This is a genomic window from Burkholderia latens (assembly GCF_902499045.1).
GTDB lineage: Bacteria > Pseudomonadota > Gammaproteobacteria > Burkholderiales > Burkholderiaceae > Burkholderia > Burkholderia latens.
Map to the genome: position 1 here is coordinate 1 of NZ_CABVPL010000004.1, position 57,671 is coordinate 57,671.

Annotated in this window: 49 protein-coding genes and 2 pseudogenes (1 of these 51 running past the window's edge); 15 read left to right on the forward strand and 36 right to left on the reverse strand. The window is 61.7% G+C overall.

Going from position 1 to position 57,671, the window contains the following annotated elements:
* Positions 1 to 675: pseudogene (locus BSE24067_RS33065) on the forward strand (YadA-like family protein); the annotation flags it as partial.
* A pseudogene (locus tag BSE24067_RS03895) lies at positions 664 to 1,354 on the forward strand (IS3 family transposase); the annotation flags it as partial. The pseudogenes BSE24067_RS33065 and BSE24067_RS03895, both read left to right, overlap by 12 nt.
* A gap of 18 nt (positions 1,355 to 1,372) precedes the next feature.
* Here BSE24067_RS03895 and BSE24067_RS03900 read toward each other — a convergent pair.
* Both BSE24067_RS03900 and BSE24067_RS03905 read right to left on the reverse strand, forming a co-directional pair.
* The gene (locus BSE24067_RS03900; protein ID WP_151062573.1) at positions 1,373 to 1,855 is read right to left on the reverse strand and encodes a hypothetical protein; all 483 of its coding nucleotides are present in this window, start codon (positions 1,853 to 1,855) and stop codon (positions 1,373 to 1,375) included.
* Between the two features lie 42 nt (positions 1,856 to 1,897).
* Complete coding sequence (locus tag BSE24067_RS03905) at positions 1,898 to 3,034, reverse strand: helix-turn-helix domain-containing protein (protein ID WP_151062574.1); 1,137 nt, start codon at positions 3,032 to 3,034, stop codon at positions 1,898 to 1,900.
* Between the two features lie 413 nt (positions 3,035 to 3,447).
* Here BSE24067_RS03905 and BSE24067_RS03910 point away from each other — a divergent pair, with 413 nt between their 5' ends.
* A complete protein-coding gene (locus BSE24067_RS03910) occupies positions 3,448 to 3,762 on the forward strand; it encodes a hypothetical protein (RefSeq protein WP_012464916.1) in 315 nt (104 codons plus the stop codon).
* Positions 3,755 to 4,042 carry a helix-turn-helix domain-containing protein gene (locus tag BSE24067_RS03915; protein ID WP_151062575.1) on the forward strand — a complete coding sequence of 96 codons (288 nt, stop codon included), beginning with the start codon at positions 3,755 to 3,757 and terminating at the stop codon, positions 4,040 to 4,042. The genes BSE24067_RS03910 and BSE24067_RS03915 overlap by 8 nt, the downstream gene beginning before the upstream one ends.
* 966 nt (positions 4,043 to 5,008) lie before the next feature.
* On the opposite strand, the gene BSE24067_RS03920 is transcribed toward BSE24067_RS03915, so the two are convergent.
* The 4 genes from BSE24067_RS03920 to BSE24067_RS03935 form a co-directional block, all read right to left on the reverse strand.
* A complete protein-coding gene (locus tag BSE24067_RS03920) occupies positions 5,009 to 5,305 on the reverse strand; it encodes an H-NS histone family protein (protein WP_151062579.1) in 297 nt (98 codons plus the stop codon).
* A 328-nt stretch (positions 5,306 to 5,633) separates the two neighbouring features.
* Entirely contained in the window at positions 5,634 to 5,939 is a 306-nt protein-coding gene (locus tag BSE24067_RS03925) for a hypothetical protein (RefSeq protein ID WP_151062580.1), read from the reverse strand.
* Between the two features lie 625 nt (positions 5,940 to 6,564).
* A complete protein-coding gene (locus tag BSE24067_RS32915) occupies positions 6,565 to 7,041 on the reverse strand; it encodes a site-2 protease family protein (protein WP_367647125.1) in 477 nt (158 codons plus the stop codon).
* A 135-nt stretch (positions 7,042 to 7,176) separates the two neighbouring features.
* Positions 7,177 to 7,512 carry a hypothetical protein gene (locus BSE24067_RS03935; RefSeq protein ID WP_151062582.1) on the reverse strand — a complete coding sequence of 112 codons (336 nt, stop codon included), beginning with the start codon at positions 7,510 to 7,512 and terminating at the stop codon, positions 7,177 to 7,179.
* A 287-nt stretch (positions 7,513 to 7,799) separates the two neighbouring features.
* On the opposite strand from BSE24067_RS03935, the gene BSE24067_RS03940 reads away from it, so the two are divergent.
* The 5 genes from BSE24067_RS03940 to BSE24067_RS03960 all read left to right on the forward strand — a co-directional run bounded on the left by BSE24067_RS03940 (position 7,800) and on the right by BSE24067_RS03960 (position 14,509).
* A complete protein-coding gene (locus BSE24067_RS03940; protein WP_062911871.1) occupies positions 7,800 to 8,126 on the forward strand; it encodes an H-NS histone family protein in 327 nt (108 codons plus the stop codon).
* Between the two features lie 127 nt (positions 8,127 to 8,253).
* Positions 8,254 to 9,165: an SOS response-associated peptidase family protein gene (locus BSE24067_RS03945; RefSeq protein ID WP_151062583.1), complete on the forward strand. Its 912-nt coding sequence runs from the start codon at positions 8,254 to 8,256 to the stop codon at positions 9,163 to 9,165.
* A gap of 73 nt (positions 9,166 to 9,238) precedes the next feature.
* Complete coding sequence (gene imuA, locus BSE24067_RS03950) at positions 9,239 to 9,955, forward strand: translesion DNA synthesis-associated protein ImuA (RefSeq protein ID WP_151062584.1); 717 nt, start codon at positions 9,239 to 9,241, stop codon at positions 9,953 to 9,955.
* Positions 9,876 to 11,354, forward strand: coding sequence for a Y-family DNA polymerase (locus BSE24067_RS03955; protein WP_170297401.1), 1,479 nt, complete (start codon positions 9,876 to 9,878; stop codon positions 11,352 to 11,354). Before imuA ends, BSE24067_RS03955 begins: the two co-directional genes overlap by 80 nt.
* A gap of 5 nt (positions 11,355 to 11,359) precedes the next feature.
* Complete coding sequence (locus BSE24067_RS03960) at positions 11,360 to 14,509, forward strand: error-prone DNA polymerase (protein WP_151062585.1); 3,150 nt, start codon at positions 11,360 to 11,362, stop codon at positions 14,507 to 14,509.
* Positions 14,510 to 14,535: 26 nt separating this feature from the next.
* Here BSE24067_RS03960 and BSE24067_RS32335 read toward each other — a convergent pair whose 3' ends face one another.
* The 6 genes from BSE24067_RS32335 to BSE24067_RS03990 all read right to left on the reverse strand — a co-directional run bounded on the left by BSE24067_RS32335 (position 14,536) and on the right by BSE24067_RS03990 (position 28,771).
* The gene (locus BSE24067_RS32335; protein WP_233629096.1) at positions 14,536 to 14,796 is read right to left on the reverse strand and encodes a hypothetical protein; all 261 of its coding nucleotides are present in this window, start codon (positions 14,794 to 14,796) and stop codon (positions 14,536 to 14,538) included.
* Positions 14,797 to 15,005: 209 nt separating this feature from the next.
* Positions 15,006 to 15,860, reverse strand: coding sequence for a peptidylprolyl isomerase (locus BSE24067_RS03970; RefSeq protein ID WP_151062586.1), 855 nt, complete (start codon positions 15,858 to 15,860; stop codon positions 15,006 to 15,008).
* Positions 15,861 to 15,956: 96 nt separating this feature from the next.
* A complete protein-coding gene (locus tag BSE24067_RS03975; protein ID WP_151062710.1) occupies positions 15,957 to 17,690 on the reverse strand; it encodes a ShlB/FhaC/HecB family hemolysin secretion/activation protein in 1,734 nt (577 codons plus the stop codon).
* Between the two features lie 207 nt (positions 17,691 to 17,897).
* Positions 17,898 to 19,964 carry a two-partner secretion domain-containing protein gene (locus BSE24067_RS03980; RefSeq protein ID WP_151062587.1) on the reverse strand — a complete coding sequence of 689 codons (2,067 nt, stop codon included), beginning with the start codon at positions 19,962 to 19,964 and terminating at the stop codon, positions 17,898 to 17,900.
* A gap of 132 nt (positions 19,965 to 20,096) precedes the next feature.
* Positions 20,097 to 20,609, reverse strand: coding sequence for a replication initiation protein (locus BSE24067_RS03985; protein WP_151062588.1), 513 nt, complete (start codon positions 20,607 to 20,609; stop codon positions 20,097 to 20,099).
* Entirely contained in the window at positions 20,537 to 28,771 is an 8,235-nt protein-coding gene (locus BSE24067_RS03990; RefSeq protein ID WP_151062589.1) for a beta strand repeat-containing protein, read from the reverse strand. The genes BSE24067_RS03985 and BSE24067_RS03990 overlap by 73 nt, the downstream gene beginning before the upstream one ends.
* 541 nt (positions 28,772 to 29,312) lie before the next feature.
* Here BSE24067_RS03990 and BSE24067_RS03995 point away from each other — a divergent pair.
* The 4 genes from BSE24067_RS03995 to BSE24067_RS04010 all read left to right on the forward strand — a co-directional run bounded on the left by BSE24067_RS03995 (position 29,313) and on the right by BSE24067_RS04010 (position 31,736).
* Complete coding sequence (locus BSE24067_RS03995; protein ID WP_151062590.1) at positions 29,313 to 29,606, forward strand: H-NS histone family protein; 294 nt, start codon at positions 29,313 to 29,315, stop codon at positions 29,604 to 29,606.
* Positions 29,607 to 29,713: 107 nt separating this feature from the next.
* Positions 29,714 to 30,106 (forward strand): DUF2471 family protein, encoded by a 393-nt coding sequence (locus tag BSE24067_RS04000; protein WP_151062591.1) that lies wholly within the window; start codon positions 29,714 to 29,716, stop codon positions 30,104 to 30,106.
* 149 nt (positions 30,107 to 30,255) lie between these two features.
* Positions 30,256 to 31,185 carry a tyrosine-type recombinase/integrase gene (locus BSE24067_RS04005; protein WP_151062592.1) on the forward strand — a complete coding sequence of 310 codons (930 nt, stop codon included), beginning with the start codon at positions 30,256 to 30,258 and terminating at the stop codon, positions 31,183 to 31,185.
* A 71-nt stretch (positions 31,186 to 31,256) separates the two neighbouring features.
* The gene (locus BSE24067_RS04010; protein ID WP_151062593.1) at positions 31,257 to 31,736 is read left to right on the forward strand and encodes a hypothetical protein; all 480 of its coding nucleotides are present in this window, start codon (positions 31,257 to 31,259) and stop codon (positions 31,734 to 31,736) included.
* Between the two features lie 131 nt (positions 31,737 to 31,867).
* Here the strand turns inward: BSE24067_RS04010 and BSE24067_RS04015 are convergent, their stop codons facing one another.
* From BSE24067_RS04015 to BSE24067_RS04060, 10 genes are all read right to left on the reverse strand, one after another.
* Positions 31,868 to 33,670, reverse strand: coding sequence for a phosphoadenosine phosphosulfate reductase domain-containing protein (locus BSE24067_RS04015; protein ID WP_151062594.1), 1,803 nt, complete (start codon positions 33,668 to 33,670; stop codon positions 31,868 to 31,870).
* Positions 33,671 to 33,742: 72 nt separating this feature from the next.
* Positions 33,743 to 34,306, reverse strand: a complete 564-nt coding sequence (locus BSE24067_RS04020) for a phospholipase D family nuclease (protein ID WP_151062595.1) — start codon at positions 34,304 to 34,306, stop codon at positions 33,743 to 33,745.
* Positions 34,307 to 34,373: 67 nt separating this feature from the next.
* Complete coding sequence (locus BSE24067_RS04025) at positions 34,374 to 34,571, reverse strand: hypothetical protein (RefSeq protein ID WP_151062596.1); 198 nt, start codon at positions 34,569 to 34,571, stop codon at positions 34,374 to 34,376.
* 22 nt (positions 34,572 to 34,593) lie between these two features.
* Positions 34,594 to 34,770 (reverse strand): hypothetical protein, encoded by a 177-nt coding sequence (locus BSE24067_RS04030; RefSeq protein WP_170297403.1) that lies wholly within the window; start codon positions 34,768 to 34,770, stop codon positions 34,594 to 34,596.
* Positions 34,771 to 34,850: 80 nt separating this feature from the next.
* Positions 34,851 to 37,172 carry an SMC family ATPase gene (locus BSE24067_RS04035; RefSeq protein WP_151062597.1) on the reverse strand — a complete coding sequence of 774 codons (2,322 nt, stop codon included), beginning with the start codon at positions 37,170 to 37,172 and terminating at the stop codon, positions 34,851 to 34,853.
* Positions 37,160 to 37,684: a hypothetical protein gene (locus BSE24067_RS04040; protein WP_151062598.1), complete on the reverse strand. Its 525-nt coding sequence runs from the start codon at positions 37,682 to 37,684 to the stop codon at positions 37,160 to 37,162. Before BSE24067_RS04040 ends, BSE24067_RS04035 begins: the two co-directional genes overlap by 13 nt.
* 192 nt (positions 37,685 to 37,876) lie before the next feature.
* Positions 37,877 to 39,241, reverse strand: a complete 1,365-nt coding sequence (locus BSE24067_RS04045) for a metallophosphoesterase family protein (RefSeq protein WP_151062599.1) — start codon at positions 39,239 to 39,241, stop codon at positions 37,877 to 37,879.
* 78 nt (positions 39,242 to 39,319) lie between these two features.
* A complete protein-coding gene (locus BSE24067_RS04050) occupies positions 39,320 to 39,805 on the reverse strand; it encodes an NADAR family protein (protein WP_062911882.1) in 486 nt (161 codons plus the stop codon).
* 170 nt (positions 39,806 to 39,975) lie between these two features.
* Entirely contained in the window at positions 39,976 to 41,250 is a 1,275-nt protein-coding gene (locus tag BSE24067_RS04055; protein WP_151062600.1) for a recombination directionality factor, read from the reverse strand.
* A complete protein-coding gene (locus BSE24067_RS04060) occupies positions 41,247 to 41,513 on the reverse strand; it encodes a DUF7696 family protein (RefSeq protein ID WP_062911857.1) in 267 nt (88 codons plus the stop codon). Before BSE24067_RS04060 ends, BSE24067_RS04055 begins: the two co-directional genes overlap by 4 nt.
* A gap of 616 nt (positions 41,514 to 42,129) precedes the next feature.
* Between BSE24067_RS04060 and BSE24067_RS04065 the strand changes: the two genes are divergently transcribed.
* On the forward strand, positions 42,130 to 42,738 hold the full coding sequence (locus tag BSE24067_RS04065) for an AcaB family transcriptional regulator (protein ID WP_151062601.1): 609 nt from the start codon (positions 42,130 to 42,132) through the stop codon (positions 42,736 to 42,738).
* Between the two features lie 950 nt (positions 42,739 to 43,688).
* The gene (locus BSE24067_RS04070) at positions 43,689 to 44,096 is read left to right on the forward strand and encodes a bactofilin family protein (protein ID WP_151062603.1); all 408 of its coding nucleotides are present in this window, start codon (positions 43,689 to 43,691) and stop codon (positions 44,094 to 44,096) included.
* A 623-nt stretch (positions 44,097 to 44,719) separates the two neighbouring features.
* Here the strand turns inward: BSE24067_RS04070 and BSE24067_RS04075 are convergent.
* The 14 genes from BSE24067_RS04075 to BSE24067_RS04140 all read right to left on the reverse strand — a co-directional run.
* On the reverse strand, positions 44,720 to 46,441 hold the full coding sequence (locus BSE24067_RS04075) for an ATP-dependent helicase (RefSeq protein ID WP_151062604.1): 1,722 nt from the start codon (positions 46,439 to 46,441) through the stop codon (positions 44,720 to 44,722).
* 17 nt (positions 46,442 to 46,458) lie between these two features.
* Complete coding sequence (locus BSE24067_RS04080; protein ID WP_062911853.1) at positions 46,459 to 47,352, reverse strand: hypothetical protein; 894 nt, start codon at positions 47,350 to 47,352, stop codon at positions 46,459 to 46,461.
* Positions 47,353 to 47,699: 347 nt separating this feature from the next.
* Entirely contained in the window at positions 47,700 to 48,305 is a 606-nt protein-coding gene (locus tag BSE24067_RS04085; RefSeq protein WP_006757252.1) for an IncC plasmid conjugative DNA transfer DtrJ family protein, read from the reverse strand.
* Positions 48,295 to 48,558 (reverse strand): hypothetical protein, encoded by a 264-nt coding sequence (locus BSE24067_RS04090; protein ID WP_062911852.1) that lies wholly within the window; start codon positions 48,556 to 48,558, stop codon positions 48,295 to 48,297. Before BSE24067_RS04090 ends, BSE24067_RS04085 begins: the two co-directional genes overlap by 11 nt.
* The gene (locus BSE24067_RS04095; protein ID WP_062883856.1) at positions 48,512 to 49,030 is read right to left on the reverse strand and encodes a hypothetical protein; all 519 of its coding nucleotides are present in this window, start codon (positions 49,028 to 49,030) and stop codon (positions 48,512 to 48,514) included. The genes BSE24067_RS04090 and BSE24067_RS04095 overlap by 47 nt, the downstream gene beginning before the upstream one ends.
* 10 nt (positions 49,031 to 49,040) lie before the next feature.
* Positions 49,041 to 50,909 (reverse strand): conjugative transfer system coupling protein TraD, encoded by a 1,869-nt coding sequence (gene traD / locus BSE24067_RS04100; protein ID WP_151062605.1) that lies wholly within the window; start codon positions 50,907 to 50,909, stop codon positions 49,041 to 49,043.
* A complete protein-coding gene (locus tag BSE24067_RS04105) occupies positions 50,906 to 52,246 on the reverse strand; it encodes a TraI domain-containing protein (RefSeq protein ID WP_151062606.1) in 1,341 nt (446 codons plus the stop codon). Before BSE24067_RS04105 ends, traD begins: the two co-directional genes overlap by 4 nt.
* Complete coding sequence (locus BSE24067_RS04110) at positions 52,246 to 53,256, reverse strand: type IV secretion system protein (protein ID WP_062911850.1); 1,011 nt, start codon at positions 53,254 to 53,256, stop codon at positions 52,246 to 52,248. Before BSE24067_RS04110 ends, BSE24067_RS04105 begins: the two co-directional genes overlap by 1 nt.
* A complete protein-coding gene (locus BSE24067_RS04115) occupies positions 53,253 to 53,993 on the reverse strand; it encodes a hypothetical protein (RefSeq protein WP_062911849.1) in 741 nt (246 codons plus the stop codon). Before BSE24067_RS04115 ends, BSE24067_RS04110 begins: the two co-directional genes overlap by 4 nt.
* Positions 53,994 to 54,004: 11 nt before the next feature.
* The gene (locus tag BSE24067_RS04120; protein WP_062911848.1) at positions 54,005 to 54,220 is read right to left on the reverse strand and encodes a hypothetical protein; all 216 of its coding nucleotides are present in this window, start codon (positions 54,218 to 54,220) and stop codon (positions 54,005 to 54,007) included.
* 10 nt (positions 54,221 to 54,230) lie between these two features.
* On the reverse strand, positions 54,231 to 56,708 hold the full coding sequence (locus BSE24067_RS04125) for a VirB4 family type IV secretion system protein (protein ID WP_151062607.1): 2,478 nt from the start codon (positions 56,706 to 56,708) through the stop codon (positions 54,231 to 54,233).
* A complete protein-coding gene (locus BSE24067_RS04130; protein WP_076889324.1) occupies positions 56,705 to 57,016 on the reverse strand; it encodes a VirB3 family type IV secretion system protein in 312 nt (103 codons plus the stop codon). Before BSE24067_RS04130 ends, BSE24067_RS04125 begins: the two co-directional genes overlap by 4 nt.
* Positions 57,009 to 57,389 carry a TrbC/VirB2 family protein gene (locus BSE24067_RS04135; RefSeq protein ID WP_151062608.1) on the reverse strand — a complete coding sequence of 127 codons (381 nt, stop codon included), beginning with the start codon at positions 57,387 to 57,389 and terminating at the stop codon, positions 57,009 to 57,011. The genes BSE24067_RS04130 and BSE24067_RS04135 overlap by 8 nt, the downstream gene beginning before the upstream one ends.
* A gap of 16 nt (positions 57,390 to 57,405) precedes the next feature.
* On the reverse strand, positions 57,406 to 57,671 hold the 3' end of the coding sequence (locus BSE24067_RS04140; RefSeq protein WP_062911845.1) for a TadA family conjugal transfer-associated ATPase. The gene runs 781 nt beyond the window's last position; the window shows 266 of its 1,047 coding nt (coding positions 782-1,047); the start codon falls outside the window, past its right edge; the stop codon is at positions 57,406 to 57,408.

Genomic DNA, 57,671 nt, shown 5'->3' on the forward strand with positions numbered 1-57,671 from the left:
ACGGCGACCGGCAACGGCGCAGTGGCGCTCGGCAACGCGAACACGGCCAACGGCGCGAGCGCGCTCGCCCTCGGCAGATCGAACCAGGCGCTCGCCGACAACACGATCGCACTCGGCAACCAGGCCACGGCCAACGCTGTCGGCGCACAGGCCTACGGCTCGGCTGCGCAGGCAACCGCCGCCGACGCACTCGCCTTCGGCTCGGGCGCAACGGCCAACGTCGCCAACTCGATCGCACTCGGCGCGAAATCGGTCACGAGCACCGCGAACCCGACGTCGAGCGCCACGATCGGCGGTGTCACGTACTTCTTCGCGGGCAGCTCGCCGGTCGGCGTGGTGAGCGTCGGCGCACAGGGCCAGGCACGCCAGATCACGAACGTCGCCGCCGGCCAGATCTCGGCCAGCAGCACGGACGCGATCAACGGCAGCCAGCTCAACGCGACGAACAACGCGGTGAATGCGCTGTCGACGTCGACCGCGTCGAACGTCGCGTCGCTGTCGACGGGCATCAACTCGCTGTCCACCGGCCTGAGCGCGACGAACAGCAACGTGGCCTCGCTGTCCACGTCGACCTCGACCGCGATCAACTCGCTGTCGACGGGCCTGAGCGCGACGAACAGCAACGTGGCTTCGCTGTCCACGTCGACCTCGACCGGCATCGGCTCGCTGTCCAGTCGCAGCATCATGGGCATGATGCGCGAGGAAGGTACGGCGATTGGCCGCTTCAAGGTCAGCCGCTTGATGGAAGAACTCGGGTTGATCTGCAAGCAGCCGGGCCGCCATGCCTACAAGCAGGCCACGGTCGAGCGGATCGATATCCCGAACCATCTCAATCGCGAATTCGAGGTTGGTACGCCGAATCAGGTGTGGTGACATCACGTATGTCTGGGCGCAGGGCCGTTGGCATTATCTGGCCGCAGTACTCGACCTGTTCACGCGTCGGGTTGTTGGCTGGGCGTTCTCGACACGCCCTGATGCCGATCTGGTCGTGCAGGCGTTGGAGATGGCCTATGAGCAACGTCGTGGTCGACCGCAAGGCTTGCTGTTTCACTCGGATCAAGGCGGCCAATATGCAAGCCGGAAATTCCGTCAGCGCCTCTGGCGCTATCGGATACAGCAGAGCATGAGCCGTCGAGGAAATTGTTGGGATAACTCCCCGATGGAGAGGCTGTTCCGCAGCTTCAAGACCGAATGTCTACCGTCAGTGGGCTACATGTCGGCGCAGGAGGCACACCGGGACATCAGCCACTACCTGATGCACCGGTACAACTGGATACGACCGCATCAGTTCAATGACGGACTGGCGCCGGCGGTTGCGGAAGAAAAACTTAACGCAGTGTCCGGGATTAGTTGACCACTACATAGGACATCCTTACAGGATATTCATTCTCAATTGAAGACGCAGGGTGCTCAGCCAGTCTTCCTGGAAATGGGGCTGCAGGTTGTCCAACTGCTTGCGCCCAACGCCCGCACTTTGTCCGAGTTGCTGCAGAGATGTTACCCGATCCAAAAGTGTTAGCACGTGTGTGGCACGTATCGCGGCGCGGTCAGCCGTGGAAATTGCGGTCAGAACGGCATCGTCGGGATTCGCATGGAGCCAAGCCATTAGATGATGCTCACCGTCGTCCAGTGCAGGAAGATGCGGGCAATCGAGCCGGAGCATTGCCAGCATTGTGTCATCAACGGCATGCACTCGCGCCAAGCCACCAATGAGTTCGGGGCGAGGAATCTGTACGCGACCGGGCTGAAGCGGGTCCCCAGTGCAGCATTCAATTACACAGCATTCGACGGTTTCAACTTCGAAATGGTGACATAGTGCCTTCCAGCAATTGATGCGAAAAGCCTCAATGATCACGCATGTGTCAACCAATACTCGCGGCTTAGCCATTTACAGGACCTACATCGAAAACGGCACGGCCTTCCCATGCTCCGTCATCAGTTCTGCAAGCTGATCAAGTCTCATCGAAAGCGCCTTGGCGGCCTTACGAGCAGAAACGTGACCATGTGCGATTCCGTCGTGCAACAGAGTAGCGAACGAAGCAGAGAGCAGCTTCGGCATTTCCGTACGAGCCTTCGGGGTGTAAACCTCGCGCAACGCATCACAGATTGATTTGTCGATCATCTTCGCATTGAGCAACCGATAGGCGAGTGCACCGGTGGAAACCTGCAACTCACGCGCAACGCTCGCTAGATACGCCGCATCTGTCAGATGCTCCTGCGGGATTAGCTTGTCGAGAGTAGCCTTGGGCATTAGCACCGCGGCAGCGAAATTATCTGCGAGTTGCTCGATGCGTGGGACACGCTTTCCAGCAGGCTGATCACTTGGATCGCGCCGATCCGGCGGCATGGCGTCCCACGTGAGCGCATGAAACAACTCGTGCGCCACATCGAAATTGCGGCGTACGGTCGACTCCTGACGGTTAATGACGATCACCCCTAGATCTGATAAGCGACACATCGCTCCCGAAATATCTTTGGGATCCATAGCGACTTCTGCGTCAATGAAGAGCACAGAAATGTCGAGCTTGCGTTCGATGTGATCGACCAGCTTCTCAGACGGAATAGTTCCCAGTTCTAGCTCCTGAGCCACCGCTTCCCCCCAAGCCCAAGCATCCTCGAATGTGGGATGGGGAGGTATGCGAAGCATCGGCGTGAGTGCTCTGGAGGGACCGTGAAGTGCAACTTTGAGATGCCGCATAAGGCCGACGAGTTGGCCGATACGAGACTCGAACTCGTCTAGGAGCGCGTCAGGCACCGTTTGTGCAACTCGCCACGAAAAGCGAGCCTCACCGGTGACAACAAATGGGTCAATAAACCAGTCAATCGCGTGACCGAGTACTTGACTTGCCCGCACGAGCTCCGCAGCTTGCACACGTCGATCGCCATTTTCGATAGTCGAAAGCGTTTGCCGATCTGCGAAGCCAAGTGCCTCTGAAAGCTGTGCTTGCGTCATACCCGCGGATTCGCGGGCCGCACGAATGCGTGCCCCCATCCTACGGGCGGAGTCTTGAAGGATATGCTCGTGCGTACTCATTCACGCATGATAATCTTGCACCATAAATTTTGCAAGATTTGTGGTGGCGATCCGCTTAATGAGGGAGCAGTGAAGTTGTCTTGTCGCGCCCGCTGGTACAGATGTCGAAACTGTCCGACCTAAAGTTGACATAATTAACATTATCGATTAAATGGGGTCGGAAGGATTATTCGCCTCTCTGGAGGCGACCTCGCGCATTTCCACGCCCTCGACACATTTCCCCTCGGCCGCTGTAACTCGTCGCAACGGCCACCGCGGCCAAGGTCGGGTTCGAACTCCGGTTGCGCGTCGAGACCGTAGAGGCGCGTATCGCGAACTTTTGATGGCACCGGCCACGGGCCGCCGACCGGTTTCAGCATATCGACATAGCGGTTGACTTGCCAACTATGCGCCAATGGCGTATAGTATTCGCCATGTACACCATCATCGAAACCCCGATTTTTCAGCGGTACGCAGATGAAATCTGGCGCAACGACGAGCGAGAGGCGTTCATCAACTGGCTCGCGGACAATCCTCTAGCCGGCGACGTGATTCCCGGCACGTCGGGACTGCGCAAAGTGCGCTGGTCGCGCGCCGGGATGGGGAAACGCGGCGGTTCGCGCGTCATCTACTACAACCTGCTCGATGACGGCGAAATCTGGCTACTGATTGCGTACACGAAAGCGAAGTTCGACAACCTGCCGACGAGCTTTCTCAATCAACTTCGTGAGGAAATCGATCGTGGATAAGGAAATGGAACAGTTTCAAGCGGACCTGCTGAAGTCGGTCCGCCAAATGAAGGCTGGTGTTGCTGGCCGCACGACGCGCGTACAGCCGACTGAGGCATCCATTGCGCGCGCAAAGGTCGGCTTGTCGCAATCGGAGTTCGCCAGCCTGCTCGGCGTATCGGTACGCACCTACCAACAGTGGGAACAGGGCCGCCGCAACCCAACCGGCGCGGCGCAGACGTTGCTGCGCGTCGCCGTGCAGCACCCCGAAGCCCTGAAGGATCTTCAGCTGGCCGGCTGATCGCCACAGCGGACAAGACAGGAGATCCTACCGAACAGGGCTTTCGCGTGCGACGACCGATGACGGTGTGAACACAGCGACAACCTGGTCTACGCGATGACGACGATCACTGGCAACGCCGATGAGCACCGCTGTGCAATGAGCTCGATCGACGCCTCGAATGTCTCGACCTTAACGCGCGCGAGGACTGTAATCGTGCACCGCTATTAAAACAGGGAGAGTTGGCGTGGATCTCGTGTGGCTACCGAGATGCAGTCGACATCCTTCCCGAGACGTTGCATCCAGGCAATCACGGGGACGCGCGTCCCATCAACGATTAAGTCGAAGGCAAACGCTTCGAACCCCTCCCGGACAAGATGCGTCAGAGGGCGCCACGCTGGCGCCCAACCTCGCGCGCGCGTACGCGCTAGTAATTGACGTTTGGTCAGACCCGGCACGCACTCGCGGACGAAACGGGAGCAGGCGTCGGGCACCGACTCAGGAGGGAACGTCGGTGGTAACGCGAAAGCCGATAACCGTAAGATGTCTGTCATCGTCAGTTCTCTACAACAACGACAACTGACCCGGGATGCCTGGGCGGCCTGCTTGATTGCTTTCTTTTGCAGCTGAGCTCTGCTGGTTCGTGGACTGAGTGCCCTCGGCGCCCGATTGATGCTTCCGTACCCAATCGGCGCCAAGCACATCGGACGAGAACACAACGCCAGGTGCAATCTGCACAAGTTCGCTCATCTGCGGATGTTCCTAAGCGGATTGAATGTCGAAGTGAGCCGCAGCATACCGCGCGCTGCAGTTCCACACTTCGACGCCGTTTCGGGTGAAGGTAGCCCATCCATCCTTGACGATCATCTCAGCGTACGGAAATACTTCGCCGTGTCCCATTGCCTTGGCCGCCAAGACCGTCCGTTCACGGCATATCGCCCGATAATTTCCATCATGCAGGGTTAACGGCGTCGAGCTCAACCCCACTCACTGCTCGATCAAAAACCGGTCGCGGTTCTTCGCGTTTGCAATCCAGTGAGGTGCCTTGCCACGCCCGCTCCAGGTTGCTCCCGTTTTCGGGTCGCGATATTTCGGCGCGACCGGTGCCCGCGTCCCCGACACCGGAGCGCGCCGACGTCCGAAAAGTTGCTCAGGCGTGATGCCATATTCGGCGATCTGCTCACGGATGATTGCGATGATGCTTTCCAGCTCGGCAACGCGTGCTTCTTCCGCTTGCTGCGCCAGTGCTTCTGCCTGAGCTTTCAGTTCGAGATAGGTAGCCATGTATGTGAAGGAACTCCGACTTAGAAGGTTGGCCAGTGGTCGAGATGGCTTGGAGCGTAGATGCAAACCCTCTGTCCACAACCGACACATTATATTCCTGCGATGAGGAAAAAAGACCGTTTCATCGGGGTGCATGGCGATCATGGGCAGCCCCCGTGACCACCGCCTATTCGAGCTGCACACGGCTCTCGAAGAGCGGTTAAATTGCATTCCGAGTTAGGATTCACAAAATTGTATCTAGCGAATTTTTCATTGCGATAGCAAAGTTTTAATGTCGCATCCGGCGCGCAGACATGGACGATGCCGCGGCTTGATGTTGTTTTCCGAGTCACCAGCTCGCGCCGTTACGAGATTCAAACTCCGCGCCGAGGACAATGGGCCGCCATTTGTACGGGATTCGATTCTGTTTCAAATAACGTCGTACGACGTTCCATTGACGATGCCCAATCAAGTGTTCTACACAACCACGTGGGACAGCGCCGTCTTCGCCGCCTGACATATCTGCGCAGCCGAAAACCCTGTAGAGAGAATTCTCGCTTTTCAACTGGATGCCAATATCGGCGCTTGCGTTGTTGCCGGTGAGAAGTCGCCTATTCGATTTACCCATACTGTCCTCACTATTCTGATTTGCCACGTTCATCTCATATGACGCATAATTTTCGCGTTTTCCAGTATCAAATCCCGACGGTGCAAGGCAGGTCTGCGTGCAGTGTGTCGATCACATCGAAACGAATTCGACGATACCTGCCGCCGCGGTTCCGATTACGGTACCGAAAGCGCACACTGCTAGGACTTCCCACATCTTTCTTTGAGCAATTGCTCGGCGAATTGAGGCCTTGTCTGCGACCCGGGGCCCGATGAAGCATGCGGTGCGCCGTTCCTCATTGACGGAGGTACGCACTCTACCGTCGTCAATCGCCTCAGCCAATACTGAAGGCATTGGCAAATACGTCGCCAAGATCCATCGAATCGTCTTCATTCGTGCTCTCGCTGATTGTCCCTATCGTTCGCGTTCGATTTCGAGCGCTAGTGCCGATCTCGACCCGCGAGAATGCCGTGAATAGCGAACCCAAACAGAGCGATGTTGAGCGCCATGCCTGCCGGCCACGGGATGACGCCGGTTCTCGCGAGAAGAATGCAGCCGATGGATACCATCAAAAAGGCAAGGTAGGACCATGGCGAAAATTCTTCGAGGAACTTGTCGATGTGTCGAAACATGTGACGGCCCAAAGGTAAGATCGCAACGATTCATCGGGTTGCTAGGGGCGTCGTGTGACGCTAATCGTACTCACTGAGCATTTTTTGTATGCCCACAGGCCCCGAATAGCCTCTCCATCCGACCATCGATCACTTTGCGGATGGCGTCCTGCGAGGTTCTCGAGCCCAGACAAAACGACGACAAGCAGGACCCCTGCTTGCGAGGCGGTCTGTCCCTGGAGTGGAAAGAAGCAAACTACCGCCGCTGCCAGAAACGTTGCTCCCACCCCTGCAGCGTACACCGCGATGCGCCGTGGCCGGGATATTGGCAGCCATTTGAATTCGACGTGACCGGTGAATGGCAACCAACCAAGCAGGAGCCGGAAATTCGGGCCGAACTGAAGGGCCAAGCGCAGCTTTCCGCCACCAAGTCTAAGCTCCGAAGCGGGCATGCCGAAGGCGATCCCCATCAGCAGATGCCCAAGCTCGTGAATGACCGTCGATACCGGAACGGAAAGCCAAGCTGACGCCACTAACATGAGCGCAGGGTCGCGGTACGCCGGATAGAGATAAGCTGCAGTCGCGCTTGCGTAGATAAGCAAAATTGTGACTATGGCCCCAACGCTGAAAGACCATATTCGACTGAGTTTTCCTGTCGCTATCCCGTCCACCGGTTACATGACCCAGAAGTATGAAGCGGCAAGAAGTCCCAACGCTACGCTGGCGGTTGCGGCCGCGATCAAGACGAACCGATCACCTTCTCTCAATGGGCCGTTTTCGTTCCAGACGGTTACGGTGAATGCCGTCGCGGCTAGGTAGGCAACAGTAAGCGTCAGAAAGGCCGCGACACCGTTCTTCGGCATCGGGTGCCCAAACATTGAGCCGATCGAGAACATCACTATGAATGTCGAAATCGGAAGTGAGAGTGCGATCAAGCGTGTCACGCCCCCGACCCGAACGCCATCCATGGTCGCAAAAATTCTCTTGCTCATCGTGGTCGTGTTTGACATTCTCAGTTTCTCCGTAACTCGAATCGGATTGGAACAACGCGATGGTAGTCCATTCGTGTGCGCTCGTTTTTCCAAAAGCTGCATGAAATAGGCCCTCTTTCGAGGGTTGCGACAGGCTGGCAGCTTGTAGTAGTAGCCGGGGCCCGGGCGGGACCACGGAGCTGTTGTACACATCAGATCCTATATCGGCAGTTGTGATTCAAGCTTGAGAGACCGGTGGGAAAAATCGGGCAACGAACCGATCATCCGTTACCATTCCGCCGTGTTGCAATAACCCGGCGATGATCGTGATCAATGAACTACAAGACCTACAGGCCCAACTCCGTGAATTGAACATTCGGCTCGCGGATCTGAAGAAGGACGAGAAGCAGGCGTATTTGGCAGATATCCAGGAGCGCGTGGCGCTCTACGGTATCACCGAAGATGAACTTCTGCGCGCGGCAGGTTTCCGGAAATCCCGCAAACCACGGGCGCAAGCGAAGTACTACGATCCCTCGTCGGGTAAGCAATGGTCTGGATTCGGGCCGCGACCGAAATGGCTGGAAGGCAAGAATCTCGATGACTATCTGATCGAGCGTGCTGCAAAACCGTGGTGGCCGGGAGAGGATGCCTGACGACTCATCCCCGCGTCGATCGTGCCGGGAGAACGTTCGGCGGTCGGCCGACCGTAGCGACAGTGGTAGGTCCATGCTCAAAGCTTGCGGTACCCTGTCCCTGAACGGTTGCTTATGGGGCACGGCAATGTGCTATTCCGCAAAGATCCAAGCCAACTACCGGGAGTATGTGCGGCGCTATGGCGCCGACATGGACATCGAGACGTTCAGGCGCATCTTCTTCGCGCGTGCGGCCGGGAGCGACATCAAGATCCCGAAAGCGGTCGACGCCGCGTTCGCTGGTGTCGACGACGAAATCTCGGCCGCGATCGCCGCGTATCGGAGCCGGTGGACACGAAAGCTGGAGACCGCTCTGTTCGAGCAGCGAGCGCGGCTCGTCGCGGCCGAGAAAAAGCTCGCCGTGAAGATCACGAAGAAGGCCAGCGAGGACGTCCGAATCGCCACGAACAAGATCGATGCGGCAACGCGCGGGCTCGACGATCTTCGCCGGCAGGACCTACAGGAGCGCGATTCGCGGATCTTCCCCGGTTGGTATGCGCCCGTGCTGATCGAGCTCGACGGCAAGCGCCTGATCGTACCGATGCGGTATCGATGCCGCATTCCCGGTTGGACCGAAACGGACGAGCGTGCCAAGGACGGTTCGTATAACGCCAGGACCGATTCGCTCAGTACCGCCTGGCGGAAGGTGTTTGGCTTCACGCATGGCCTCTTGCTCGTCGACGCTTTTTTCGAAAACGTGAAGCGCGACGGCCAGAATGTCGTGCTTCGCTTCGACCCAACGCCTCCGCAACACATGCAGGTCGCCTGCCTGTGGACCCGCACCGAGATCCCTGGCGCCGACGATTTATGGTCCTTCGCGGCGATCACCGACGACCCACCCCCGGAAGTGGCGGCTGCCGGACACGACAGGTGTATTGTCCCCATTAAATCCTCGAACGTCGACGCCTGGCTCGCGCCGGATCCAAGCCGGCGCGCGCAACTGCGCGAGATCCTCGCCGACCGCGAGCGGCCGTACTACGAGCACCAACTCGCAGCGTAAACGCGGGGGTTGGTGGGCCGGTTATCTCTGTCATATACTGTACAAACATACAGTGTTTTGCGTAACCGACCCCATGCATCCCGCCCTCGCCCATCCAGAAGCAATCCATCCCAGTTTATGGCGCGCCAGCCAACTGGCGCGCTCAAGCGTGCGCGGCGTCGACACGGGCCATCCGGACTTGACGCCCGAACTGCCCGGCGGCGGCTGGCCGGCCGGCGCGCTGATCGAGCTGCTCGCAACGCAGCCTGGTATCGGCGAGCTTCGGCTGCTGGCGCCGGTGCTCACGCGTGCGGCCGGCAAGCCGGTCATGCTGATCCAGCCGCCACACGCGCTGCAACCGTTGGCGCTCGCGTATTGGGGTATCGATCCGGCCGGCTTCGTAACGCTGCCGGCGCCGCGCACGGCCGACGCGCTGTGGGCAGCCGAACAGGCGCTGCGTGCCGGCACGTGCGCTGCCGTGCTGCTCTGGCAGTCGCACGTCCGTGCTGACGCATTGCGGCGGCTCAATCTGGCCGCGCAGAGCGGCCAGGCGCTGTTCTACCTCTTCCGGTCTGCGGCCGCCGCGCGCGATGCGTCGCCGGCACCCTTGCGGCTCGCGCTGGCGCCCAAGCGCGACGGCATCGACGTCACGTTCGTGAAGCGCCGCGGGCCGGCACGCGACACGCCGCTGTTCGTTCCCCTGTCCCCCTCGCCGATTTTGTTGAACCGCCATGCAAGTCTGGATCGGCGTGCTGCTGCCCCACGTCAACATAGAAGTGTTCCGGCCGCGATCGCCGGCGCCGTCGCCTGACGATGCGCGCGGGCTCGTCGTGCTCGAGGGCGGCCGCGTCGTGGCGCTCGATCGCGCCGCACGCGCGCTCGGCGTGGTCGCCGGCATGCGCCGCGGTGGCGTGCTATCCCTCGCGCCGGACGCGCAGATACGCGAGCGCGACGCCGCGCGTGAGCGCGAGCTCGTGCTTGGCGTTGCATATTCGCTTTTGCAGTTCACGCCAAGCGTCGTCGACGCCGACGAAGCCGTGGTGTTGCTCGACGTGACGGCGAGCCTGCGCCTGTTCCACGGCATCCGCGCGCTGCGCCAGCGCGTGCGCGACGTTGTCGCGTCGTTCGGCGTCACGGCGGCGATATCCGTCGCGTCGTCGGGCCCGGCCGCGTGGATGGTCGCCCGCGGCCTGCGCGGCGGCCTCGCGCTGTCTGCGCGATCGCTGCGCCGCGCGCTCGCGCGCGTGCCGCTCGTCGTGGCGCCGGACGCCCGGCGCTACGCGAACTGGTTTGAGGATCTCGGCTGCGAAACGCTGGCCGATCTGCAGCGCTTGCCGCGCGCCGGGCTGAAAAAGCGCTGCGGCACGCAGCTGCTCGACTGGCTCGACCAGGTCGCCGGCGCCGCGCCGGCCGCCTACGACTGGCTCGAAATGCCGCCGTCTTTCAACACGCGCGTTGAACTGATGGATCGCGTCGAGCACGCCGAGGCGCTGCTGTTCGTCGCGCGCCGGCTGATCCTGCAGCTGACCGGCTGGCTCACCGCGAAGCAGCTGGACGTCGCCGCGTTCGCACTGCTGCTCGAGCACGAGCGCGGGCGGGACGCGATCGCCCCGACCGAGATCGAAATTTCGTTGGGCGCCCCTACCCGCTTCGAGGAACACCTGACGCGACTGGTCAAGGAGCGGCTCGGCCACGTCGAGCTCGTCGGGCCCGTGATTGCGGTGCGCCTGGTCGCCCGTCGCGTGCAGGAAGCGGCCGCGCCGAGCGACTCGCTGTTCCCGGAACCCGGCGGCAAGCCGCAGGATCACGCGCGGCTGCTCGAACTGCTGACCGCGCGGCTCGGCGCCGAGAACGTGCTCGTCCCGGCTCCCATGGCTGACTACCGTCCGGAGCCGGCCGCCCGATGGGTGCCGATGCGCGACGCGCCGAAGCCGGCGCCGCTGCCGGCGGATCTGCCACGCCCGGCGTGGCTGCTTGCCAAGCCGGTGCCGCTGCTCACGCGCCAGCATCGCCCGTTCTACGGCACGCCGCTGCGCATGGTGTCGCCCGGCGAGCGCATCGAAGGCGGATGGCAGGACGGGCAGACCGTGACGCGCGACTACTTCGTTGCCGAGGACGACCACGGAGTCTGCTACTGGATCTACAAGGAGCGGCCGACGGCCAGTGACGAAAGCGAATCCCGCTTTTTCCTGCACGGCCTCTTCGGCTGATCGTCATGGACGCCGGCAGTTTCGGCGCCCTGCCCGCATACGCGGAACTTCAGGTCGCCTCCGATTTCTCGTTCCTGCACGGCGCGTCGCGCGCGGAGGAATACGTGGCACGCGCGGCGCAGCTCGGCTACAGCGCGATCGCGATCACCGACGAATGCTCGCTCGCCGGCGTCGTGCGTGCGCACGTCGAAGCGAAGGCGGCGAACATGCCGCTGATCATCGGCTCGCACTTCCGGCTGACGGCCGCCGACGGCTCGCCCGCGCTCGCCTTCACCGCGCTGGCGATGAATCGCGATGGTTACGGCAACCTCTGCGAATTCATTTCGCTCGGTCGCATGCGCAGCAAGAAAGGCACGTACCGCCTAGCGCCGCTCGATCTCGAGCACCCGGAAACTCCGTACAGCCACCTCCGGAGCCTGCCCGACTGCATCGCGATCCTGTCGCCCGACTTCCCGGCCAACGAGCAGCGCTTCGACGCGCAGGTCGAATGGTTCGCGCGCGTGTTCGGCGATCGCGCATGGGTCGCGCTGACGTTGCACGCACGCGCGATGGACGACATCCATCGCGGCGTGGTGGAGCGCGTCGCCGCGCGCCACGGCGTGCCGGTGGTGGCCACCAGCTGGCCGCTGATGCACGTTCGGTCGCGCAAGCCGCTGCAGGACGTGCTGACGGGAATTCGCGTCGGCCGACCGGTAACGGAGTGCGGGTACGAGCTCGCGCCGAACGCGGAGCGTCACCTGCGATCGCGTCTGCGGCTCGCCAACCTCTATCCCGCCGGCGCGCTCGAGGAAACCGTACGCGTCGCACGGCGCTGCACGTTCTCGCTCGACGACCTCAAATACGAGTATCCCGACGAACTGGTACCCGCCGGCACCGACCCGGCGACGTACCTGCGCGAGCAAACCTACATCGGCGCGCGACGGCGTTTCCCGGATGGCATCCCGGTCGACGTCCAGGCGCAGATCGAGCACGAGCTGCAGCTGATCGCCGACCTGAAATACGAGGCGTATTTCCTGACCGTCTACGACATCGTGCAGTTCGCGCGCGAGCAAGGCATCGTGTGCCAGGGACGTGGCTCGGCCGCGAACTCGTCCGTTTGCTACTGCCTCGGCGTGACCGAGGTCGACCCGTCGCGGCAATCGATGCTGTTCGAACGGTTCATCAGCAAGGAGCGCAACGAGCCGCCGGACATCGACGTCGATTTCGAGCATCAGCGCCGCGAAGAGGTCATGCAGTACATCTACCGCAAGTACGGCCGCGATCGCGCAGCGCTGACGGCCGCCGTCACGACGTACCGGCCGCGCAGCGCGTTACGGGAAGCCGGCAAGGCGCTCGGCGTGGATCCGGCGATCGTCGAGCGCGTGGCAAAGCAGCATCACTGGTTCGACTCGCGCGCCGATCTGCTGCAGCGGTTTGCCGAGGCCGGCCTCGATCCCGAAGCGCCGCTGAACCAGCAGTGGGCCGGATTTGCCGCGCAGCTGCTCGGCTACCCACGGCACCTGTCGCAGCACTCAGGCGGCTTCGTGATCAGCCGCGGCAAGCTCACGCGACTCGTGCCGGTCGAGAATGCGGCGATGGAGAATAGGTCGATAGTCCAATTTGATAAGGATGACCTGGAAGCGCTCGGGATCTTGAAGATCGACGTCCTGGCGCTCGGCATGCTGTCGATGGTGCGCCGCGCGCTCGACATGATCTCGGAGAAACGCGGCGAGACATTCGAACTGCAGGACATCCCGGCCGAGGACAAGGCGACCTACGACATGTTGTGCGACGGTGACAGCATGGGCGTGTTCCAGGTGGAATCGCGCGCGCAGATGTCGATGCTGCCGCGCCTGCGGCCGCAGTGCTTCTACGATCTGGTGATCGAAGTCGCGATCGTGCGGCCGGGCCCGGTGCAAGGCGGGATGGTGCATCCGTTTCTCCGCCGGCGCCAAGGACTGGAGCCCGTCACATTTCCGTCAGAAGGCATGGAGAAGGCACTGGCGCGCACGCTCGGCGTGCCGATCTTCCAGGAGCAGGTGATGCAGGTCGCGATGCTGGCGGCCGGCTTCTCCGCCGGCGAAGCCGACCAGTTGCGCCGCGCGATGGCGGCATGGAAGCGCAAGGGTGGGCTCGAGCCGTACCACGAACGTCTCGTGAGCGGCATGCTGGAGCGCGGCTACGATCGCGAGTTCGCCGAGTCGATCTTCGCGCAGATCAAAGGCTTCGGCGAATACGGCTTCCCGGAGAGCCACGCGGCCAGCTTCGCGCTGCTCGTCTACTCGAGCGCCTGGCTGCGTCGACACGAACCTGCTGTGTTCCTGGCCGCCCTGCTCAACAGCCAGCCGATGGGCTTCTACACGCCCTCGCAGCTGCTGCAGGACGCGCGACGCCGCGGCGTTGAGGTGCTGCCTGTCGACGTCAACGTGAGCACATGGGATTCAACGATCGAAGGGCCGACGACGTCGGCACCCGTGCGCCTCGGCTTCTCGCTGTTGCGCGGCATGCGCGAGGACGTCGCCGGCCGCATCGAGCTCGCACGCGCAGCGCGGCCATTCGTCGACGTCGCGGACCTCGCGCGCCGCGCGCAGCTGGATCGCCACGACCTGCAGGTGCTCGCGCGCGCAAACGCACTTCAATCGTTCGCCGGCGGCACCCGACGCGCGGCGCTTTGGCTCGCGGCCGCTGCCGTGCCTGATCGCGACCTGCTGCGCGGCACCGAACGCGACGACGCGGTGCCGGCGTTGCCTCAAGCGTCGGAGGGCCACGAGATCGTGACGGACTATCGCGCGATGGGCTTCACGCTCGGCCGGCATCCACTGGCGCTGCTGCGCGATCGCCTCGCGTTGGATCACCTGCAGTCGGCCGAGCAGCTGGCGACGTTGCGCAGCGGCCAGCTCGCGCGCGCGTGCGGCCTGGTCACGGTTCGGCAACGGCCGGGCACGGCGAACGGCGTGCTGTTCATGACGCTCGAGGACGAGACAGGCACGGTGAACGTGATCCTCTGGCCCGGTCTGTTGGAGAAGTTTCGGAAGGAAGCGCTCGGCGCTGCGTTGCTCGCGGTCTACGGCGTGTGGCAAGCCGAAGGTAAAGTGCGACACCTGATCGCTAGCAAGCTCGTCGACCGCAGCGACTTGCTCGGTGCACTGCCGACGACGTCACGGGAGTTTTGCTGACTTTGACGCACGACTGCTTTCGGTTGCTACCGGCCGCCATTTAGTCGACTCCCCGGTAAAGGAGAGCAGTTGGCGGACGTGGCAAAACGACCGAGCCTGTCCCATGCTTGAAGGTAGCGGTACTTCGGAACGGTGGCAACGAGTGCGTCCATTCTTAAAAGCAACTGCTCGATCTCTGGCAGGCGGTTGGTGGGCACATGCCACTCTCGTCCGTCAGCAGCAGAATCGATGCTGTCTTGCAGCACGGTCTCGGCTCCAAGGAAGAGCGCCAAGTCACTGTCGGACACGTCAGGCTCGACAAGAAAGTACCCTAGATAGAGCACCCTGAGTAACGCAATCAACGTCTCATGAGTGCCCTTTCCACTTCGGATAGCCGCAAGTGCCAGGTGGTTTTCGAGTGAGATGGCGCGGACATGAGTCGCCGGTAGAGGCAATAGCTCAGCCTTGCTACGTGGTCGTCGATTCGGGCGTTTTTGCGACATTCTGAGGACGGCGCTTACTGTTGAATCGTTGCATTCTTCATCAGTCCACCAACGAAAATCGCCGTCGCCTTCTCGAGCGCCAACGCCTGAAGTTGCTGCTGAATCGTCGCCTTCGCTATGTCAAACGATGGGACCTGCGTCGGTCGCTTCGCGTCGACCTTTACGATCGCGCGTGGGCCATTGGCGTCATTGCCGAGCGCGATCGACTGTGGCGTCACACCGCCTGCAGGCAATCGCGTAATCGCCTGCGCAACCGTGAGCGGCAACCCTTGCGTATTCCCGTCTGTCACCGGCGTCTTGAAGCTCACCCACGGCAGTTCACCGCCGGCAGCAGCGGTCGGCGCCTGGCTGTACTGCCGAGCCAGTGCGTCAAACGACTGACCCGCTTTCAGGCCGGCCATCACCGTCGCAGCGGTAGCCGCATCTTTCGTCACGATGATGCGCGGCTTGATCTCTTCCTTTCCGAGCGATGCGACGATCTCGTCGTAACGCGCCTTGACCTGTGCATCCGAGACAGGCTCGGGCTTCACGTTATCGCGTACGAAAAGTTGCGTCTCGGCAGTCGATTTCGCAAGCTGCATGGCCGCCTGCACTTCGGGCTTGCTGCCGTAGCTCGCCTTGTCCGCCGCTTGCTGAATCAGCACGCGCGCGATCAGTTGATTCTTGATCGCCTGGCGAAACTGCGGCGTATCGGGCTGGTGGGACGCCTGCAACACCGCGTCGACTTCTGCCTGGCTGATCGGCGTACCGTTCACCGTTGCGACAACACCGGCCGCCAACGTCGAGGACTGTGCGTGAGCCTGGACAGGCAACGCCAATTGCCAGGCAATCGCCGTCGCGATCAGAATTCGGTTGAACGTCGTCTGCATACTTGATGCTCCTGCCTGTATGAAAAAGCACAGCAACCGCGGTTGCTGCACAAAGTATCCGAAACTCAGGGCGAACCGGACACGACCAAACTCGCTCTAGTAAAACCAGTTCAAGGTGCCGAGCACCAGTGTCGCCTTGTTGCCAAGTGCGGCCGGCTGTGTCAACGCGCGACCGACCAGCACCTCGCCCGACAACGATTGCTTGCGCCACTGCCATTGCGCCCGCAGACCGGCGCCGATGCCGGCGAGCGTCGGAAAGCCCGACGCACCGATCAGGCTCGTCTTGCCGGCGTCGAGAAATACATACGGCTCGATACGACCTTCCTTCCACATCGGCACGTTAACCCACGCGAATTCGTTTCGCGCATAGAGGCCGCGGTCCCCTGCGATCTCGCCCGACCGAAAGCCGCGGATCGTATCCATGCCTCCGAGATAGAGCTGCTCCGAGCCGTACAGCGCTGTATTCGTGTACTGGCCACCCAAAACGCCACGGTACACCAGCACGGCCCCGTTCAGCCTGGGTAGTGGCAACGTCACCGTCGCCGTCGCATCGAGCTTGGTGAACTGGCTATGCGCCGCGTCGCGCGCAATGCCGTGTTCATCGTGATTCGCGCCAAACCACGGCAGTCCCTGCGACACCCCGCCGTTGAGGGTGAAATTCCCTTGCGCGTCGTTCATCGCAAACTTGTGCAGCCAGTTGCCGCCGATTCGTAGCACGGCAACGCGCTGCGGATCGAGGTCTGCTCCGTTGATCGTCCGATCGGTGCGACGCCACGAGAGCGTCGTATCGATGCTGGTGATGTCGCTCACGGTCCTGCCGACCAGATAATTCCAGCCGCAAATGTGCGAGAGCGTGCGGCCATAGAGCAGCGCCGTCGAGCCGATCAGCTGCTGATACTCGGAGTCCGCGATCGTGTAGCTGAACGTACTGCGCCCGAACGGCACGGCAAAAGAACCGACCAGCGCGTTGCTGTCCTGACTGTCGAGGAAGTTGACGCTAAACGACTCTTGCAAACCAAGCAGATTGTTCGCTTCGACACCGGCCCGATATCGCGTCACGCCCGTTGCCGAGCTGCCGTAGTTGTCGACGCCGAGGTTGAAATACAGCCGGTCGCCAGGCTTGTTGTCGATGGCGACGATCGAGTCACCGGCGTTCTGGCCCGGCAGGATTTGCACCGCGGCCTGATTGCGGCGCAGTCGGTTGATCTGCGCGACGCCTTGATCGATGTCCGGCAGACGAAGCGGGTCACCGGGCGAGACTGGGAATGCATTCGCATAGCCGACGTCGGTGAACCAACCGCCACCTGCCGAAGCTTCACCAGGTTTGAGGCGATGGATCGGTTGCCCGTTGACGACAAAAGCCGAGACGTGACCGACTTGAATCGTGACCGTGAGCGTGCCGGACGAGAGGTTCTGTTTGCCAAGCAGTGCGCGAGTCGTCACGTAACCCGCCGAAACGAAGGTATCCGTGAGACGTTTCAGCAGCACATTAATCCGATGCGAGCCGAGTTCGTGATTCGCAAACTCCCCGACGATCGAATCAAGTTTCGTTCGCGATACACCGCTGGGCGAGGCGAACGGCTTACCGTCGGCCGATTGCAGCAAGATCTGTCCGACGCGAAACGTTGGACCACTTTCGACAATCGCGTCGACCGGCGTGCCGGGCGGAACGTCGAGCGTCGTATCGGCTGGCGGTGGGACAGTCACCGAAGGCGGCGGCTGCTCGAGCTGACGCTGGCGCGCCTGTTCGCGCTGCTGCTCGATGATCAGTTGAGCGGGGTCCTGCACCGGCCGGACCGCCGGAGGCACCGTTTGCGCATGCGCCGGCATGTACCACGCTGCGAGGCTCGCGACCAGCAGCGGTAGCTTGTATCGGGGGTAGACGGGTGCTTTCATCGTTGTTGTGCGTGCAGAAACCCGTGAGCCGACGTGGCGTTGCGGGTCGCGCCACTCATCGATGCGGCGAAGACGACCGCGATAGTCAGAAAAGAGACGACGACTATGCCGGGGCGATTTTTCGTTCGATAGTTCATTCGCTTAACGCCACCACCACGTCGTCAGGCCCAAATGCTGATCGATGGAAACCGGCGTTCGCGACGGCGCACGCACGGTAGTGATACCGCCTGCAGCCGTCACGCCCTTCCCGCCGCTGAACGAACCGCCGTCGATCACACCGTCTCCGGTCAGAAAGACCTGTCCGTTCGCGGCAAAGCCGCCACCGATATCCATCGCGATCAGCTGCGCCCACGTGCTACCGAAGAACGCCTTGAAACCACGATCCTGATTGATCGCTGAGTAACCGGTCACGCCCTGCGCATAGGTGACGGGCGCGTCTACCTTGATGTCGCCCGTTGCGAAGACATTGCCGCCGACGTTGCGTGCGACGGTGCCGCTCTTGATCGAGATGCTGCCGCCCGCGCCGGATTGCGAACCGCCGCTCGCCTGGATCGTGCCGCCGTAGGGCGTGACGTTGCTCGACGCGTTGGCGTGACAGAAGATCCAGCAGCTGCGCGAATAGTTCGCCTTCCCCGAGAACACGGCCGCATTCGTGAACGCATTCTGTGCCGCAATGGTGATATCACCGGTAGTCGCTTGAATGACACCGCCCGAGTTCGTCACGTTCCGCCCGGTGATCGTCAACGGCCCGCTGGTCGTCGCGAGGTAGGCAATTTGGTCGGGCCGGTTGACGGTGCCGTAGTCGATATTCACGCCCGTCGTCGAATGCGTGAAGAACAGGAAGCTGCCGCCTCGATCCGTGTACGCGGTCGGCTGGCCGCCATTCGTGCCACCCGAATGGTCGATGACGTTCAGCACGTCGCCTGCCGCGGTCAGGCTCATGCCGCCGTTCGATGCGACGCGCGCGTTATCGTTGATAATATTGCCGCCCGCAGTCAGCGATGTCTTGCCGTTGGCCGAAAAAATGATGCCTTGATTGTTCGCGCTCGATCCGTTGCGAATATCGCCGGCAGCGATCAGCGTCAGGTCGCCGCCGGAAGGCGTGCCGTTTGTCGTCGTACCCGCCTGAATCACGCTGCCGACGTTCGTAATGGCACCGCTGCTCGTCAAGTTGACAGCATTGGTTGCACTGAGCGTCGACGGGCCGGCTGCATCGTCCGAGAGCGAGATCGAGCTGGCATGAACTGTCGCGTTGTTCCCGGCGTTCAGTTGGGCGCCCTGTAGGGTAACCGCGCCTGTCGTCGAAATCGAGGCGTCATGCGCGCCGAAGAACTGGTTGTCGGCGATCGTGACGTCGCCGGTCGACGTGACCACGGCATCGCCCGCGTTCGCGTAGAGCTTCCCGAGGCTTCGGACGCCCGCGCCCTGGTCGGTGATGACGAGTTCAACCCGTCCGGCCGTCAGTCCGCCGGCGGCCGTGATATCGACGGCGAGCGCTTTGCTCGTCGCGCCGGCAGACGATGCACCGATACGCCAGTCGTGTCCGTTGTCCGTGGGCGACATCCCGCCGTTCCAACTCGTCGTACTGCTGCCAACCGTGCCACGGATAAAACTCGGCACGCCAGTTTTGTTGTCGTAGGTATTCGTGACCGGCCCGTTCACAGCCAGTTGCTTGGCGACAAGGTCGAGGCCAATCAGGTCGCCTGTCAGGCCGCCGGCACCGATCGTGACCGCGCCGCGGTCCGTGTTCAGTACGATGTTGCGCTGCACCGTGCCCGGTGCAAGCGTTACGTCGGTGAAACTCACTTGACCGGTCGACAACACGACATGACCGGTGTTCGTGAAGCTTCCGCCGTCTACGGTCACCCCGTTCGGATTCGCCAGGATGACGTTTGCGCGTGGACCAAGGACGTTGATGTTGCCTTGGATCAGTGACGGGTTTGTGCTCGTGACTTGGTTGACGATCGTGCGTGCATTGATGCCGACGTTGTTGAGGTCCGCGCCAGCTCTCGAGATGCTGAAGGACGAATAGGTGTTGTTCGAAACGCCGCCGATTGCAGGTGCGATGTTGACGGTCTGTCGACCATTTGCCCCGTTAAGGACAGCTGTCGCGGTACCGCCGTCGGCGGTGATTCCGCCAGCATGGGCGCAGTATGGAACCGTTGCCCACGCTAAAAATAGACTGCGCCGCAGTATGCCAGTTAGCATCGATCCCCCGAATCGTTCTTGTATCTTTTAATAGCTGGACTCTTGCCCGATCAGTCTCCGTGAGACGATCATGTTCAGCTGGATGACGAAATAATTGCTCTCCATACTCGCCTATTGGTATTTCCGAACTTGTCAATGTTCGACTGAGCACAACTTCCGAAGTGTTAAAAGATCGTCGGTCGCGGCATGGGCCTCATAGAGCGCCTCGCAAAAACCGCCGATGCTTGATGCACCAAGCGCGTATGAGACTGCCGAGGCCGCTCGCGCTTTGCGAAACCACGACATGGCCTCTCCCGCGTCATCTAATCCATCATGTTGCTCGACAATTTCAAAATACTTTTCATCGAAATAGGACGCGTCGTCGGCAATTGCTTGCAGCTCGTTCGTTGTCGCCTGATACGACGGATCGGAAAGAAATCGCAACCAGCCTCCACTCATAGAGTCTGTGATACCGGCAGAGCGGCATGCCCACTCTGCTGCACGACAAGCCATTGCCTTCTGCTGTACGGAAGACAGGGTCTTGGCGAGGACAACAAGGTCCGGCGCTACTGAGTTCAATCTTTCGCATGAAGTCATTTTGGACCCTTCAAAGGTGTTGCTGGAACGGCGTTTGCACCATTGATCGCTGCGGCGCAGTTTGTACATATCGGACGACCTGCTCCTACGGTTTGAACCGTATATCCATTCTGAGCAGCCCAAGAGGTGATGTCAGCTTCTGCATGGCCTGTTCCCTTAATGATGACTTCACCAGGCTTCAGGCTAACGCCCGGACGAAGATATCCGTTGGGTTCGCTGGTTGAAACGACAATTACCTGGTTGCCGCTCGGATCTAACACGACGCCTACACCCATTGTTACGCGACCTTGGGAGCCCGCGGGCAATTGTGACTGCAGCTGCGCAGCGCGGCCAGCAGCGTACGCTTGTGCATCCGAAAGGGACATTCTGCCACCGGCTGTACCCGCAGCTATCGGACCGTTACCGGTCGTGATTGCTTCTGGTCCAGCGCCCGGTTGTGGACCGGCGGCCTCGGCCGGGTTAGGCGGAAGGATGCTGACCGTCTCTTTTCCAGCGTCGACGTGCATGCCGGGCTCGCCGCCGTTCGTGTCAAAACTGGATGGTGTCTTAATGTGCCCTGCAGCGTTGTTTAGTGCCTCATTCTGCGCAGCCGTCGCACCGGCCATTGCGTTCTGACCGGACAGTCCCGCGAGCCCGCCACCGGTCCACGTCGAAATTGCCGCCAACATTGCCATCTGGCCCTGATCCAGCGGCACACCGCTCGGATCGAGCATCCCGATGACCTGCTGCGACAACACTGCGCTCGTAGCCCCACCAATCGCACCGCCACCACACCCTTGACCAGTTGCAGCACCGGCCGCGCAGCCGAGCGCGGCATGCGCGGCCACGTACGCCGCACCAGTCAGCGTGCCATCCTGATTCAGGTTGCCGATCGTGTAGGCAATGGACGCCGCAGCATTGGTCGCTGCGCTGTTGCGCAGGTTCGTCAGGAAGCTCCCACCCTGCAAGGCCGTCTGGACCGTCGCTTGAAGCACCGACTCCGCGGCGATCGCGGTAATCGTCGTTGGAAGCGAGCCGGTCGCCGCGCCCGCCTGCGGCACCAGCGTATTCCCCACCGTCTGGACGCCAGCCAAAGCAGCAAGACTGTTGTTCGACGCCGCCCACGACCACCCCGCCGCGCCATTGCTGAACGTGATGCCGTTCGTCAGCCCTGCCGTCAGCGCCGCCGCACCGGCCGTCGTGAGCAGTGATCCGAGGTTGAACGAGCCGCCACTGTTCAGTTGGCTCATCGTGCTGTTCATCATGCCGGCGAAGCCCGCCGACAGTGCCGCGTTTGCCGTACCGGCGCCCAGGGAGCCCGCGGTCGTTCCGGCCGCCGCAAACGCCGAACCCGATCCGGCCGACGCCCCTGCTGCTGCACCAATCGCCCCGGATGCAGCCATCCCGCCCATGATCGACAATCCAACGATCACGCCGGTCATGAAGATCTGGTCGAACCATGAATCGCCGTCGACTGCCTCGGTATTCAGGTGATCGGTCACGGTCGACTGGCTGAACTGCCCGCCAAGCTGCGCCTTCAGGTTGGACAGCATCTGCTGCGTCGCCGCCTGATTCACGCTGCCGTCGGCACTGGTCTGCTGCAATGCCCCGCCGATCTGGTTCAGGCTCTGCACGTTCAGGTCGTAGTTCGCGGCCGACATGAATCCGCCCTGTTGCGCGACAGTGCCAGTCGTGCGCAGGAACACGCCTTCGTCCCCGAACTGGTAGATCTCTCCGATATTCGTCGAACGCTGTTCGTTCGTGAGACTGCCGGTGTTGACCGTCAGGTTTTGCGCCGTCACGGAACCGGTATTGAGGATGCTGTTCGCGTAGTTCAGTGCGACATTCGTCCCCGTGATTTCGCCGTCCGCGTTCACGACCGCGTAGTTTTTCGGCAGCAGAACCTCGGGCATCAATGCCTGCACCGTCGGGCAGGCGGCGCCACCCGATGCCTGACACCCCGGTTCCGGCACCGCCTGCTGGACATACCAGAGCATCGGCGCATTGATCTGCGCGAGCTGGGCGTCGCTCAGTTGCGTGCCGAGCGCGATATTGTTCTGCTTCGCGTACTCAAGCGCCGCGCCATACAGCGCTGCCTTGTCCTGATTGTTGATCGACGCCTGGCTCGTGCTGTCGGTCGCGCTCGGGGTGCTGTAGAAGCTGCTCTTGCCGGTCGCTTGCAGCGCGGCCTGCTGGATCTGCTGGTTCTCCGTATACGGGTCGTAGTAGAACGGCACGCTGCCGGGCTGCAGGTTAGCCGGCAGGTTCGCAATCAGCGATGCAGACGAGAGCGAGTCGACTACCTGGGCGGCCGGATTGCTCGTCAAGTACGACACCGTCACGGTTTGACCGGACACCGTCTTGACGGTCGTGGCGGTCGGCGTATTCACGCCCGTCACAATCGGCGCCGTCGGCTTGCCCACCGTTTGTGCGCCGATCGGCGTATTGGGCGGCAGAGCCGCCATGCCGGTGACCGACGTCGGCCGCCCGTCCTGATTCGTCACCAGTCCGGCCTGGTTCACGGCGGCCGTCATCGAAGGCGGCAGCGTCGGCGGAGCCAGCGAAATCACCTGCCCCGACACGACAGGCGGCGGCGTAAACACGTTCGGGTTCGTGATCCCGTTGACGAGCGTCGAACCCGTCAGCGTGATCGATTGACCGATCACGTTACCGGTATTGGTCAGCGTCGGCGAGTGGACGCTCAGGTTGCCCGCCTGAATCGTTCCCGGCACGAAATCCTTCATGCCGACGTTCGATGGAAGTCCCGACGCCGTTTGCGTATCGCCCTGACTGAACGCGCTGCCGTACAGATTCTGGCAGTCCGCGGCCATGCCGAGACAACCCCACGTGCGGGTCGCGCCCGGATTGCCGGTCCAGAATGCGTGCAGGTATTGGTTGTCGCTCGACGCGCTCGTCGATGCATTGATCGTCGCGTTGTTCAATGCAGTTACCAGACTGCCCGTATTGCTGAACGTCCCTGCCGAGATCGAAAGATTGTTGTTGGCCGTGATCGTCGATGGATTGGCCGCTTGCACCTGGATATAGGCTTCGCAGTTCTGTCCGCAGCCCGTATACGGAGACGCAGTCCCATAGTTCTGGTGAACCGCGACCGGTGCGGCGATCGTGTTAGTCACGCTCGCCGCATTGATCTGCACGTTGTTGCCAGCCTCGATCGCGGCCGACGTGTTCGTCACGCTCGTAGCCTGCGTCGGATTGGCTGCGGTCGTACCTGCGCCGCCGATCACGACATCGTTTCTCGCGACCAGATTGCCGTAAGTATTGGCGACCTGGTTCGCGGCAATCACGATGTCGTGGCCGGCGGTGACGTTGCTGTTGGTTTGCTGATAGCTGTACGTTTCCGAGTTCGGGTTGGTCGTGTTCAGCGAACTGCAACCCGCGTTCGAGACTCCCGACGCACATCCCGCCGTCACGGCCTTCGATCCTACATTAGAGCCTTGGTTCGTAAAGCTTGCCGCCTGAATGTTGACGTCGTTGCCCGCCGCCAAGGTGCCGGTGTTGGTCAGATTGCCGCCCGACAGATTCAGGTTGTTGCCGGCGATGACCTGCCCGACGGCGCCTTGTTTGGTCACGCTGGAGGTGACGGTTTCCAACTGCACGGTGCCGGGCGCGCTGATGGTGTACGTGGCAGGCGGCGTCGGCGGACCAACCGCGCAATATCCACCCTCGCACTGGTAAGTGCCACTCGGATTGGCCGTGCCCGCTACGCCAATCGGTGCGGTCTTCTGCAAAGCCTGCAACGATGTCAGGAATGCGTTCAGCGATGCCGAATCGACGGAATCCGTGACCGTCGAGGTGAAGCTCGAACCCCCGTTCTGGAGTTGCTGCACGTTCACGTTGGCGTCATGGCCCGCGCTGACGACGCCGCTTTGGTTGTTGAGCGTATTGGCGGTCAAGGTGAGATCGTGGCCAGCCGCGATAGTCGATGGCGTTACCGTTGCACCGGTCGACGTCGTGGTCTCGGTAACAGTCGGCAAGGTCAGCGTCTGTACTGTCGTTGCGCCCGAGATCGGTGTCGAGGGCGGCACGACGACCCAGATGGCGCCTTTGGGCGCATTACTCGTCGGCACCAGAGCGAACTGGATCGGACCCGAGCTCGCGACCGGCGACGACGGATCGCCCCATCCCTGATAGATCAGCCGGACGCTGGATAGCGACCATACGGTCTGTTTGGTCGGCTGCTCGCCGCCGGGTGAAAGGAGCCCGCCCAGTGTTGCCGGCAGATTCGCCTGCCCGAGCATGAACGTCCCACCATCCTTGCCGACGTTGTAGATTGCATAGACCAGTTCAGAGCCGATCGGCGTGGCCATTAGCAGGCCCGGATTGTCGACCGTCTTCGTGGTCGTGGTCGTCGTGACAACGGACGCTGCGGAGTTATTGACGTTGTTGGCGGTCAGCGACAGGTCGTTGGTCGCCGTCAGCGTGCCGCCGGCATTCCCGAGATCCCCCGACAGGTTGATCGTCGCGTTGCCGCTGCCTGCAGGGCTGTTTGTATTTCCGGCGCGGGTCGTACCGCCAGAGTTGTCGTAGCTTGCCCCGGTGATCGCGAGCGTATTGGCGGCCTGAACCGTACCCGCGTTCGATCCCGAGCCGTTCAGCGTCAAGGCATTGTTGGCGGTCACCGTGCCTGTGGCTGCATTCGCCAGCGACCCGTTGATCGTCAGGTCGTTGCCGTTGATGGCGCCGGTGTTGCCCACGGCACCATTCAGCGTCAACGAGCCCGCGCCCTGGTTGATCGTGCCGGCGTTATTGATTCCCTGCGCAGCCGATACCGTTACAGTCGTACCCGGCAGAGTCCAGGTGCCCGAATTGTTGACCGATTGCGCGGACAGGTTCAGGCCGTAGCCGCCATTGATCGTCCCGTAACTGGCGGCCGACGGATCAAGCGCTTGATTCGGCAAAGCGAGCGTCGCGATGTTCTGCGCCAGAATTTTGCCGTTCGTATTGTCGAAGGATCCGTTGCCGCCCGTGACCGTCACGGTGGTATTGCCAGTCGCCGCGGTCGAATTATTGACGTCGCCCGCGAAGATGAGACCCGCGTTGCTCAGACTACTCGTCGTCAGGTTCAGCGCGTTCGTCGCCATCAAGGCGCCGGTATTAGTCGTCGCGTTGCTGACGTTGAAATTCGCCGTCGGCGCGTAGATCGAACCGCCGTTGCTCAGATCCGCGGCGTTGAAGGTCGCCGACTTCAGCGATGACAAGCTCCCTGAGTTCGTGACCGTCGAGCCCGACACGTTCAGGTTGCCTCCGGCCATCTGCGTGCCGACGTTCGATACGGTGCCGCCATTCAGGCTCGTGTCGCCCTTGAACGCGGCCGTGCCGCCTGTCGTGACGCTCTGTGAACCCGTGATTTGCGTGGTGCCGCCGACCACTGCGTTCGCGGTCGTGACGTTCGCCCCGCTCAGGGTCGCGTTGCCGTTCACCGACAGGGCCGGTGCTTGCGCGTCGAATGCTGCGTTGAGCTGGCCCGCCGACGTATCAAGATTGCTCGTCGCCGTGGCTGTCAGATTGCCGCCGATCGACACGCCTTGCGTCGTGATGTTCGCCGCCGTCAGCGTCCCATCCTTCGAGACGGTCGTCTGGCCGTTCAGCGTCAGGTTTTGGCCCGCATTCAGGCTCGCGTTCCCGGCTGTCGAGATGGGTCCGGAGGCCGTCACATTGCCGCCCTTGGCGTTCACGCTCAGGTCGCCGAGGCTCGTTACACTGCCTTGCGTCGTAACGTCGGTACCCGTGGTAATGGTTGTCGCGCCGCCGGACAGCGCGTTACCCGCGAGCGTCGCGCTTCCGTTTGTCGCCGTCAGCGTGGTCGTACCGACCGCCGTTGTCGCGCCGACGCTCAGATTATTCGCAGCCGTAGCGTTGAGATTGTTCCCCGTCCGAATCGCACCGCTGATGCCGACGTTGTTTCCTGCATTCAACGTTGTGTCATTCGCGACATTGACCGCGCCCGTACCGTTGATATCGCGGCCGGCCGAAACGGTTGCATTGCCGGTGTTGTTCACCGACAGACCGCCGTTCAGATTCGCATCGCGACCCGCCGAGATCGTCGTGCTTTGGCCCGTCTGCACCGTGCCCGCGACGGTCGCGTCCTGCGCTGCGGCGATGTTCACCGTGCCCGGCGTCGATACTGCCCCGGCGACCGAGACGCTGCCCGCGCTCGAGCCGATCGACGCGTTTCCACCGCTATAGACCGTACCGCCCAGATTGACGCTCTGCTGCCCGGTCGCGTTCAATCCACCGAGCGACACGACATTGCCGGTCGTACTCAGGGTCCCGCCATTCGCGGTGAGCGTCATGTCGCCGACAGACGCGGCGTTGCCGTTCACTTGCGTGTTGCCGCCCGACGTCACGCTCAGCTTGTCGCCGCTCGTGACGTCGCCACCCAACGTCGAATTCTGTCCCGATTGAATCGTTACCGCACCCGGTGCCGTCACTGTCCCGCCGAATTCAGCGTTCGTACCCGCCTTCGCGGCGATCGTGGTGCCGCTTTGCACGGCGCCGTTCAGGCCGATCGCCTGCCCGGCGTTCAGTGTGACCGCGCCTTGCGACGACGAAACCTTGCCTTGCCCGGAGATCGAGCCAGCTTGCGCGGCGATCGACACTGCGCCTTGCGCCTGCGTCGTACCGTCAATCGTCGCGTCTTGACCGGCCGTCACGGTCGCCGCTCCGTTCGATTGCAGATTGCCGCTCACGGCGGCCGACCCTGTCATCGCGGTGAGATTCGTATCGCCGACGGACGTGACCGCGCCGTTCACGGTCGCATTGCGCGCCCCCGCCAGCGCGACCGTGCTGCCGCCCTGTACCGCCCCTTTCACAGTCAGATCACGTCCAGCCCGCGCCGAGATCGTACCCGGCGCGCTCAGCCCGCCGACCGTCAGACCTCCGTTCGTCGTCTGCAGCGCAATATCGTGAGCCGACAGGGAGTCGATCGCCATCGACTCGCCGGCCGTAAGATTGGCCGAGCCATTTGCGGCAACCGACGCAGCAGTCAGGTTCCGACCGGCGGTCATCGACACGCTTTGTCCGGCCGACACGGCCCCCGGCGCAGTGATGTCGCCGTTCGCCGCAACCGTATAGTTTTGGTTCGCGAGGCCGGTACCGCTGATCGTCGTGTTGTCCGCGCTCGTCAAATTGACGTTCTGACTGGCAAACGTTTGACCGACCGTGACGTCGCCGTTTGAATTCACGACCACGTTCCCTGCCGTCGCGGTCAACGAGCCTTGCATGTTCGCGCCAAGGCCGGCTGCTGTCTGGACGATGTAGACCTGGCCAGCGGTGACCGATCCGAACTGGCTTGCATCGATCGCCAAACCGTTTGCAGTTTGGATTGCCGTGACATTGTTCGGCAGACCGTTGGCTGCGGTACCGTATGCAGTGCCGGTATTGCCCGTCGTGGTCGGCGTGACGAGCTGGTTGCCCGTCACGACGTTGATGCGCTGATCCGCACGGATCGGCGCCGCCAGCGTGACGGTTTGCCCGATGAGGTCAATATTCCCGACGGTCCCTTCGATCCCGGCTCCCGGACCGTTCACCCCTGCCGGCCCGTTGATCGAAATGTTGCCTGATCGAACGTCGTACGCGACCGCGCCGGCGTGCGCGAAATCGGTTGGAGCACCACCGACGCCCGTGATGAACTGCGGCGTGCCCGTGGTCAGCGTGAGATTCGGGATGTTCGTGAGCGACAGTCCGTTTGCGGATATCCCGCCCGGAGCCGCGATCACGATCGGTGCAGCAGCGCCGAAGGTCTCGAGCGGCCCGTTCAAGACCGCAATATTGTTCGACGTGACCTGGTTGATAATCAACGACGCTGGCCGGCCGTTCAGATTCGGATTCGCGCCAAGCGAGCCGCCGAGCAGCGGAGTCCCTGCAATCGTGCTGTTGTTCAGCACGAGGCCTTCAGGTCCCACATTGAACGACTGATACTGTCCGAGACTCACGCCGTTGGAATTCGGCGCAGGGATATTGATAGCAGGGACACCCGCGCTAGTCGCGGTGACCGTTGGCTGAAACGGAATCGGCGCCCGCGGATCGATGATCGGCGCAGCATGTGCTGTTTGGTCGACCAAAAGCATCGCGGGGCTGAGATACATCACGACCGACATGACCCATGCGGTCGCCTTGATCCAAAGGGCGTGCTCTTCGCTGTTCAGCGAAGGTTGACCGAAGACAATTTTCTGTTTGGCCGTTCCCCGTTGAACGTGCCGAGCTTCTATTTCGCGCATCAGTCGGCGCATGGTTGGTCTCACTCGGAATTTTCAGCGGATGTTCGCACAGCCGAAACCGAAAGATGGTCAACAATTGTCATGCCCCGTCTTGCTGTCGGGAACACGGTTACAAACAGCCTTCATGCTGATTCGAATATCAAAATATCAACGATGGCTTACTGTGACCAATATAAAAATAAATAAATGTTTTTGAGATTTATTTAATCAAAAAGACCCCCGTTCCCGGTCGACAGACCGCAGAGTCATGCCTGATAGGGCTTTGGCTCCGAGGGTGGCGACGGGCGCATCAACTACACGTGTGCACCAGGGTCGAATAGAAATGTCAAAAATCGTTTCTTAAAAACTTAAATCCGATCGATGAATACCTCCCGATCGGGAGGGAATAGCCGGTCGCAACGAGACATAACGCGGTCAAACGACACCAGCTGGCTCACAAGCCACCTGCGATTTTTACGAGGGAGCGTGTTGTGTTCTGTCGACGCGGACTTGACTTTCGTTCGAAGTCGGTAAGGTAGTCGATACCAATTTCTCAACCACGAATGGAGAAAGCATGTCGACATACCACGAACTTCTCGCAAAGCGCGCGGCACTCGAAGCGGAAATCGACGCCGCAAAAGGGGCTGCGCGGGAGACAGCTTTGAAAGAGGTGCGCCAACTCGTGAGCGAATTCGATCTCAGCGCCCGGGAGGTCTACGGGGCGCGCGCAACCCGCAAGCGCGGCCGCGTCGAAGCGAAGTATCGCCATCCCGACACCGGCGCGACCTGGAGCGGTCGGGGCCGCCCGCCGGCATGGATTGACGGCAAAGACCGCACGCCCTTCGAAATCCAGCACAGCGCCGCCTAGTCTTGAAATCTCGCAGAACACTGGATACATTTACAGTGTGCCAGGCGCAGCAGCCACTCGCAATTTGCCAAGTGGCTGGCTGCTGCTCCCTTGTCTCGCCGACTACTATGAACCTCGCCCCGACTGTTGATTGCCACGATGCCGAGCTCGATCCGATTCGGTACGGGTATGCGCTCGAGTCCGCAACGCAAGATCTGCGACGCATTGCGACGTCGCTCGCAGCTCGCTACATCAGCGCCGGCCTTGCGCACGCTTTGAGCTGGCCGCTATTGCTCGAGATCGAAGAGCAGGCATTCTCCGATTTGGCCTTTCAGAGCCGCAACGATCCAGCGATCGTCGGCGCACTGCCGCGCATCGGGCCGGCGACGCTGCCGGGCGTCGATTTCAGCGGTCTCATCGACTGGAGCCAGTCCTATCCATCGCTGCCAATCGTCTATCAGTGCGTCCGCGAGCTTCTGGTCGATGCCCCCAAGTTCGAGCGCAGTGAGGAAGCTGCGTGAGCGACGTAACCCGTGGGCTCGACGAGCGGCGTGCCGATGCCCACGTCCGAAACCGGATGAAGGGGCGCCCCACCCTTCTGCAGGCACAGGACGCGAATCGTAGATTCGCGCCATGCTTGGGGTAGCCAATATTCAGTATATAAGATCGAATGGACGAACCGACTCTCTGGCTGTCGGCACCGACCGAGGCCTATCAGCAGTGGCAACGCACGGAAGCCGCCGGCGCCGATCGGCGCGCGTTCTCGCCGCGGTCGATCGTCCAACACGAAGCGATGTTCGAACGCTTCATGCGCCACCTCGCCGCCGCTCACCTGTCGCTGGCCAACTTCGGGCCCGACCACCTCGAATCGTTCTTCGCTGACCTAGATCGCCGGTGCAAGCCCGGCACCACGACACGTCTGCGGTACCAGAAGCTCCTCGACCGGCTCGGGCGGCACCTCGTCGACGTCGGCGTGCGCAAGACCAATCCAGCTGCCGCATACACGCTGATGCAGACGTGGCCGGAGGACGAGCCCGTCCCGGTGTACCTTCTGGAAGCCGATGATCATCGACTGCAGGCGTCGATCCGGGCCATCGACGGGCTCGACGACCGCGCGTTGCGCAACCGAGCCATCGTTGGCTTGTTGCTCTCGACCGGCATCACCGCGCAGGAATTTCGACAGGCGAGCGCCGTCGACCTCGACCTGTCGCCGGCGCGGCCGTACCTCCTTGTACCGAAGCGCGGCCCGCGCGAGGCACGTCGCATCAACGTTGACGAGTTTGCGGAACCCGCGCTCGCGCGATGGCGAAATCTGGCTGCGGCTGCAGACAGCCCTCTGCTGTTCCCGTCCCCCCGTGCAGGCGGCCCAATGACCGACGAAATGCTCGGCCGCATCGTTCGAGACGAGCTCCTCGCGATCGACGTTCGACTCCCTGATATGAGCCCACGTACCCTGCGAAACACGTTCGCGAGGCGCCTGCTCCTCGCCGGCAGAAGCAACGACGACGTCATGCATCTCTTGGGCCTGACAAGCCAGCGCACTGTGATCCGCATTCGGGCGACGATCCCGAGCGGGCCTCAAGCTACACCTCAGACTTGACTTCCTCCCCGCCTCGATAGCCTGAAAAAGCCAGCAAGGTCGCTGGCTTTCTTGCTATTGGAGCATTCAATATGGACTACGTATCGCATTACACGGACCTCGTCTACTTCGCCAGCGGTGGCATTTCCGTCTGCCGCTACCGGATGCTCGCGCTCGCGTCGGAACCGAAGCGGCTCGTCATTCAGGTCGAGAACCACGGCGGCCACAAGGACATCCTGATCACCGATCACATCGTGCGCGACGGAGTCCTCAACCGAATCGCCGATCGCGACTTAACGGGGGTTCCGTTCGACATGCTTTGCGTCGCGTTGACCGAGGCCGGCCAACATCACATCGTCTTCGTCGAGGCCGATCTCGAGGACTACATTCATCGCGGGTATCCGTATGAGCGATCCGCTCAGCCGGCCGCACGTGGCCGACATATCGAGCGCATCTCGATCAATTCCCGTGACCTGGTGGTCGGCCGGGCCCGCCTGCAGACCGCGCATGCGACTCCTACGCTCGCAGCAGACAGTCTAGCGGCCATCCTCGACCGGCCGACGTCCGCGTAAACCGCCAATACGCCGACGAGTAAGCTCGTCTGGCCATCACATCCTGGGTCCGATCGACAACAACAACGGGAGCAACGGGCAAAAACAAACCCGGTGCAGACGCACCGGGTTTGGTTCCAAAATTCCGGACTTCAAGCCGCCTGCGAAAACAGATCGACAGGCGCCAGGTTCAGCATCGTGAGGTGCTCCGTGTTCGATATCGCGCGGTCGACGAGAAACCGATCGAGCTCAGCCGGCGTCAGGTTGTGCCGTTCGGCGAGATGCGCGAAGTACTGGCCACGCTTGGCCATCTCCTGATACCGGCCCGCCATACCGGCCGGAAGCCTCAGAATGCCTTCGTTGAGCCAGAACCGTGCCGACTCCATCCCCGAGTGTTGCTGCGCCTTCACGGACCAGCAAGCGTCGAAGCTGCAGGTGACGAACGCACACGCTGCCTCGACGTGCACTTCGAACTGGTCGCTCTCTTCGAAATAGACGATCTGCTCACCGGACCTCGTGCGCGCATATCGGCTCGCTCGCTCCGGATGGAGGTAGCGATTCCACTGTTCCGCGGCATAGTCGCGAAGTCCGTCTGTGGGCACCTCGGCATCGTACGCGCCGACAAAGAACCACCCATGATGCGGGATGTCGATCTTCGGCAGTGGGTCCACCACCGGCACGTAGTAGCGCCGTCCGAGCCGATGGACGTCGAACCAGACCGACAGCGCCGGAAACGCATGCGGCGCGTAGTGGTGCATCGAGAGATAGAAGTCGATCGCCACCAGCTGCGCCGGCGTGATCATCTCGAACTGCACGTCGCAAAGCGCGCGATTTTCCGGAGTGTCAGGTATTTCGCCCATGGCCAGTGCGCCCTCATGCCGCTCAGCGCGCTCGACCTCAAGCGCGTCAAGCGTTAGCAGGTACTGCAGCAACCGAACGCGCTCCAAGTACGACAGAACGTCCGGCTTGACCGCCAGATACCCGGCGTCACTCAGCTTCCGGCCTACAAGTTCGCGACGGCCAAGATCCCATTGCACGGCCATCAGGTAGTTGCGGAACCGATTCAAGCCCTCCAGATGACGGTGGCCAGCTTCCTTCACCATCGACTCCATCGAGCGATCGCGCTCGCCGGTCACGCAACAAAACGCGCACCCGAATCGCGAACCGCACGCGGCACGCGCGCCGCCCTCTCCCAGAATCACACCACATGTCCCCTCGTTCCCAGCTCGGTATAGATCCGACAGACGCCGGATTGACTGGCTGGACACGGGTGACGGAAAGGGGCGGTCTGAATCCTCCGCGAATAGCGAGAGCATCGTCCATACGCAGTCCGTGGACCACTCGGCGATCGGAGAAAAAGTAAGAAATCCGTCCGCGTTCCTGACGGGTCTTCGCGCATTCTCGTTGCGAGCGGCCATGGCCGCCGCGCGACTGCCGCTCTCTCCGAACCGGTTGCCGAGGATGGTAACGACTTCGCTACTTCCGCCGGCGGCCGCAGAACGTTCGAGCGTGACGCGCAGGCGGTTCTGCGGGTCGACCTTCCAATCCGCCGCACAGGCACGTATCCGCTTTCCGTTCTTCACCCCATTTTCCGGGGTACGGGGAAGCGTGCCACGCCCGATCGTTGCGACGACAAATTGCGACGCCAATGATGGCTTCGCTACGTGCACCGATACCGACGTGCCAGCGGCCGCAAAGGCGTCGCGGATCTCATCCAGCATGGCCTGAAGGTGCCAGTGCATGCTGGGATTTTCGATCGTCGTGTCGGCGCTCGTCACAAAGTGCTCGCGCGACACCTCCGCACCAGCGCGCCGCACCGCCTCCAGCATAAGGATCGCCGTGCAGGTCGAGTCCTTGCCGCCGCTCAGCGCGTTCGAGAGCGTGAATCCCTGTTGAATCAGCGCGACGAGCGCGTCGATTGCCGACTCCATCTTCACCAAAATTTCCGAGAACATATACTGCTCCTATGGCGCAGGAACAGCCCCACGCGGGAGCCGTTCCCGCGCGGGTTGAGAGAAAAGAAACAATCAGGGTGCGCGATACACTTCGCCGCGCGCCGACACCACTTCCCAGTTTTTCAGATACGCATCGGCGACACGCGTATCGCCGCGCAACACGATGACGTTCTCTGCGTTGTACCGCGCCGCCTGCTGCGAGTAGTTGTAGCTGCCCGTCTCGACGGTCTCGCCGTCGACAATGAGGTACTTCGAGTGCTGTGCTGGAAAGACGCTCACAAGTCGTACCGGAATGCCGGCGTAAGCGAGAGCACCGAGCGCAGCGCGAGCGCGGCCGCTACGGTCCTCTTCGAAGTTGCTGCGCGCGTCGACGGTGACCGCCACGTCAACGCCGCGGTGCTTCGCGGTGATGAGCGCGCGCGTCACCGCCGGAGCGGTGAACGAGTACGCCAGCACGCGAATCGATTGGCGCGCATGCCCGATGGTGCGAAGCACAAGGCTTTCGGCTCCGCCATCCGGCGAGAACGCTACTTCGACCGTCGGCAGCGTCTCCGCTTGCGCGCGCCCGGCAAACGCGATCGCAACACAACAGCACAGCGATGCCACGAGTACTGCCCAAGAAATTTGCTTCTTCATCGGAGCCTCCAATAGTGGATACGGAAAAGCCCCGGTCTCTTCCGAGAGCGGGCCGACGTTCAGGGGTTTAGATGCAGGGCTTATGCTGCCCTGCAGGAAAGGTATGGACTTGGCCATCCTTGCAGATGACCGCATCCGTTCTCATGTGCGGCCGCTTAGCTACGGCGGCCTGCGTGGAGACCGCATAGCGGTACATAGGCGCCGACTGCTGCGCACCGCCGTGCATCGCGATCAACAGCATCACCAGGTTCGTCATCCCGTTCATCAAACGCTCCTCCGTCGGCGAATCAGGACACGACGACGGCAGTCGTGGCCACCGTCACCCAGCGCCCGTTCACCAGCACGTCGCGCAGTCGCGAGCCGTTCAGCTCGTACACGTGCTCCGTACCGATGCGAATGGGTTTCGGCCGGATCGAGACCGTCAAGGTTCGGACCAGCTCAGCAGATCTGGACTTCAGTTTCATTGCGTTCCTCGTAAAGAAAAAGGGCGAGGAACGCCCCTGCGGGGAACGTTCCCCGCCAGGGTTAAAAAATGTGTGCCGCACTACCTCGCGAGTGCGGCCACGTCGATGACCGCATCAGCCTCGGCAATCAAGTCCGGCGTTTGCGAAATGAAAAACTCCCGTGCATACCCGCCCTGACGCAGAACCTCGCGTTTCATGCGCATGAATTGCACCTTCCGATCAGGGTCAAGTGGACCATCCGACTCGTCGCTGAACAGTGACTCGTACGGCTGGCCCGCGTTACCCGCGATATACAGGGCAACGCCGCGGGTCAGGCACTCGTTGATCCAGACCTTCTGACCGCCGGACATCACGCCGACTGCCTTGCTGCTGTCGCTATCGGCGTCGTGCACGAGGATTTCAAATCCCTCGCGCGTTTCACCATTGGCCAACGTCCGCTGCGTCTGGATCTCGACCGTGAACCGCGTGCCATAGCACGCGAGCAGCAGGTCATTCACCGTCTGCGTGAGTGCCGGCCCAGCGTCGTCGATCGTCAGCGCGATCACGCCGTCATTGCCGAGGCCCTTCGCGAGCAACTTCCACTGCGCGACCTCGTCCGAGATGCGCTCAGCGAATGCTTGCGTCGCCGAGAAGCCCTCTAGCTCGCGCTCGAGTGCCGCCAACGTCGTTTCGCAGGTGGCCTGTGTGCGGATCAAAGCTTCGATCCGAGCGTCCATCGCGGTACAGACGTCACGACGGGCAACCAGCTGTCGATCGACCTCCACAATCGCCTGCGTCACATCGACAGCAGCCAGGCGCGAGACCTCCGCGTCGACGTCACGCAACAACCCAGTGAGCCGCGTCGATTCCGTCTCCCGACGTTTTGACGCCTCGCTTCGCTCAACATCGAGCGATTCGAGTTCGCCTTGGGCCTTCGTCAGCCCGGCCTCCGCCGCGTCGAGCAATCGCTTTCGCGCAGCAAGATCGGTCGCACGTTGAAGGGCCTGACGCGCGCCCGTGAGTTCCGTGTTCACCTGCTGGAGCTCGGTCCGCTTGGCCAACAGCGCTTCTACCGACGGTGCGAGTTCCTTCAACTCCGTCTGGTGTTGCCGATAGCGCGCGCGCAAGTCTTTAAGCGAGGCGGTCTGGACGTCGACTTGTTGGGCCGCATTCCTCGCTTGCGCGAGCAAGGGGCACATCGCATGGATATCCATCCCTGCACACGGCACCGATCCGATCACTGATGATTGTTCGGTCAAGGTTCGAATCAGGTCAGATTTCGCCGTACCCTGCGATTCCAACCCGGAGAGCGTCGACTCGACCGAGGCAACCCGCAATCGCTTCGCATCAAGCTGTTCGATTGCACGCTGCAACGGTTCGATCAATGCCTCGGCCTTCGCGACACGAAGTTGGGCTTCATCTCGAGCGGCCGCAGCGCCACGGATCTGCTCTGCCTGCCGGACAACCGCTACATGACCCGCGATCGTCTCCCTTAGCGCCGAAGCGCGTTGGTCGAAGCGCTTGTCGTCGGCCTGCTTGTCACGCTCCAACGTCTGGAGCGATGCCTGCAGCTGGCTACGCCGCACACCGAGTTCACCTATGCGCGCCACAGTGCTCGCGTTCTCGCCCTGCTTGGCAACGAGCACCGCGTGCTGTTGCGTCAGCGTGGCAATCTCCGCTTGCGCAGCCGTACGCTTCTCGCGCGCCGCCGCGATATCTGCCGCAGCCGTCGCGAGCGCCTTGCGCGTCTCGTCAACACGCTCGCGCTTCCCGGAGAATGCAGCGAGCTCCTGTTGCACGACACCGAGTTTCCGCGAAAGCTCCTTCGCGACATCAGCAGCCTTGGTCGACAGTGCGCGGAGGTGATCGATCTTCAGCAGCTCCGCGAGGAGCCCCTTGATCTCGGTCGCACCGTAGGACGCGAGTGGCCGACGGTTCTGCGCCGAGAACACGCTCGTGAAGAACGACTCGAGGGAGCCGCAGATCGCGTCAACGCAGCGGTCGTAGGTCTCACCCTTGCCGTCCGACACCGTGCCATCCGGCAGCGATACCGGACGCCACTCGCCGTCCATCGAGCGATAGAACAGGAAGTAGTCCGCCTTGCCGGTCTTGCCTGGCTTGCGAAACACAAAGGTCGACCGATAGCGCAAGCCATCGTGCTCCCATTCGAACTCCTTGCGTGCCTGCACCCCGCAGACGTGATCCCAGTACGAGAACGCATCGACCGAGAGCTTCGACGCGCGCGACGGCATGATCCGGTATGGGTGCAGGTTGTCCATGATCGTCGTCTTGCCCGCGCCATTCGGCCCGGTCAACGCGATCAACCCGGTCGGCAACGACTCCAGATCGAGTTCCACGCTGTCGCGCTTCATCCCGTCCCGGACGCCATAGAACCCTTCAAGCAACAGTCTCAGTGGTCGCATGACTGGATCTCCGAAAGAGAGATGGGCTGCAGATACTCGTCCGGCAGGAAGAACGGGACATCGTCGTCATCGACCGGAAGCGTCGGTTCGGGCCGGGATGCCGGCTTCGCCAACGTACCGTCAACGGCGGCCTGCACCGTTCCACAGAGACGGCTGAACGCGTCCGACGTCTGCTTGAGCATCGAATCCCAGTTGGAACAACCGGTGAGAATCTGCAGCTCGCGGCCGGACCACTGGCCCGAGTACCCAGCGTCGAAGGACCACAGGAGGTTTTGCAGCTCGACGCCTGGCGTGACCACGATCTCGGCCTCGTCGGCGTCAACCACGTGGGCCAACACCAACATGCCGTCGCGTTGAGCAATGACCGCGCCCCGTTGGGTGCCGAACGGTTGGTGAAAGAGTGCTGCCGTGCACCCGCCGTGATCGACGAGAAGCTTCTGCAGCGATTTGGCGTCGGTAGACGCAGTGAAGGACTGGGCCCAACGGACGCCAGCAGGATAGAGACCAAACATGAGCACACTCCGGATTTGAGACGGAGTGCGCCCTTGCCGGGGACACGCCCCGTCAGGGTAGAAAGAAATGGATGCAGCGACGCTGCCTTCGATGCGCGAACAGGCGCGGGGTGAACCTCGTTTCGATAGCCACACGGGCTATCGGAACACGGCTAGTGTTCGAAAGGGACGGAGAGCCGTCGATGAGCGGCACTACGCCGCGAACAGGTCATCAGTGAGCCAAGACGGTTCGTCAGCGGCTGCCACTGCATCGGAGCTCGCGGCGGCCGTCGTGGGCAACATGACCGACGCAGCACCCGACGGGCACGGCTGATCGGTTGTTGACGCGCTGTCGCCAGCTAACCGCGCCAGGATCGAATCGGCGATTGCATTCGGATCTCCGGTCTCGAGCAATTGCAACCGATCAGCCAACGGTGAAGCGTTGACTTCGGCCAGCTCACACCAACGGCTCAGCTTCGCTTCAACCGTCGGCGCAGTGCTGATGCCTTCTGCCCGGCTGCGCATCACGGGAAGTACCCGCGGCTCAAGCTTCACGCCGGCGGCCGTCGAGAACATCGCTTCGATCGCCTTGCGGTCGACCAACTGCTTATGCTCTTCGTCGATTTGCCAGCGAATGCGCACGAACTTGCCGGCCGATGCTGCTGCGAGCGCTTGCAGCGCGTCCGTGTCAGGAGGCCCGTCAAACGCGACGGAGACCATTTCACGAGACGGCGTCGGAATCAGCAGGGCCCGAGCATCAACGTTCGACACATCCCACGACAGATAGCCCTTGTCGCCGAGCTCGCCGTAGTGGAAACGACCGATGGAACCGGGATAACCCACCAAGCGCCCCTCACGCTCCCACGTCTGATACTTGTGGATATGGCCAAGCATGAACGCAGAGCATTCCGCCGCAAACAGCGCTCCGAGGCTGAATTCGTGATCGAACCCCGCCATCGTGACGCCATGCTCCGTTTGACAGCCGTTCACGGTGCCATGCGACACACCGACGGTCGGGACACCCGCCGCCCGAAACGCCGCGTTAATCCGCCCGGCAGCGGTCAAGAACCCCGCGAGCGTATCCGCAAGATCCGTCGACGCCGCCAGCGCACCGACGCGCAGTGCCAGATCCGCTTTGTTCATCGTCGGGAGGCAGGTGAAGATCACCTCCGGCTCGCATTCCAGATGATGCCGAATCTCCTCGTCATCGAAAACCGCCCCACGCGAGAACCAGAAGTTACCGTCGTAGAGCGCCACCTGACATACCCGATCCGCTATGGCAACCGGATAACGTGCTCCCATCAGCGCGAAGTTGTCCAGCGTGCCCGGCGGCTCGTGCGAGAACGTGCCCTGCAGCATAAGCACCGGCATCGCTTGCGCGAGTCGGTGGACCTGCCTGGCGAGCGCATTCAGCGCCGGCGAGTGCGCGTCGAGACGATGGTCAGTCGAGTCGCCGCTGATCACCGCTGCAGCGGCGTCGCGCGCAATTGCGTCACCCACCGCATGCGAGAAGCACCGGTCCGCCTCGTCGAGGTTTCCCGGCGAGTAATGCAGGTCAGAAAAATGCGCGATCTTCATCAACGCCTCCAGAAAAAGAAATGGCCGCCCCAGGGCAGCCAAGAATTGTCGATCGCCGACGAGCGGCAAAAATGGAAATTACTGCCGGAGCAGGAGCTCACGTACTCGCATTAGGGTGTAGCCAAGAAGGTTGAGCCCAGGCCACTTCGTGGGGTCGGTGATTCGAGGATCGAATTGACCAATCCCAGCTCCCCAGATTTTGTCGGACCGGCTGGCCTCGACAAGAATTGTCGTGCCCGTTCCGCCTAACACACGTCCTTGGTCTGGGTTCTGCCGGAACTTCTCCCTGCAGCCCACAAACACGATCGATTCGCGGCTTCTCAGCCACGTGTCCTCGTCGAAGCCAGACACGTCGCGACCGAGCTCCTTCTGCCTCTTCGGAGATTGGCTCTCCAGAATCTTCGACCCGGTTTCGTGGTCATCGAACAGCATAGCTTTCGCGTACATCATGAACTGCTCGACGCAGTTGAATTCGACGTCGTGATAGGTAAAGCGGCTCGGGTGCCAATTACTCAAAACGTCCTCAGCACCGAAAAACGCCGTGAAATTGCCAATTCGGCGCATGGTTTGCTCCAAGTTGGAAGGTCAAGATATGGCCGCTTGCGCGGACGATTTCGATGCGTGAGCCACGCTGTCGAAAGCACTTGAGCAAATCACTTTGCTGAAGGACTCTCGGATTCGCGACGTGAGGAAGGAGACACCGGCCCCGAAGGGCCGGCGAAAAGGGGTGTCATTTAGCCGTTGTGAAACGATTCGACAGCCGCACCGATTTCGCGTTGAAGCGAAGTCGGATCCTCCAATGCCGTCGTCAGCCGCGCGACCATCTTGTCGACGTCGGCAGGGCGTTCGGCCCAGCCTCGGCCGAATCGAAAGTGACCGTAGACACGAAACGCCTTGCGCTGCTCGTCGTCATCGAAACGGAGCCGCTGCAGCAGGTCCTGCATGCGGTGACGCTTCTCTTCGATCGACTCGGGCGGGCCGTCGCCGGGTTCAACCTGATCAGCGCGCCTGGCGTGGGTTTCGCCCTCTGCCGGGTGAAGCTGAATCACGGTGCTGCCCGTATCTGCCGGCGTCGGCGTTCCAGCGACCTCGATCGCCAACGGCACTTCTTCCGCGCCGTCGAGCAGGGCGCCGATGTCGATATCGGCGTCGAGCACGGTCAGCATCTGCGGTTGACGCACCGCCTCGCCCGCCTCGTTGATCCGCGTGATGTCGAATTCCCGCTTCGAGATCCAGAACCGGGTGCCCGTCAGCTTCCCTCGGGCCAGCTGAACCGTCTTCATCGCCGCGTATGCCTTCTGCAGGACGTAGATCGAGTTCGTTGGGAGTTCAATCAAACCCAGTCCCTTGATATCGGGAATGGCGAAGATGAACTGGGCACCGAGGTTGCATTGGCGGCTCTGGTACTGCGGGCATTGCTCGGGGTTGCAGATGCCATCGGGGATCGCGTCATCCTGACGGAAAATCACGTCGCGACCACCGAAATGGCGAGCCGCCCGTTGCGCCCGCGGATCGCGCTCGACCTTCGCGTACGTCTTGCAGTACCGCAGACCGTCCGGCCCGTACTGCGAGAAGTACTTGCGACCGCTGGCGCCCCACGCCGCCATCTCGTTCGGGATGTTTTGCATCCAGTCGTTGAAGGCGAACAGCACCGGGAAGCGATAGAGCCGGACGCCCTGCCCGCGATCCTCACCGTAGAGCCGGAGAATCTCGTCGGCCACGTCCGGATTGTTGAAGTCCGAGCGGCGGCAGGTGAAGTAGTCGGTATTGCGCGGCGCCAGCGCGTTCCGGAGCCGGCAGCGAGATTCGATAGCCTTTCCGATCGTCTCGAAGGAGTCGCCGGCGGCCACCATCTCGTCGTACAGCGCGACCGCGTCCGGATTCCCCCGGGCAGCCGACGTCAGGACCTTGATGCCGGGCCGGATCTTCCCGATCACGGGCGGGCGCATCGCCCGCTCTTCGACGACGCTCCGCACGGGGCCGCCGACCATACTGACAACTGCATTCATGAAAGTTTCCTCGCGAGTTTGAAGATCGCCTGGGTGCGCAACGCGTCCGCCGATCGCTCGAGCGCGTTGGCAGCCGCCTCTCCGCGGCGGTGGGCGATACTGGACAGAAAAATCCGGCGGTCGGAGTCGGTGAACATCGCGACTTGCGCTACCTCGCAACGCTCCCGCCAGGCGGGTGACGTCGTGTCGGTAGCCGACCTTTCCTCCGCGATCGTTTGGCTGATCACGTCGGCAATCCGGGAATTGAGACGATTGGGAAGCACAGGGACCTCCGGGACAGAAAAACGACGAAATAAAAGCGCGTTCCTCGGCAGAGGAACGCGCTTCGTGGATTCGGATAAATGACCCAAGCACCACGTCCCTTCCGGGGACGTGGTGCTCAGGGAGCCGGTCGGCTCATATAGAGGACGTTAGGTCGTCCTCGCACAGCATGGTCACGCTGCGCTACAGCCCATTTTCGGAAGTGCCATTCCGACGCAGGTTCACGGCTCAGTCGACTACAGTCGTTCTACCCAGACAGAGGCCTGGAGAGAGACACCCGTTGTCCGGGCTCGAACGACGTCGCGGCGCAAATGAATGCGGCCAGCAACGAGTTTTATGACTGAAATGGGGAGCGCGGGCGAGGCGCTCATCAGAAAGGAATTCCACACTGGTTGCCAACCAGTCGGAGCATGCCCATTGGCACGGCTTGTACAAAAGATGGACTTCGGCCAGCGAAGTCAAGGTCGATGCGTCAGGGACGCGAGAAGTAGAGTCAGTATCGCGATTATATCGGCGCGTGATCCCCGGAAAGCTCACGAAAACAGCCACGCTTTTGCCGGTACGCGCCTCGAGCGGCTCGCTCAGAATTGTCAATGAGAGAGACCACCCGAAAAAATCATGTCTGCCGTTCTCGAACCACCGCACGAAGGGCGCGGGCAACCTGACACGCCCACGCAAAACGACACACCCGCCGCCGACCCGGCGGTTCGCCCCGCCACATCGACAGGGTTGAAGCCGATCCAGCGCCTGACGAGCGACAGCCGCATCGACAAGATCGTGCCGGATTCCGATGCGGTCACGATCCTCCACTACAGCTCTGTCTTCGCACGCACGTTCATCCGGAGCGACTACAACTTTTGCGCGGCCAAGATCGCCGTTGCCCGCGGCGGCAAGGTACTGGCGGTCCAGACCGCCCTGCGCGATACCGCCGACTGGATGCGCAAGGCCACTGCATGGGTCGAGCGGCACAACGCGCGCTCGTTAACGTTCCCGTACGAACAGATCGAACTGAAGGTGACTCGGCCGCTCGCGGGCTTGCTGGTCAGGTGCCTGACCCAGTACGACCGCCTGTTCGTCGCGTCGATGGAAGCCCAGCTCGCGGAGAAGATCACGCCGCAGGACCGGGCCAACATTCTCAAGAACGCCGAAGGCCGGATCCTGCACGTGAGAACCGTGTGCATCCCGGACAACGACCGATACGACGCCGACGGCACCGCGCGCGACTGACGCGACCGCGCCAGCAGCACGCCCCCACCGGCTTGACATTGGAATCCGGTGAATAAGCTCGCCTTGAGCCTGCCGCGACTTCAAACGCCGTCGCGGTATGCCGATCATCCACGGAGGAAGTCTTGGACATTCGAGAGATCCAGGCGCTACACGCCCAATACTCGTCGCAACCCGTCGTCATCGACATCAACAGCCACGTGCGGGCGCTCCCCGCTCCTGACCGACAGGAATCGGCGCGCAAGCGCGTCACGGCTCGACTCTCTTCTGCCAGTCGGAAATTCGGCCGGCCGGCCGCCATCGTCCTTGCTGTTGTAGCGGGGGCAGGACTCACGGGAATCAGCGCGGCTAAGCTTTGGCACGCACTCCATCCGCCCCAGGCTATTGCACACGCTGAGCGGACGACGATGCATTATGCGACTACTCCTGCGACGCCTGCAGCCGCCTCGACCTCACCCGGATCCAGACGGCAGCTCACCGGCGCTGACTTCGACGATTCATCTGATCGCGCGCCGACGGCCACGTCACGCGACAACGGACAAGCGCGGCAGATCGGCGAGTCCAGTGAATCGACTGCGCCGGCAAACGCCGCGAAGCCTGCGGCCGCAACCGACCTGGAAAAAGCGGCCGCGTCACCGATCCGAGCCGCGCGCGCAGCTCCGAGCCAAGTCGCCGGCCAGCAACAAGCTACTGCCCTCCAATCTGCGTCGCCACCGCCACCCACGACGTTGTCAACGCCCGTCACAGCACAACCCACGGTCCAGCCAGCAGAACAAGCGAAACGTGCGCTCCACCGAATCCACCGCGCCCCTAGTCGTCAGCGACAGGAGTCCGTCAATACCGAGACACCAGCATCGACGCAGCACAACGAAGCCACGAAGACCGAACACTCCCCGAAACCTTCGACGCCTGGAAAGACCGGCGACGTTCCACTCTTCTGAAAGAGGCACACCATGAAAGCGAAACCGAACAACGTGACGGTCCTCATGCCCGGCCTGGTCGTCGAAGGCAACATGATCCTCGACCACGGCCTGAGCGTATTCGCGCTCGCAAACGGCGACATCATTTCCACCGAAGGGCTGCTGCACGTCGGGGCCGGCGGTATCGTCAAGGGCAAGGTTCAGGGCGAAATCGTCCGGATCGATGGGCTCGTGGAGGGCGATGTCCACGCGCGCGACATGCTCGAAATCAACGGCCGTGTGCTCGGCAATGTGTTCTATTGCGGCACGATCCGGCTCGGCCAGCAAGCAGCACTCAATGGGCAACTCCGTCGCGTGTCTCGAGAACTCGTGATCGAAAACGCGCCCACCGATCGCGAGGCTGGACAAGAGCGTCTCGAATCGCACGGTGCCGCTCAATGACGACGTTCCGCCGACTTCATTGCGCTACTGATTTCGCCGTTGCATGTATTTGGACGATCCCCTTGATCATCTTCACGGGATACATAGTCTGGAGTCTCGTACCCTTCTTCCAAGACGACGCGAGCTCCCAAATCGTCTGGGGCATACGGACCGCCGCGTACTTTTGCGTTCGAGCGTTCACCGGCGTATGGGTCGGACAATGGGACTTTTTCCCGATCAGGTTCGATCAATTCGATCTCACCGAGTGGGCGTTGCTCTACTTCTGGGGAGTGGTTATCGATCTCGTGCTGGCGTCCCTGGTCCTTCAACTAGGGTTAGTGACAACCCTTTACCTCAATCACTGCGCCTTCGTTGTGGCGGTTCGAGTCCTGCGTTCCCAAACCAGAAGGTAACTCAAATGAAACAATTGCATCTCGTCGCATTGCTGCTTCTAGCAGGTGCCGTAGGACTAGGAATTACAGGGCTCGCAATCAGCCGAGGGGAGTTTCAGTTGGCATCACGCTTGCCCGCCAGCTTGTTCTATACCTGGGCTTGCATCGCGTTGGCAGGTGCGCTGATGTGCTTCTTCCTTGAGGCTAACAGAGACGGGTGATTGCTCCTCGCCCGCCCAGTCTCCGGCCGCTTCACGCGGCCGATTTTTGTTCAATCCCAGACTCGATCACAAACCGCGACACCGCGTTCTTCTTGATCGACGAAATGGTGAGGCTGTCGCGAGCCCGCGTCATCGCGACGTAGAAAAGGCGCCGCTCCTCCGATTCCGGGCTTTTTTCATCGGGCACCACGCCCTCCTCCGATCGGCTGATCCAGACGTGGTCGTACTCGAGCCCTTTTGAGCTGTGCATCGTCGTCAAAACCAGGACGCCGTCGCCCGGCTTGTTGTTGTCCCGCTTCAGAAACTCAATGCGCTCAGTAAACGAGCCATTCAGCCGGCCGACCACGTCGTAGATGCACTGGATCGCCCGGATCGCGACGTCGCCCTTGGCATACGTCATCATCCACTCGTACACCCCCTCGAGCGCGAGCGAATGGAACGATCGCTGACAAAGCGCTTGCCACTCGCCCAGCCGCTTCATGAAGGCACGGTATGCGGTCGCGGTCTCCTCGCGCAGCCCAATGCCGACCAGCTCCTGCTTTTGCAGCTGGACGAAGGCCGTGCCCATGCGTTTGTGCAACGCACCGAGGTCGTAGGAACTCATCCCCATGTACCCCAAGACGGCGTCGATACCGTTCTGCTTGTGGCCTTCGACCACCTGCAGCAGATTGCACATCAGCGCGGCCTGCGGCTTGTTGAGCACGGACCCGCCCGACGCCCGGTAGTACGGCACGCCGTGTGATCGACATACGGATTCGATCGGATCGAGGATCCGGTTGGTCCGCGCGAGAATCGCGCAGCTCGCGCCGGCAGCTAGTTTCGGTTGAAGCGCTTCGACAGCGGCCACCGCGTCGCCATACTCGTCGTCGAACCGACGTGCCGCAATCGCGCCGCCGGCGCCCCGCGCGGCATGAAGGATCTTCGGCATCCGATCGACATTGTTCTGGATCACCCGATCGGCAGCCGCAAGGATCTCAGCGCGACAACGATAGTTGCTCCCGAGCACTACGCGTTGCGCCTCGAACGTGCTCGCGAAGCTCTCCATCCCCCGGAAACCCAGAGCGGCGCGGAATCCGTAAATGCTCTGATCGTCGTCACCGACCACCGTGACATGCGTGCCGGCGCGCGCGTGCAGCTCGACCCACCGGAACTGCAGGGGATCGGTATCCTGGAACTCGTCGACGAGCAGGTCGGTGAACCGATAGGGTTTTATGTCACCGCTCTGCATCCGCTCGACGGCGAGGCGCAACATATCCTGGAAGTCGATCTTGCCGTTTCGTTCGAGCGCGTCCTGGTAGGCGGCGTAGAGCGCGGCCTCGGCCGAACCCTCATCGGCTCGCCCGAAGTTCGTCTTGATCCGCTCGATGACCGGAACAGCCTCTTCAACCTTCCAGTCGTACCCGAGCTCGGCCAGCACGCGCCCAAGCATCCCAAGGCGATCCCCTTCCGATGCGATATCCGGCCGGCCGCGGCCGGGCCGTTGCAGTTGCTTGTACGCGAGCGAGTGGAAAGTGCCGGCGATCAGTCGGCGTTTCGCATCCTGCGGCGCCAGCGCGAGAATGCGCTCGCGCAGCTCGACCGCAGCATCCTTACTGAAGGTAACGGCGCCCACGACCGCTGTCGGATCCTGCAGCAAGAACGCGGCCTTCGTCGCGCTCATCTTGGTCTTGCCCGCGCCGGGGCACGCGATAGCGAGGCAGTGGCGGCGCAGAAGTGCCACCTCGCGCTGTTGGGGATTCAACTCGTCGAGCATGGCACCGGTCTTCCCGATCAATTACCGCGAACGGTGTTCATCAGCTTCAGGTGGGTCGTGTAGCCGCGCAGGCCGATCGGGTGGAACTTACGCAGGAAGCGCACAGTCTCGTCGTCAACGTCGGACTGGTCACGAATACCGTTCCAGACGAGGAAATCGAAGTGATCCATCACCTGGTCGAACTTCAGGATCACGGAAAGCAGGCGCATCGAGAACCGCGAGTACGCCTCGACTTCGATATCGAGCGACGGCTTCGTTACGGTCGGCGCGAATACCGTCTCGCCGCGACCTCGCATTTCGGTTTCGGTCTTCTCGCGGAAGCCCTGCGCGACCTCGAGCTGTTCGTTCACGTAGGCTTCGAGCTGGTCGAGTTGCTTCTCGAACCACGTGCTCACGACTCCTTGCTCATTCGCGCCATAAGTCGCGCGACCGAAGCGCTGCATGTTGATCGTCATCCGATTCAGGTACGGCCACCACTGCTCGAACAACGGCCGAAGACGCGTGTGTTTCATCGTGACCCGCGCGGTCACGACCGCGGCGCCCGACAATTGCTTGTTCATCAGTTCGCGACCGATCTCGCGGCGGCGCTGGATGATTCGCGCGCGCTCTGCGGGCGACAGGTCGCGGAACAGCGTGCGAGTGCGCGCCACCTCCTCGAGCTTGAGCTTCGCCTCATCGCTGCTGATCAGCCCTTCACGCTGCAACACGTTGGCCGAATTCTCCATCTCGTCGAGTTCGCGCTCGACTTCACCATCGTCCGCGCCGTCGGTCGTCTGCCGGGAGTCGCCCACAACCAGGCTATCCTCGGTTGCTGATGCACCGTCGCCCGCCGGCGGGAGAACGGCTACGTGGTCAGGTGCCACGTCCGCAGTATCGGTACCGACGTGCGCTTCTTCGTTGATCGTGCTCATATGGATCCTATATGGTTGACTAACCGCACGTGCGGCTTGCGTCTATTCTTGCGGGCCTATGCTGCGACAGACGTCCAAAACCTGAACGATTTCGCGCGGCTTTCGGGAGCGCCACGGCACGCTGGACGAAAAAAAGCCCCCTCCGGGGGAGAGGGGGCAAGGCTGAAAGCTCTACGGGGAGTCGAGCCTTCTGAGGACCGTAGACCATGACTTATTGTGGCGCGGCCGGGCGGTCCCGTTCGGGGCAAATCGTCAGGTATTTCGACAGCCTTTCCCCGGTACCTGGCGCGCAACCGGTTGCGGGCCTTTCGGCACAAAGCTGTACGAAAATCTGGAGCTTTCCTGGGCTACTGGTATGAAGACGCCGCTTTCCAGAGCAACGCGCCGAGGCATCCGGCAATCGCCAGCCAGTACGGTGCCAGAAGCGGCACAGGCGCGATCAACACCGTGAACGTGACACCGAACACCAGCAAGATTCCGTGCCCGGCGAGATGGAACGACAGCGGACTGACGTAGCCGGCCGCAGCGGCCCTCACCTTGCGTCGAACCGTCCCGTCGATGAACATCGCGATGCCGAACACGAGCGCGCCGAGCAGCCAGTACTTCATCACGGTGAGCCGATAGACCATCCGGTACACCAGTCGCCAGAAATTGTGGACCCACCGACTGGCGAAGTTCGCCACCCCGCCGTCCTCGATCTGCGAATCGTTCGTCGACTCCATGGAGGCCTGCACCAACCCCGTCTCGACGAAGTAGCGCTTGAACGCGCGATTCGTCGCGTCGATTGCATCAGCGGTTCGCGCCTCTCCGAGGCTGGCCGCAACCGATTCGGCCTCGGCATCCGGGATCGCGAAAAGCGTCGGGTCAGGAAGCGCCGGCATGAGTGCAACCGAAAGCAGCGGCACAAAGAAGAACCACATCTTGATGTGGCCGACAAAACGGCTACCAGCCATACACTTCTCCCAAGAGGCCGCCGAGGAGATAGATCGGCAGGACGATCAGGCCCGCCAGGCCGACATAGAATCGCGCCGGCCGGCGATCGATGAACATCGCCAGCGCATACGCCATCGCGTTCCGTCCTTGCTGGAACTCCTTCGGCGGCCGCGCCGCCGGGTCGTCCTGCGCCGCTGCAGTCGTGATCGCGCGATGCACGGTATGGTCATCGACCCGCGTCAGTGTCCGAATCAGAATATGCGTGAGCGACATCGTATTCCTCGAAGTACAGTCGGAAGGTTTCACCCGTCAGCGCGCGTGCCGCAAGCTGGAACGCCGCCGATCGTTGGCTGATGTTCTCCGGGCAGCGCTCGTCGATCATTTCTGGTACATGCTTGTGGCGCGACTCGAACACGGTCACCGGCTCGAACATAGGCGACCAGACGTGGCAGCGCTCGCCGTCGCGCACGACAAAGCGCCGCGCGTACAGCATATGGGCGGACCCGAACAGGCCTTGCATGAACGCGACGTGGGGGTCGCCGGTCTTGCGCACGCGCTTGAACGCAGCAAGGCCGTCCACGAACATCTCCTTGACGAGCGGCTCCGCCTTCCCGATGAAGTGCTCACCGACGAACTCTGCGACACGCGTGCACACAAGCTCGAGCTCGGGCGCAAGGATGAACACCGGGGTCAGGTGGGCCGAAAGTTTGTGCTCGCGAATGATTTTTTTGAATACGGCAGACATGCTTGGTTGTTTAGCCTGTAAGAATTGGAATACGTCCTTGGTACACCGCGCCGCCTGAGATCCGCATGAAATACTGCAGGTTCGGCAGGCTCTGGATCAGGCGAGTCGGGATCAACGGCACTGCTTCCAACTGATGCGACCGCGTCACCGACCCGGTGAACTCGCCGACATGGCCCTCGCTTGCCTTGCTCGTGCTGCTGGAGACGATAAGGTTGCGGATCGCGGTATCCCCCACCTTTTTCGAGAACCACTCAGCCGTGTCGGTATCTTCCAAGCGTAAGATGATCTGATTGTTCAGGTTCCCCAAAACCTGCAGCATTTTTGCGGCATTCCCCAACTTCGCCTCGAGGTCGGCGCGCGTCTGGAACGCCACGAACGCCTTGAAGCCGGCGCCACGGCCCTTGTTCAGGATCTGGATCACCTGCTCGTTTATCGCCTCGGCGATCTCGTCGATGATCAGCACCACCTCAGGCGGCTTGTCGTAGAAGTTGTAGATTGAGCCGCACACGGCTGACACGTCCGCCAGGATCATCGACGCGATCGCCTTCGCGACGATGCTGTTGGACAGCGAGTCGAGGCCGATATGGAGCACCGCCTTCTGACGAATGACCTTCTCGATCGTCCAGATCTCACGTTCGTCCTCGAAGTCATCTACCTTCGGCGCGAGCATCAGGCCCGTTTCGCCTGTTGCAAGCATCTGCAGCAGCGGGAGTGCCGACGCGATGATCCGCATGTAGTGCTCGCGGTCATGCACGTGCGTCGCGATCAGGCCGTCGATCGCCTCGTGGCCACGATCGTTCGCGCCAAAGCGGGCCTGATACAGCGAGATCATCGCGTCGACACGCGTGGAACCTGGCTTGTTCGCGATCTTGACGGTGTCCGCCGTAACCAGCTCCTCCCAATCGGCCAGCCCGCTTTCGATAAAGAATCGCTTGAGCGCCTTCTCCAGCAGCGGATCGATGCCAAGTTGCGCGTATTTGAGGATGGATCGCAGGTTCGGCTTGTCGCCGATGTACAGTTCGCCATTCACCGAGCGGCTGATGAACAGGTAGGCGAAGTCGCGGAACGGTCCCTCCTCCATCAGCTGCGCAATGCGGCTCGGAATCTCCGAAGGCTGCGACCAGCTGTCGAGCGGCTCGAGACGAATCGACTCGGACGGCTTGGCCTGGTTGAAGTAGAGGAACTTCCGGCCGTTGCGGTGCGCCTCTCGCTTCGCACGCTCCTTCCATTCTTCGTCGTTCTTCGGATCGATGTCGATCAATACGTCACCGCATTGAATGACCTGTGTCGTAATAACTTCGTACGTGCGCGTCTTCCCTGAACCGGTCGTGCCACCCACAGCCGTATGACCGCCCATCGCCTTATAGTGGAACGGTACGTAGCCCTTGTTCGCCTCGAGACCGTGAATCCATGACGCGCCTTGCGGCGTTCGATCCCGAATACTGTCCTTCGGCGCAAAAAGCTTCTCGATCATCTCCTCGAAGGCACGGCCCGCCTTGGTCTTCGGTAACCACTTCGGCAGACCCGGGATCTCGGTGGTCGGCATCCGCAGGATGTCATGGGCCATCTGGCAATGCTTCTGCGTCCACTCGAAGCCGGTGCCGAGATACATTGCATTGGCCTGGACCCGCATGCGCTCTTGAATGACCAGCAACGCGGGCACCGCAAGGGTCGTCAGCCATTTTGTCGACAGCCCCATCCGGAACTTCAGCGCGCGCCAGACCTGACCCGAGCGGAACGTCCACAATGCCAGCGCCACGAGCGCAAACGCCCAGCCGTAAGGCATGCCCGAAAACGGAAGAAAGAGCAGCGCTACCAGCCACCCAAACGCAGCCCTGACCTCGTAGATCGGCCGAAAGTGATTGATATAGCCTCTCACGCTCCACGCTCCTGAATCAGCTCACCGATACGCGGCGCCAACGTGACTTCCACTGGCTCGTTGGCGAGCAGCAGGCTCCGGCGCCGCATGTGCTCGATCAGGGTATCGCTCGCGACGCCGTAGCTGCCGATGGTCCGCTTCGACAGGACGAGCCCCTGGTCGGTCCAGCGCACCTTCGCCTTCGCCGTCGCGACGTCCTGCTGCAGCGCCGAAAAGAAATCCACGATCATGCGTGGTGCACCCTTCAGCACCTCATCGAACTGATTGCCGTTTGGCGCGGCGACGGCTGGCTCGCGCCGAATCTCAACCGGATTGACGGCCCCGGCCGGTGGCGGAAGCTCAAGCGCCATCTGCCGCGTGTCCGGGCCTTTCGGCGCCACGTGCTCAGCCGGCGCCGCTGGCGTCGCGGCCGTCGTCGTACCTTCCGGGGCAGCAGCCGGCCGCGAACCTGGACCGGACTGCTCGCCGCCGCCGGCTGCGACGGACGCCGGCGCAAGGACATCTGTCGCAGGCTGCGCCGGCGCAGGTGCAGGTGCAGCCGTGGGCGTCGGCGTGGCCGCCGTCGGCGACACTTCGACCTTCGGCTCCAGTTCCGCCGCGACATGGATAGCAGAGGGAACGGCGAACGTCACCGGCTCGAAAACCGCCCGCTGCGCTTTCCGATCGAAGTCCGCAGCCGTCGCAACCGCCTGCCGCACGACCTTGTGGGTCAGCGACTCGACTCCCATCGGGCTCTGCGTCGGGTTGATGGCCCCAAATATCTCGGCCTGCACTTCGGAATCGAGCCCGCCGAGCAGTTCGGTGCCGACCAGCGCATGCGCCAGCATGCCGGTTCGCATCCGTTCGACCGGAAGCGGCGTAGCGCGACGCGTCACTCGATAGCTCGCGTCGGCGAGCCACGGCCCGAGTGCACCATGGACGGACGGGTTCCAGACCTGCCGGTCCGTTGCGCGCTCTACGTCGAAATGACGATACGGTTCGTCCAGGCCGGAGCAGATCGCCGCGAGAAACACGCCGTAGTTGTATTGCGGCTCAATCCTTCGACGGCGCTCGGACGACAGGTTCGTGCCAAACTTCAACCCACCCGACAGCCGCATTGCGTAGAACGCCGTTTCGACTGTCCATCGGAAAGCGCCGGCCGGCTCCCGGTACAACTCCGGGCTGAACGGTACAGACGAAAACCAGCCTGCACACCGCCGGATCAGTACCATCCATTTCCGGTCGAACTCCTCGCGCGACGATTCATTCGCACATTGAGCAATCAGGTCGATACGGCGTTCGTTACGGATCACGAGCTCTGGTGTGTCTGCCGGTACAAAAAGGCGTGCGTCGATCATCAAAGCATGCCCTTCGTCGCAAGCTTCGTCAGGCTCTTGAACGCCCCGCCGCTTGCGTTGGCGCCGCCACCGAACATCGATGCGAACTTCGGAATTTCGAAAGCGAGGATCAACACAAAGATCGAAAGGTCAAGCGTCAACGAGCCCGCGTAGGGTGTCGTCAGCCCCTTCGAGATCGTGTTCCCGAATGACGTCGCAAGCGTGGCGGTCATCAATCGTTGAAGAATCGCGGCAACGACCATGTACATGCCCGCGCCGATCGTAAAATCGAGCCAACTCTTGAACCATCCTCGCGTGAACTCCGACATGCCAAGAGCAAATGCGATCTTTCCGACCACGATCGCGACGGCCATCTGAATGGTTCCGAGTGACACGTAAAAGAGAAAAACCAACGCTGCAACCTCAAGGAAGACCCATGCGAACAGCAGCGGTAGAAGGTTGATCAACAGTGCGATGTACGTCCACCAGTGCTCTGCCTTCAGTGCTTCGTTGACCGCATCGAATATCGCCCCCGCCGACTTCACCATCGCCAAAGGCAGAGATTGTGCGTCGGTCCCTGACACCGCAATCGCCATGTCGTTAAACCATTTATAGAATCCGGGCGCCCACGTACCGTAGGCGAGATAGACGGACGCGAAGATCCCGAGAATGGCAAGGTCTTCGAACACGCTGCCCCAGGCCGCGACCGGGTCCTTCGTTGCTGCGAATCGGATAAACGCCACGATAATGGTGATGACCGCAAGGCCTCCCGCCATCTTGTCCGAATCTTTGTCGAGCGACTTGCTAACCGTTACGGCGAGATCGATCAGATCCTTCATGATCTTCGTGATCTCTTCGATGGCGGCCGTCGCGCCCTTCGCCACCTCGCCCACCACGTAGCTCGAACTCCATCCAGTTGTTCCCAACTGGGTCAACGTATCCTGCAACGATGCCCGGGCTACCGCGGGCAGCACGAGCGCGACGAGTAGCACGCCACTCAGCAGCCACTGACGGATCATGCTGCGCTTCATTGCGAGGTAATCCCGTAGGCGGCCCGTTCAGCCTGTTGCTTGGAAATGAACTTCTCCGCGTCCGCAGCCTTTTCCTTATCGTCTTCCGCCTGCTGCGCGTCCTTCTGCGCATCCTTCTGGGCTTTCGCCGCGTTGAGCTGGAGTATGTCCGCGTTCTGGCTCGTCACGATGTCGAGGTAGTGCGTCGTGATCTCGGCCGTCGCCTGCTGCGTCGGCGACATCGACAGCTGGGATTGCAACTCCTGTCGCCGTTGCGCCATCTCGGTTGTGTGCTGCATGATGTTCGAGCCCATCTGAAACAGGTTCCGCGCGACCTTGTCGTTCTGCTGGAACAACGTGTTCATATCGGAGAACCACTGTGCGTTCGACTTGCCGGAACGGCTGATCAACCCCTGCACCTGCGTGACCCATTCACCACCCTTCTGCAGGTCCCCGTACAGCCCCTGAAGCGTTCCCACCAGCCCCTTGACCTTGTTGATGTCGCCCGTGATCTGGTCGTACGCGGCTTTCCACGCCGCGGGGTTCAGGTTCTGCGCCTGCAGCAGATCGTTCACCATCATCTGGTACTGGTAGAGTATGTTGGTGTTCTGGTAGATCTCGCCCTTGACGGCCTTGGCCGCCGATATCACGTTCTGCACGTAGTTGATCGGGTCGAACACTTCGAGCGCCGACGCGTGCTGGGCGACGAAGAGGGAGGCCGCGAACGCCGCGGCGCGAAGTGACGGCAAGAGTTTCATCGTGGGGCCTTTCAGTCGAGGAATCGAAATGCCGCCGTACGAGCGGCGCACGGCGTCGTAGGTACGTCGTGCGGCTGTTCCTGAAGCGACCGAAGCGGGCCGCCCGGCGGCGCAATCAGAAGGACGCGAACGGGCGTCCCGATGGCGATCTGGTCAATTTCGTCTGCGGTGAGCGCGAAGAGGTCGCGGTACAGAGACTGCAGGTTGGGAGTCGGATTGAGCTTCATTGGGTCCCTCTCAGTCAACGGTGGCCATTTCTTCGAGATAATCTTCACGCCACGTCGGCGAGCCGGTGGCCAAATGCTTGTCGAGCGTGCGCTGAGCCGCGCCGTCTGCGCGCAAGATCGCGAGCGCTTCCTTCGGGAATTTCGCCTGCAACATCCGGGAGTGATCCGGCGTGACCCATAGGTAGTCGCGGTTGGGAATGCCCTCGCTGATCATGTCGATCTGGTCGTCGGTCAGCCCAAACACGTCGCGATAGAGGCGCTTGTTGTTCCGGGCGTCACGGTTCGGCAGGAAGAAGAAGTTCTGGATGTTCTCCTTCAAGATTTCGAAGTTCGGGACGCGCTCAAGCTGGCTCAGCGACTGCGTCGCCATGACGAGCGTGCCGTTCAGGCCGCGGATCGTGACCGCCCACATTTCCAGCCGTGCATAGAAGCGCGGGTACCGGAAGAAGAAGCCGCACTCCTCGACCTCGATGATCGTGACGCGCTTGCCATCCAGCCATTGCGAGATGCGGTAGAAGGCATAGTCCATGAACAGCGCCGCTGCGACCGGGTAGCTTTCGAACAGCTCGCCCATCTCGATCGCCAGATCGTCCGAAAGAGAGAACGCGTCTTCGACGTGATCGAAGAAACGACCGTTCTTTTCCCCCTTCGTCCAGATCTGCAGGCGCTCGCGCAACTCGACGGGCAACAACGTGGTCAGGAACGAAAGCGTCCAGTACTCCCGGCCATAGCCCTGCGCCAGCGTGACGACCCGCTCGTAAATCGTCCGTTGCTGTTGCGGGCTGCACGTGAAGTCCTCACCGTCGCCCTCAATTGCCATCTGGACCCAGTCCGACACGTACGTGTAGTGCCGCGGATCGGCCAGCAGGGATAGCGGGTTGACCTGTGTCGCGGCCGCAAACTTGCCGGTTGCATCGACGAATTTGCCGTCGGCAAACACGGTCGGGATGCGCGTCGACCGGTTCTTGTCAAACTTGATGCGGCGCGGTTGAAAGCGCCCCGTTTGCGAGACGAGAAAGTTGAGGAAAATGGTCTTGCCGGCACCGATCGGGCCCACAATCAGCGTGTGAGACTTCCCGCTCGGATCGTGCAACGTGACGCGCTGCAGGGTACGATGACGCGTCGGAAGAAGCGTCAGCGGGCCGACCTTCTGTCCGAGCTGCTGCGTGAGCCACTGGTTGACGTCGCTCCCTTCCGCAACACCGCGCACGGGTGCAATGTCGGACACCACCGGCGTTTCGACAAACTGCAGCCGCTTCTGCTGGTCCCACCTGCCCGGCAGCGTCGATGCCCATGCCGCGGCGAGGTTCCGCTTCTCGACGAGCACACCGAAGCCGGCGTTACCGATGCGGCCAACGATTTCGCGCGCGTTGTCGTCGCACTCATCGATCGTCTCCCCATAGACGACTACCGAGATATTCGCGAAGCCGTACTGCTGGCCGTCGGCGATCAGGCGCGCCAGTGCGTTCTCCGCCTCTTCGGCGAGGATTTCACGCCCTTTCTCGTTCTCCATACTTTCCTTTTTCTCATCCTTCGAGAAAAAGCTCTTCAGTACCTTGACCGGGCTGAATGCAGCGACCTTGTAGAACTTGCGCATCTTCTCGATGTACGCCTGCGCCTTGCTGGTCGACAGGAATCGAAACATCACGCACACATCGAACTCGGCGTCGACGTCGGCGAGGACGTCGAGCGCGGCCTCCTGGAACCCCATCCACTCTTTCACGGCGATGATCTTCGCGTACCGCGTGCCGTAGGCGGATTCGAACATGATGTGTTCTGCGCCGTACGTCACGAAGCTCTCTGTCAGGTGCGTGTCGAGCATCGTCACGGGATAACGTACCCGCCGCGGCGGAACCGACGGATTGGCGGTCTGGTGCAGAAAGGCGAGCGCGTTCTGCAGTTGAAGGCGCTTCATCTTGAGGCGGGCTACGCCCCCCTTGAACGCGTCCAGGATGCCTTCGAAGCGCTTGATATCCGACGTGATCCTTTCCATGTCGAACACGAATGCACTACGCGTGAACACCATATCCTTCACAGTCTCAAGCAAGGCGATCGGTACCGACTTGCCGCCCACCGTGATGTGATAGGCGATCTTCTCGAAAAGCTTGTTGATACCCGTCTCGGGCGTATACGCCAGCGCGAGCGAGTGGGTATTGCGGAAGTATTTTCCGCTCCCTACACTCTTCTGGTTGATTGCGTCGACGTGCTGATCCATCACCGATGCGAAGCGTCCACTGATCTCGCCCCGGACGCGACGATGCGACATACGCCACCACGCAGTGATCCGATGATCGAAGTTCTTGCAGGCGTGGTCGAGGTTGTCGCGGGCCGCCGAGATCTCGTCAGTGTTCGGGCTGTCCGCATCCACGCCTTCGAACGTGTAAAGCGTCAACAGTGACCCGTCCTTGTCGAGAACGACTTCGGGGGTCACCATCGTTGCCCACGGGGCGATTTCCTGAATCGCACGACGCTTCGGGTTCGCGCTCACAGCGGCAGCTCCTGATCAAATCCATACGGTCGCCGGAATCGGGCGGCGACATCGGCGGTAGGCAACGGCTCGTGCACATCGGGGTACCGGTTGTAGACGACCAGTACCTCTTTCCACCACGGATCGCTCGACGAAAGCCAACGAAGCACCCAGTGCACGACGATGCCGATGACAAGATAGATCGGCGACATGCTGCTGTAGCAGAGCAGCGCCGTCAGCGTGCCGTTGGCGATTGCGAGTCCGCGATCGGCGCCACCCATCTGGCGCGGCAGCGAAAGCGACCGGCTGACTTTTTTCGGTTCACGCACAGGTGTAGTTGATCTTCAGCTGGTTCTTCACGAGCGCGGTCGCGCAGGACGCAAAGCCGAGACCCACGATCACCGTCGAAAGCAGCTTCCCGAAGTTGCTCTCAGAGTTGGCGATCAGTACGCCACCGACGATGATCAGCACGATGCCGATCCCGAACAGCCACGGCCCACTGACGTACGCTTGAATCAGGCAGATGAAGTTGGCGGCATTGCCCAGATCGCCCAGGTCAACCGCTTTTGCGGGTAGCGCGGCAAACGAGAGGATCAGTGCGATCAGTGTCGAGAGCCGTTGTCCCCGCCCGAACAAATAGCGGGCGGTGTCCAGCGCCTTTTTCTTGATCAGCGAAAACAACGTTTGGATGTGCTTCTTCATCGAAAACCCCGTGTGGTTAGAAAACGCGTTCGAGGACGTAGTCCCCGTCTTTGAAACCCTTGATGGCCAGCACTTCGGACACGTGGCGCAGCTCGCCCGTGCGACGAAGGTGGATGACGTAGTGGAAGCAGTCGGCGATTGCCTTGCGCATGTCGGCCAGCTCCCAACGGCTGCCCGGCGGGATGCCTAACATTGCAAGGCTCTCGAGGCGGCTCAAGCCGCCGCGCGCATCGTTCGAGTGAATTGAACCCATTCCGCCGTCGTGGCCGGTGCTGAGCGCCT

Coding starts and splice junctions, on each gene's coding strand:
- BSE24067_RS04050 (WP_062911882.1), bottom strand. CDS start 39,805: ATGCGCCGAATTGGCAATTTCACGGCGTTTTTCGGTGCTGAGGACGTT.
- BSE24067_RS04105 (WP_151062606.1), bottom strand. CDS start 52,246: ATGATCGACGCACGCCTTTTTGTACCGGCAGACACACCAGAGCTCGTG.
- BSE24067_RS04135 (WP_151062608.1), bottom strand. CDS start 57,389: ATGAAGAAGCACATCCAAACGTTGTTTTCGCTGATCAAGAAAAAGGCG.
- BSE24067_RS04110 (WP_062911850.1), bottom strand. CDS start 53,256: ATGAAGCGCAGCATGATCCGTCAGTGGCTGCTGAGTGGCGTGCTACTC.
- BSE24067_RS04040 (WP_151062598.1), bottom strand. CDS start 37,684: ATGTTTGGTCTCTATCCTGCTGGCGTCCGTTGGGCCCAGTCCTTCACT.
- BSE24067_RS03990 (WP_151062589.1), bottom strand. CDS start 28,771: ATGCGCCGACTGATGCGCGAAATAGAAGCTCGGCACGTTCAACGGGGA.
- BSE24067_RS04015 (WP_151062594.1), bottom strand. CDS start 33,670: ATGTTCTCGGAAATTTTGGTGAAGATGGAGTCGGCAATCGACGCGCTC.
- BSE24067_RS03955 (WP_170297401.1), top strand. CDS start 9,876: ATGCAAGTCTGGATCGGCGTGCTGCTGCCCCACGTCAACATAGAAGTG.
- BSE24067_RS04090 (WP_062911852.1), bottom strand. CDS start 48,558: ATGTCGCTCACGCATATTCTGATTCGGACACTGACGCGGGTCGATGAC.
- BSE24067_RS03945 (WP_151062583.1), top strand. CDS start 8,254: ATGTGCTATTCCGCAAAGATCCAAGCCAACTACCGGGAGTATGTGCGG.
- BSE24067_RS03995 (WP_151062590.1), top strand. CDS start 29,313: ATGTCGACATACCACGAACTTCTCGCAAAGCGCGCGGCACTCGAAGCG.
- BSE24067_RS03970 (WP_151062586.1), bottom strand. CDS start 15,860: ATGCAGACGACGTTCAACCGAATTCTGATCGCGACGGCGATTGCCTGG.
- BSE24067_RS03920 (WP_151062579.1), bottom strand. CDS start 5,305: ATGGCTACCTATCTCGAACTGAAAGCTCAGGCAGAAGCACTGGCGCAG.
- BSE24067_RS04095 (WP_062883856.1), bottom strand. CDS start 49,030: ATGTCTGCCGTATTCAAAAAAATCATTCGCGAGCACAAACTTTCGGCC.
- BSE24067_RS03975 (WP_151062710.1), bottom strand. CDS start 17,690: ATGCCGGCGCATGCGCAAACGGTGCCTCCGGCGGTCCGGCCGGTGCAG.
- BSE24067_RS04080 (WP_062911853.1), bottom strand. CDS start 47,352: ATGAGCACGATCAACGAAGAAGCGCACGTCGGTACCGATACTGCGGAC.
- BSE24067_RS04025 (WP_151062596.1), bottom strand. CDS start 34,571: ATGAACGGGATGACGAACCTGGTGATGCTGTTGATCGCGATGCACGGC.
- BSE24067_RS32915 (WP_367647125.1), bottom strand. CDS start 7,041: ATGTTAGTGGCGTCAGCTTGGCTTTCCGTTCCGGTATCGACGGTCATT.
- BSE24067_RS03935 (WP_151062582.1), bottom strand. CDS start 7,512: ATGTCAAACACGACCACGATGAGCAAGAGAATTTTTGCGACCATGGAT.
- BSE24067_RS03905 (WP_151062574.1), bottom strand. CDS start 3,034: ATGAGTACGCACGAGCATATCCTTCAAGACTCCGCCCGTAGGATGGGG.
- imuA (WP_151062584.1), top strand. CDS start 9,239: ATGCATCCCGCCCTCGCCCATCCAGAAGCAATCCATCCCAGTTTATGG.
- BSE24067_RS03980 (WP_151062587.1), bottom strand. CDS start 19,964: ATGCTAACTGGCATACTGCGGCGCAGTCTATTTTTAGCGTGGGCAACG.
- BSE24067_RS04010 (WP_151062593.1), top strand. CDS start 31,257: ATGGACTACGTATCGCATTACACGGACCTCGTCTACTTCGCCAGCGGT.
- BSE24067_RS04085 (WP_006757252.1), bottom strand. CDS start 48,305: ATGGCTGGTAGCCGTTTTGTCGGCCACATCAAGATGTGGTTCTTCTTT.
- BSE24067_RS04075 (WP_151062604.1), bottom strand. CDS start 46,441: ATGCTCGACGAGTTGAATCCCCAACAGCGCGAGGTGGCACTTCTGCGC.
- BSE24067_RS04000 (WP_151062591.1), top strand. CDS start 29,714: ATGAACCTCGCCCCGACTGTTGATTGCCACGATGCCGAGCTCGATCCG.
- BSE24067_RS03985 (WP_151062588.1), bottom strand. CDS start 20,609: ATGTACAAACTGCGCCGCAGCGATCAATGGTGCAAACGCCGTTCCAGC.
- BSE24067_RS04055 (WP_151062600.1), bottom strand. CDS start 41,250: ATGAATGCAGTTGTCAGTATGGTCGGCGGCCCCGTGCGGAGCGTCGTC.
- BSE24067_RS04035 (WP_151062597.1), bottom strand. CDS start 37,172: ATGCGACCACTGAGACTGTTGCTTGAAGGGTTCTATGGCGTCCGGGAC.
- BSE24067_RS03910 (WP_012464916.1), top strand. CDS start 3,448: ATGTACACCATCATCGAAACCCCGATTTTTCAGCGGTACGCAGATGAA.
- BSE24067_RS04120 (WP_062911848.1), bottom strand. CDS start 54,220: ATGAAGCTCAATCCGACTCCCAACCTGCAGTCTCTGTACCGCGACCTC.
- BSE24067_RS03960 (WP_151062585.1), top strand. CDS start 11,360: ATGGACGCCGGCAGTTTCGGCGCCCTGCCCGCATACGCGGAACTTCAG.
- BSE24067_RS04045 (WP_151062599.1), bottom strand. CDS start 39,241: ATGAAGATCGCGCATTTTTCTGACCTGCATTACTCGCCGGGAAACCTC.
- BSE24067_RS04020 (WP_151062595.1), bottom strand. CDS start 34,306: ATGAAGAAGCAAATTTCTTGGGCAGTACTCGTGGCATCGCTGTGCTGT.
- BSE24067_RS04030 (WP_170297403.1), bottom strand. CDS start 34,770: ATGAAACTGAAGTCCAGATCTGCTGAGCTGGTCCGAACCTTGACGGTC.
- BSE24067_RS04005 (WP_151062592.1), top strand. CDS start 30,256: ATGGACGAACCGACTCTCTGGCTGTCGGCACCGACCGAGGCCTATCAG.
- BSE24067_RS04115 (WP_062911849.1), bottom strand. CDS start 53,993: ATGAAACTCTTGCCGTCACTTCGCGCCGCGGCGTTCGCGGCCTCCCTC.
- BSE24067_RS04070 (WP_151062603.1), top strand. CDS start 43,689: ATGAAAGCGAAACCGAACAACGTGACGGTCCTCATGCCCGGCCTGGTC.
- BSE24067_RS04065 (WP_151062601.1), top strand. CDS start 42,130: ATGTCTGCCGTTCTCGAACCACCGCACGAAGGGCGCGGGCAACCTGAC.